The sequence below is a fragment of the Pandoraea sp. genome, from assembly GCF_041919235.1.
Taxonomy (GTDB): Bacteria; Pseudomonadota; Gammaproteobacteria; order Burkholderiales; family Burkholderiaceae; genus Pandoraea.
Genome location: NZ_JAYRUC010000006.1, coordinates 1 through 55,774 on the forward strand (window position 1 = coordinate 1; position 55,774 = coordinate 55,774).

General features: G+C 64.0%; 53 protein-coding genes and 1 riboswitch. Of the genes, 27 read left to right on the forward strand and 26 right to left on the reverse strand.

Annotated features, from left to right (window positions below):
• The 9 genes from ACE3UG_RS06025 to ACE3UG_RS06065 form a co-directional block, all read right to left on the reverse strand.
• A partial coding sequence (locus ACE3UG_RS06025) for a hypothetical protein (protein WP_374621019.1) occupies positions 1-2,268 on the reverse strand: 2,268 nt, incomplete at its 3' end.
• A 529-nt stretch (positions 2,269-2,797) separates the two neighbouring features.
• The gene (gene nrdR / locus ACE3UG_RS06030) at positions 2,798-3,280 is read right to left on the reverse strand and encodes a transcriptional regulator NrdR (protein WP_374621021.1); all 483 of its coding nucleotides are present in this window, start codon (positions 3,278-3,280) and stop codon (positions 2,798-2,800) included.
• 18 nt (positions 3,281-3,298) lie between these two features.
• Positions 3,299-4,546 (reverse strand): serine hydroxymethyltransferase, encoded by a 1,248-nt coding sequence (glyA, locus tag ACE3UG_RS06035; RefSeq protein ID WP_374621024.1) that lies wholly within the window; start codon positions 4,544-4,546, stop codon positions 3,299-3,301.
• A gap of 98 nt (positions 4,547-4,644) precedes the next feature.
• Positions 4,645-4,752, reverse strand: a riboswitch (ZMP/ZTP riboswitch).
• A 146-nt stretch (positions 4,753-4,898) separates the two neighbouring features.
• On the reverse strand, positions 4,899-6,221 hold the full coding sequence (locus ACE3UG_RS06040; protein WP_374621026.1) for a hypothetical protein: 1,323 nt from the start codon (positions 6,219-6,221) through the stop codon (positions 4,899-4,901).
• A gap of 261 nt (positions 6,222-6,482) precedes the next feature.
• Positions 6,483-7,064 (reverse strand): DJ-1/PfpI family protein, encoded by a 582-nt coding sequence (locus ACE3UG_RS06045; RefSeq protein ID WP_374621029.1) that lies wholly within the window; start codon positions 7,062-7,064, stop codon positions 6,483-6,485.
• A 254-nt stretch (positions 7,065-7,318) separates the two neighbouring features.
• The gene (boxA, locus tag ACE3UG_RS06050; protein WP_374621032.1) at positions 7,319-8,575 is read right to left on the reverse strand and encodes a benzoyl-CoA 2,3-epoxidase subunit BoxA; all 1,257 of its coding nucleotides are present in this window, start codon (positions 8,573-8,575) and stop codon (positions 7,319-7,321) included.
• 36 nt (positions 8,576-8,611) lie between these two features.
• Positions 8,612-10,039, reverse strand: a complete 1,428-nt coding sequence (gene boxB / locus ACE3UG_RS06055; RefSeq protein ID WP_374621035.1) for a benzoyl-CoA 2,3-epoxidase subunit BoxB — start codon at positions 10,037-10,039, stop codon at positions 8,612-8,614.
• 99 nt (positions 10,040-10,138) lie between these two features.
• On the reverse strand, positions 10,139-11,794 hold the full coding sequence (gene boxC / locus ACE3UG_RS06060) for a 2,3-epoxybenzoyl-CoA dihydrolase (RefSeq protein ID WP_374621037.1): 1,656 nt from the start codon (positions 11,792-11,794) through the stop codon (positions 10,139-10,141).
• 111 nt (positions 11,795-11,905) lie between these two features.
• On the reverse strand, positions 11,906-12,820 hold the full coding sequence (locus tag ACE3UG_RS06065) for a helix-turn-helix transcriptional regulator (RefSeq protein ID WP_374621040.1): 915 nt from the start codon (positions 12,818-12,820) through the stop codon (positions 11,906-11,908).
• 279 nt (positions 12,821-13,099) lie between these two features.
• On the opposite strand from ACE3UG_RS06065, the gene ACE3UG_RS06070 reads away from it, so the two are divergent.
• The 4 genes from ACE3UG_RS06070 to ACE3UG_RS06085 all read left to right on the forward strand — a co-directional run bounded on the left by ACE3UG_RS06070 (position 13,100) and on the right by ACE3UG_RS06085 (position 17,792).
• Positions 13,100-13,570: a DUF4863 family protein gene (locus ACE3UG_RS06070; RefSeq protein WP_374621043.1), complete on the forward strand. Its 471-nt coding sequence runs from the start codon at positions 13,100-13,102 to the stop codon at positions 13,568-13,570.
• Between the two features lie 45 nt (positions 13,571-13,615).
• Positions 13,616-15,196 carry a 3,4-dehydroadipyl-CoA semialdehyde dehydrogenase gene (locus tag ACE3UG_RS06075; RefSeq protein ID WP_374621046.1) on the forward strand — a complete coding sequence of 527 codons (1,581 nt, stop codon included), beginning with the start codon at positions 13,616-13,618 and terminating at the stop codon, positions 15,194-15,196.
• 176 nt (positions 15,197-15,372) lie between these two features.
• Entirely contained in the window at positions 15,373-16,950 is a 1,578-nt protein-coding gene (locus ACE3UG_RS06080) for a benzoate-CoA ligase family protein (protein ID WP_374621049.1), read from the forward strand.
• A 20-nt stretch (positions 16,951-16,970) separates the two neighbouring features.
• The gene (locus tag ACE3UG_RS06085; RefSeq protein ID WP_374621517.1) at positions 16,971-17,792 is read left to right on the forward strand and encodes an alpha/beta fold hydrolase; all 822 of its coding nucleotides are present in this window, start codon (positions 16,971-16,973) and stop codon (positions 17,790-17,792) included.
• Positions 17,793-17,864: 72 nt separating this feature from the next.
• Here ACE3UG_RS06085 and selD read toward each other — a convergent pair whose 3' ends face one another.
• Positions 17,865-18,944 (reverse strand): selenide, water dikinase SelD, encoded by a 1,080-nt coding sequence (selD, locus tag ACE3UG_RS06090; protein ID WP_374621052.1) that lies wholly within the window; start codon positions 18,942-18,944, stop codon positions 17,865-17,867.
• A 335-nt stretch (positions 18,945-19,279) separates the two neighbouring features.
• Between selD and ACE3UG_RS06095 the strand changes: the two genes are divergently transcribed.
• Positions 19,280-20,428, forward strand: a complete 1,149-nt coding sequence (locus ACE3UG_RS06095; RefSeq protein WP_374621055.1) for a transglutaminase-like domain-containing protein — start codon at positions 19,280-19,282, stop codon at positions 20,426-20,428.
• Between the two features lie 26 nt (positions 20,429-20,454).
• The gene (locus tag ACE3UG_RS06100) at positions 20,455-21,054 is read left to right on the forward strand and encodes a TlpA family protein disulfide reductase (RefSeq protein WP_374621058.1); all 600 of its coding nucleotides are present in this window, start codon (positions 20,455-20,457) and stop codon (positions 21,052-21,054) included.
• 68 nt (positions 21,055-21,122) lie between these two features.
• Here the strand turns inward: ACE3UG_RS06100 and ACE3UG_RS06105 are convergent, their stop codons facing one another.
• Positions 21,123-22,046, reverse strand: a complete 924-nt coding sequence (locus tag ACE3UG_RS06105) for a LysR family transcriptional regulator (protein WP_374621061.1) — start codon at positions 22,044-22,046, stop codon at positions 21,123-21,125.
• 210 nt (positions 22,047-22,256) lie between these two features.
• Between ACE3UG_RS06105 and ACE3UG_RS06110 the strand changes: the two genes are divergently transcribed.
• Positions 22,257-22,808 (forward strand): chromate transporter, encoded by a 552-nt coding sequence (locus ACE3UG_RS06110; protein WP_374621520.1) that lies wholly within the window; start codon positions 22,257-22,259, stop codon positions 22,806-22,808.
• Positions 22,805-23,335 carry a chromate transporter gene (locus ACE3UG_RS06115; RefSeq protein ID WP_374621063.1) on the forward strand — a complete coding sequence of 177 codons (531 nt, stop codon included), beginning with the start codon at positions 22,805-22,807 and terminating at the stop codon, positions 23,333-23,335. The genes ACE3UG_RS06110 and ACE3UG_RS06115 overlap by 4 nt, the downstream gene beginning before the upstream one ends.
• 36 nt (positions 23,336-23,371) lie before the next feature.
• On the opposite strand, the gene ACE3UG_RS06120 is transcribed toward ACE3UG_RS06115, so the two are convergent.
• Positions 23,372-24,712, reverse strand: a complete 1,341-nt coding sequence (locus ACE3UG_RS06120) for a hypothetical protein (protein WP_374621066.1) — start codon at positions 24,710-24,712, stop codon at positions 23,372-23,374.
• A 149-nt stretch (positions 24,713-24,861) separates the two neighbouring features.
• On the opposite strand from ACE3UG_RS06120, the gene ACE3UG_RS06125 reads away from it, so the two are divergent.
• Positions 24,862-25,692 (forward strand): DUF3047 domain-containing protein, encoded by an 831-nt coding sequence (locus ACE3UG_RS06125; RefSeq protein WP_374621069.1) that lies wholly within the window; start codon positions 24,862-24,864, stop codon positions 25,690-25,692.
• 246 nt (positions 25,693-25,938) lie between these two features.
• Entirely contained in the window at positions 25,939-27,723 is a 1,785-nt protein-coding gene (locus ACE3UG_RS06130) for a peptidoglycan D,D-transpeptidase FtsI family protein (RefSeq protein ID WP_374621073.1), read from the forward strand.
• A gap of 157 nt (positions 27,724-27,880) precedes the next feature.
• Here the strand turns inward: ACE3UG_RS06130 and ACE3UG_RS06135 are convergent, their stop codons facing one another.
• From ACE3UG_RS06135 to ACE3UG_RS06155, 5 genes are all read right to left on the reverse strand, one after another.
• Entirely contained in the window at positions 27,881-28,246 is a 366-nt protein-coding gene (locus tag ACE3UG_RS06135; protein ID WP_374621076.1) for a cytochrome o ubiquinol oxidase subunit IV, read from the reverse strand.
• Positions 28,247-28,873 carry a cytochrome o ubiquinol oxidase subunit III gene (locus tag ACE3UG_RS06140; RefSeq protein ID WP_374621079.1) on the reverse strand — a complete coding sequence of 209 codons (627 nt, stop codon included), beginning with the start codon at positions 28,871-28,873 and terminating at the stop codon, positions 28,247-28,249.
• Positions 28,874-28,875: 2 nt separating this feature from the next.
• On the reverse strand, positions 28,876-30,855 hold the full coding sequence (cyoB, locus tag ACE3UG_RS06145) for a cytochrome o ubiquinol oxidase subunit I (RefSeq protein WP_374621522.1): 1,980 nt from the start codon (positions 30,853-30,855) through the stop codon (positions 28,876-28,878).
• A gap of 15 nt (positions 30,856-30,870) precedes the next feature.
• The gene (gene cyoA / locus ACE3UG_RS06150) at positions 30,871-31,932 is read right to left on the reverse strand and encodes a ubiquinol oxidase subunit II (RefSeq protein WP_374621082.1); all 1,062 of its coding nucleotides are present in this window, start codon (positions 31,930-31,932) and stop codon (positions 30,871-30,873) included.
• A gap of 511 nt (positions 31,933-32,443) precedes the next feature.
• Positions 32,444-33,073, reverse strand: coding sequence for a LysE family translocator (locus ACE3UG_RS06155; RefSeq protein WP_374621085.1), 630 nt, complete (start codon positions 33,071-33,073; stop codon positions 32,444-32,446).
• A 267-nt stretch (positions 33,074-33,340) separates the two neighbouring features.
• Here ACE3UG_RS06155 and ACE3UG_RS06160 point away from each other — a divergent pair, with 267 nt between their 5' ends.
• Both ACE3UG_RS06160 and ACE3UG_RS06165 read left to right on the forward strand, forming a co-directional pair.
• Positions 33,341-33,805 (forward strand): Lrp/AsnC family transcriptional regulator, encoded by a 465-nt coding sequence (locus tag ACE3UG_RS06160; protein ID WP_374621088.1) that lies wholly within the window; start codon positions 33,341-33,343, stop codon positions 33,803-33,805.
• A 170-nt stretch (positions 33,806-33,975) separates the two neighbouring features.
• The gene (locus ACE3UG_RS06165; RefSeq protein ID WP_374621525.1) at positions 33,976-35,466 is read left to right on the forward strand and encodes a diguanylate cyclase domain-containing protein; all 1,491 of its coding nucleotides are present in this window, start codon (positions 33,976-33,978) and stop codon (positions 35,464-35,466) included.
• A gap of 72 nt (positions 35,467-35,538) precedes the next feature.
• On the opposite strand, the gene ACE3UG_RS06170 is transcribed toward ACE3UG_RS06165, so the two are convergent.
• Positions 35,539-35,856 (reverse strand): YnfA family protein, encoded by a 318-nt coding sequence (locus tag ACE3UG_RS06170; RefSeq protein ID WP_374621091.1) that lies wholly within the window; start codon positions 35,854-35,856, stop codon positions 35,539-35,541.
• Positions 35,857-35,959: 103 nt separating this feature from the next.
• On the opposite strand from ACE3UG_RS06170, the gene ACE3UG_RS06175 reads away from it, so the two are divergent.
• Both ACE3UG_RS06175 and ACE3UG_RS06180 read left to right on the forward strand, forming a co-directional pair.
• Positions 35,960-36,172, forward strand: a complete 213-nt coding sequence (locus ACE3UG_RS06175) for a SlyX family protein (protein ID WP_374621094.1) — start codon at positions 35,960-35,962, stop codon at positions 36,170-36,172.
• A gap of 269 nt (positions 36,173-36,441) precedes the next feature.
• Positions 36,442-36,978 (forward strand): DUF1439 domain-containing protein, encoded by a 537-nt coding sequence (locus ACE3UG_RS06180; protein ID WP_374621528.1) that lies wholly within the window; start codon positions 36,442-36,444, stop codon positions 36,976-36,978.
• A 102-nt stretch (positions 36,979-37,080) separates the two neighbouring features.
• On the opposite strand, the gene ACE3UG_RS06185 is transcribed toward ACE3UG_RS06180, so the two are convergent.
• The 3 genes from ACE3UG_RS06185 to ACE3UG_RS06195 all read right to left on the reverse strand — a co-directional run bounded on the left by ACE3UG_RS06185 (position 37,081) and on the right by ACE3UG_RS06195 (position 40,830).
• Positions 37,081-37,506, reverse strand: coding sequence for an organic hydroperoxide resistance protein (locus tag ACE3UG_RS06185; RefSeq protein ID WP_374621097.1), 426 nt, complete (start codon positions 37,504-37,506; stop codon positions 37,081-37,083).
• Positions 37,507-37,760: 254 nt separating this feature from the next.
• Positions 37,761-38,345, reverse strand: coding sequence for a TetR/AcrR family transcriptional regulator (locus tag ACE3UG_RS06190; protein ID WP_374621100.1), 585 nt, complete (start codon positions 38,343-38,345; stop codon positions 37,761-37,763).
• 193 nt (positions 38,346-38,538) lie between these two features.
• Positions 38,539-40,830: a TonB-dependent siderophore receptor gene (locus tag ACE3UG_RS06195; protein WP_374621103.1), complete on the reverse strand. Its 2,292-nt coding sequence runs from the start codon at positions 40,828-40,830 to the stop codon at positions 38,539-38,541.
• A 354-nt stretch (positions 40,831-41,184) separates the two neighbouring features.
• Between ACE3UG_RS06195 and ACE3UG_RS06200 the strand changes: the two genes are divergently transcribed.
• Positions 41,185-41,664 carry an Lrp/AsnC family transcriptional regulator gene (locus ACE3UG_RS06200; protein WP_374621531.1) on the forward strand — a complete coding sequence of 160 codons (480 nt, stop codon included), beginning with the start codon at positions 41,185-41,187 and terminating at the stop codon, positions 41,662-41,664.
• Positions 41,657-42,613, forward strand: coding sequence for a DMT family transporter (locus ACE3UG_RS06205; RefSeq protein ID WP_374621106.1), 957 nt, complete (start codon positions 41,657-41,659; stop codon positions 42,611-42,613). The genes ACE3UG_RS06200 and ACE3UG_RS06205 overlap by 8 nt, the downstream gene beginning before the upstream one ends.
• A 12-nt stretch (positions 42,614-42,625) precedes the next feature.
• Here the strand turns inward: ACE3UG_RS06205 and ACE3UG_RS06210 are convergent, their stop codons facing one another.
• Positions 42,626-43,384, reverse strand: a complete 759-nt coding sequence (locus ACE3UG_RS06210) for an SDR family NAD(P)-dependent oxidoreductase (RefSeq protein ID WP_374621109.1) — start codon at positions 43,382-43,384, stop codon at positions 42,626-42,628.
• Positions 43,385-43,644: 260 nt separating this feature from the next.
• Between ACE3UG_RS06210 and ACE3UG_RS06215 the strand changes: the two genes are divergently transcribed.
• Positions 43,645-44,550, forward strand: coding sequence for a LysR family transcriptional regulator (locus tag ACE3UG_RS06215; RefSeq protein ID WP_374621113.1), 906 nt, complete (start codon positions 43,645-43,647; stop codon positions 44,548-44,550).
• A gap of 68 nt (positions 44,551-44,618) precedes the next feature.
• On the opposite strand, the gene ACE3UG_RS06220 is transcribed toward ACE3UG_RS06215, so the two are convergent.
• Complete coding sequence (locus ACE3UG_RS06220) at positions 44,619-45,269, reverse strand: TetR/AcrR family transcriptional regulator (RefSeq protein WP_374621116.1); 651 nt, start codon at positions 45,267-45,269, stop codon at positions 44,619-44,621.
• 168 nt (positions 45,270-45,437) lie between these two features.
• Here ACE3UG_RS06220 and ACE3UG_RS06225 point away from each other — a divergent pair, with 168 nt between their 5' ends.
• The 4 genes from ACE3UG_RS06225 to ACE3UG_RS06240 all read left to right on the forward strand — a co-directional run bounded on the left by ACE3UG_RS06225 (position 45,438) and on the right by ACE3UG_RS06240 (position 48,204).
• On the forward strand, positions 45,438-45,857 hold the full coding sequence (locus tag ACE3UG_RS06225) for a nuclear transport factor 2 family protein (RefSeq protein ID WP_374621119.1): 420 nt from the start codon (positions 45,438-45,440) through the stop codon (positions 45,855-45,857).
• 58 nt (positions 45,858-45,915) lie between these two features.
• Positions 45,916-46,344 carry a VOC family protein gene (locus ACE3UG_RS06230; protein WP_374621121.1) on the forward strand — a complete coding sequence of 143 codons (429 nt, stop codon included), beginning with the start codon at positions 45,916-45,918 and terminating at the stop codon, positions 46,342-46,344.
• A gap of 91 nt (positions 46,345-46,435) precedes the next feature.
• Complete coding sequence (locus tag ACE3UG_RS06235; protein ID WP_374621124.1) at positions 46,436-47,434, forward strand: ABC transporter ATP-binding protein; 999 nt, start codon at positions 46,436-46,438, stop codon at positions 47,432-47,434.
• A gap of 8 nt (positions 47,435-47,442) precedes the next feature.
• Positions 47,443-48,204 carry an ABC transporter permease gene (locus ACE3UG_RS06240; RefSeq protein WP_374621127.1) on the forward strand — a complete coding sequence of 254 codons (762 nt, stop codon included), beginning with the start codon at positions 47,443-47,445 and terminating at the stop codon, positions 48,202-48,204.
• 108 nt (positions 48,205-48,312) lie between these two features.
• Here the strand turns inward: ACE3UG_RS06240 and ACE3UG_RS06245 are convergent, their stop codons facing one another.
• Positions 48,313-48,927 carry a glutathione S-transferase N-terminal domain-containing protein gene (locus tag ACE3UG_RS06245; RefSeq protein WP_374621130.1) on the reverse strand — a complete coding sequence of 205 codons (615 nt, stop codon included), beginning with the start codon at positions 48,925-48,927 and terminating at the stop codon, positions 48,313-48,315.
• 270 nt (positions 48,928-49,197) lie between these two features.
• On the opposite strand from ACE3UG_RS06245, the gene ACE3UG_RS06250 reads away from it, so the two are divergent.
• A complete protein-coding gene (locus ACE3UG_RS06250; RefSeq protein WP_374621132.1) occupies positions 49,198-49,887 on the forward strand; it encodes a type 1 glutamine amidotransferase domain-containing protein in 690 nt (229 codons plus the stop codon).
• 141 nt (positions 49,888-50,028) lie between these two features.
• Here ACE3UG_RS06250 and ACE3UG_RS06255 read toward each other — a convergent pair whose 3' ends face one another.
• Entirely contained in the window at positions 50,029-50,550 is a 522-nt protein-coding gene (locus ACE3UG_RS06255) for a DUF1993 family protein (RefSeq protein WP_374621135.1), read from the reverse strand.
• 528 nt (positions 50,551-51,078) lie between these two features.
• Between ACE3UG_RS06255 and ACE3UG_RS06260 the strand changes: the two genes are divergently transcribed.
• From ACE3UG_RS06260 to ACE3UG_RS06270, 3 genes are all read left to right on the forward strand, one after another.
• Positions 51,079-51,813 carry a YoaK family protein gene (locus tag ACE3UG_RS06260; RefSeq protein WP_374621137.1) on the forward strand — a complete coding sequence of 245 codons (735 nt, stop codon included), beginning with the start codon at positions 51,079-51,081 and terminating at the stop codon, positions 51,811-51,813.
• A 150-nt stretch (positions 51,814-51,963) separates the two neighbouring features.
• A complete protein-coding gene (locus ACE3UG_RS06265; protein ID WP_374621140.1) occupies positions 51,964-52,476 on the forward strand; it encodes a hypothetical protein in 513 nt (170 codons plus the stop codon).
• 365 nt (positions 52,477-52,841) lie between these two features.
• Positions 52,842-53,159, forward strand: coding sequence for a hypothetical protein (locus tag ACE3UG_RS06270; RefSeq protein WP_374621143.1), 318 nt, complete (start codon positions 52,842-52,844; stop codon positions 53,157-53,159).
• A gap of 64 nt (positions 53,160-53,223) precedes the next feature.
• Here ACE3UG_RS06270 and ACE3UG_RS06275 read toward each other — a convergent pair whose 3' ends face one another.
• The gene (locus ACE3UG_RS06275; protein WP_374621146.1) at positions 53,224-54,144 is read right to left on the reverse strand and encodes a DMT family transporter; all 921 of its coding nucleotides are present in this window, start codon (positions 54,142-54,144) and stop codon (positions 53,224-53,226) included.
• Positions 54,145-54,311: 167 nt separating this feature from the next.
• Between ACE3UG_RS06275 and ACE3UG_RS06280 the strand changes: the two genes are divergently transcribed.
• The gene (locus tag ACE3UG_RS06280) at positions 54,312-55,034 is read left to right on the forward strand and encodes a helix-turn-helix transcriptional regulator (protein ID WP_374621534.1); all 723 of its coding nucleotides are present in this window, start codon (positions 54,312-54,314) and stop codon (positions 55,032-55,034) included.
• Positions 55,035-55,073: 39 nt separating this feature from the next.
• Entirely contained in the window at positions 55,074-55,370 is a 297-nt protein-coding gene (locus ACE3UG_RS06285; protein WP_374621149.1) for a YciI-like protein, read from the forward strand.
• The last annotated feature ends 404 nt before the right edge of the window (positions 55,371-55,774 follow it).

Here is a 55,774-nt window from a genome sequence, read left to right on the forward strand (position 1 = left end):
CTTGAGCAGGTCATCGACTTCAATACCCTCATCGACCGCGACTGCGATCTTTGTGGTGCGGAAATCGCTGTCTTCCGAAACTTGAATCGCACCGAAGGCCAGATCGTCGCCCTGTTTGGCAACGCGCGAGTTGATCTTCGCACCCTCGCTCGACTCGTATTTGCCCACGGCCAGCTTGTTCGTGCCCAGATCGAGCGTACCGGCGTTCGAGAGGGTCGTCACACCGGCAACATCGGCGTTCAGCGCGACCGTACCGGCGCTCGCGACACTCACGGTGCCCGAACCCAGCGCATTTGCATGCGCCGCAGTCAACGTACCTGCTTGAATCCCCAGACTCGAAACGTCGCCTTGGTCGCCACTCAGCGTCAGGTTGCCGGTACCGACTTTGATCAGTTGAACACCTTGGGTTGCGCCCGCTTCGGCAGACATCCGCAACTCGAGCGGCTCCGGCGTCTGGATCGTGAGCCAGTCTTCGACCGTCACGCCCATGTCGTCCCTCGTTTGCACGAAGCGACCACCAAATTCGTCGTCGCGATTCGCCGAACCCAACGTCACGGTCGTCGTCCCCGTGATGACTTCACCAGTCCCAGACAGCGATCCGATCGTGATGGCCTTCTCGGCCGGGGCCGTTTGGGCGGCGGAATCGTCGTTCGCATCCCCAACGTATCTAACATCCAGCGTGCCACCGCTCATCGTGACAATCGCGTTGTCCGCAGTCGTCTTGCCGATCAAGCCGATCCGGCCCTCGTTGGACAAACGAATGTTTTCCAGCGCCGTATCGAAAATCGCGACCTCTCCCGAAGCGCGATTCGTGATCGTCGCGTTCCCGCCCAATGCGTCGGAGATGGAGACAACGCCCGCGTTGTCGAGCGTGAGACTCTCGAGAGACGCGTCGTCGAAGGCGACCGTTCCGGCAACCTTGTTGTCGATGACCGCGTCGCCACCGGACGTTGCCCAGAAATCGGCGTGACCGCTGTTCGACAGGCGCAGCTTCTCAAGCTTCGAGAGCGAAAACAACACCTCACCGTCACTGTCGTTGTTGATCTCGGCATTTCCCCCCGATGACAACACGAGATGGACATTCCCCGAGTTGGCGATCGACGATTGCCTTGCCTGGGCGCCGATGAAGGTGGCGGCGCCGCCATTCGAAATCGAGATCCGGCTGGTCCCCGCGTTGGCACCTTCTTCGAACCAGAGACTGCCGCCATCACGAATATCGAGCTTCGCGCTTCCCGCACTGGTCCCTGCGTCGAACTGGACGGTCCCCCCAAACTCGGACATTCCGGCATCGTGTCCCGCGGTAATTTCCACGCCATTCGCACCGAAGCGGATTCCTTGGCCGCCTTCCTCAAATCGCAACCTCCCTTCGGTGCCAACAGCAATGCTCAGCTTGCCAGCCCCCTCGATCCCCTGCGTGACCACCAAATGACCACTCTTGACGTCCAAGCGGTGATCCGCCTCTTCCGAAACGCGCAGCGTACCGACATATCGCTGTCCGCCTGTCGTGCCGGCAAGCGGATTCGATGCCTCCCCGGAGCGCTGCGTGATCTCGACAATGGTCTGGTCGCCGATAAGGGTCTGGCCATTTTCTTTCAGGATATCGGCGTAAGCGCCGTTCAAGTTGTCGGCGCCCCACGAACCGACAGGCTTGACCGTTCCGTTATCCGTCTCGGCCGTCAACTCGTAACGGTTGATCAATTCGTTTAACGACGCACCCTCAGCGTTGCTCAATGTCTTCAGTTGTTCTCTGACGCTGACCAACTTCTCCCAAATCGGCTGAACCTCACCCGCGATCTGCGCTTCGCGCGTAGCGCGCGACAGGAAGGCCGTCAGCTTTTCGATTTCACCGGCTCGCTCAACGCCCTCTGTCCGCAAGATTTCATCGGCGCCAAGTTTGATTTTCTGCAAATCATCCACGCTCAACCAATCGACGTGCGTCAGCGGCTTCCCGTCCTTCCCCTCGCTGGCGACTTCGAGCATCTCAGCGATTCGCTCGCTGATACCGCGGAGTTCCTCGTTCTGTTTATCGAGCGCTTTAATACCAAGAATATTCCGGACAATCTTTGCGCTCGCCTTCCAACTGGTTTCCAGCAGATACTCATCGTTCTTCGCGCGGCTTTCAGCATCGAGCTTCTTAAATTGCGACTGCAGATGATTGATGATCTGATTTTTGTCTTTGTTTCGCTGCGTGACGACCGAAGACTTTTCTTCTTCCGCCTCGACGACGCTCGGGAATGCCGCAGCCGCCACCATCGCCGCTGCCGCCATACAGATCTTTGTTTGACGAAGCACGCCAACCTTCGAAGACTTCCCTTGCATTTGATACCTCCTAATTGCGTTCGCAAAAGCAGACGACTGTGACCGTCGTCTCCTTGAGAGCGGCATAGAGGTCGTCAATGAAGGAGGCGATTCTAGGACGGGAATCGTCAAAACAACGTATATCGGCAATCGAATTGGTAGCTTTTCCCAAGCGAAAGATCATTCACCGAAATTGGGATATTTCACACAATACGGCTTAATATTCGATTGAAATTAACTTAAACAATGCAGTTTAATTGCCTCATTTAACGCATACAAATCACTCACAACAAACGCAAATAACGGCGCTACATCAAGGTTTGCGCCATCTCCCATCTGCGCATTCCTGTCCCGCTACATCGGCCTTCGGGCGGCAATAAAAAAACCCGCCGTGCCCTTTCGGGCACGACGGGTTTTCCGTCCATCTTTCCAGCAAACGGGACTACAGCCGCCTGCGCACGCTCAAACGCGTCCTTACACGTCTCGCATCGTCGTCAGCTCACGCCACCGGCTTACGCTTGGGCTTGATATCGGTACTGTCGATCTCCTCGAGCACGTCGCGAAACTCGGCGATGTCCTCGAAGCTGCGATACACCGACGCAAAGCGGATATAGGCGATCTTATCGAGCCGCTTCAACTCGCGCATCACCAGTTCGCCGATACGTTGGCTCATCACCTCGCGCTCTGCACCGGCCAACAGCTTGTATTCGATGCGCGCAATCGCGGCATCCATCGCTTCGGCACCCACCGGGCGCTTGCGAATCGCCAGTTGCATGCTCGCACGCACTTTCGCGCGATCGTACTCGGCGCGGCTGCCGTCTTTCTTGACGACGGCCGGCATCGCCAGCTCGACACGTTCGTACGTGGTGAAGCGCTTGTCGCACGACGGGCATTTCCGGCGCCGCCGGATGGCAGCGCCGTCTTCTGCTTCACGCGAGTCGATGACCTGCGTGTCGTCGTGCCGGCAGAACGGGCAGCGCATGCGCGCGACGTCCGCGGCTTAGCCGTAGACCGGGAAACGCTGGGTCAACTCGGCCACTTGCGCTCGCACGCGGGCCAGGTTCTCGGCGTCTTCCGGGTTATCCAGCACGTCGGCGATCAGGTTGCCGACCTTTTCCGCTTCGGCTTCCTTGAAACCGCGCGTGGTCATGGCCGGCGAGCCCAGACGCACACCGCTCGTCACGAACGGCTTTTCCGGATCGTTCGGAATCGCGTTCTTGTTGACGGTGATGTGCGCTTCGCCCAGCGCAGCTTCTGCCGCCTTGCCCGTGATGTTCTTCGCGCGCAGGTCGACCAGCATCACATGCGATTCCGTCCGGCCCGACACGATACGCAGCCCCCGCTTGACCAACGTCTCGGCCAGCACGCGGGCATTCTTCGCGACTTGTTCCTGATACGCCTTGAATTCCGGCGATGCAGCTTCCTTGAACGCGACGGCCTTGCCGGCGATCACGTGCATGAGCGGACCGCCCTGAATGCCCGGGAAGATGGCCGAGTTGATCGGCTTCTCGAACTCGGCCTTCATCAGGATCACGCCGCCGCGCGGGCCGCGCAGGCTCTTGTGCGTGGTCGTGGTCACGAAGTCGGCGTGCGGCACCGGATTCGGGTACACACCGGCGGCGATCAGACCGGCATAGTGCGCCATGTCGACCATGAAGTACGCGCCGACCGACTTGGCGATCCGCGACATGCGCTCGAAGTCGATCTTCAGGGAGAAGGCCGATGCACCCGCTACGATCAGCTTCGGCTTGTGTTGCTGCGCGAGCTTTTCGGCAGCGTCGTAATCGATGTCTTCGTCCTTGTTCAGGCCGTAGCTCACCACGTTGAACCACTTGCCCGACATGTTGACCGGCGACCCGTGCGTCAGGTGACCGCCGTGCGCCAGGCTCATGCCCATGATCGTGTCGCCCGGCTTGAGCATGGCGAAGTACACGCCCTGGTTGGCCTGCGAGCCCGAGTTCGGCTGCACGTTCGCGGCTTCGGCGCCGAACAACGCCTTCACGCGATCGATGGCCAGTTGTTCAACGATGTCGACATACTCGCAACCACCGTAGTAGCGCTTGCCCGGATACCCTTCCGCATACTTGTTGGTCAGTTGCGAGCCCTGCGCTTCCATCACGGCCGGGCTGGTGTAGTTCTCCGAGGCGATCAGCTCGATGTGGTCTTCCTGACGCTGATTTTCTTTCTGAATCGCGGCCCACACGTCGGGATCGACGGAGGCAACGGTGGATTTGGATTTGTCGAACATGGCGTTTCCGTTGAATTGAACAGGTTTTCCGGGAGGGGATGGCGCAGCGCGTCTTCCTTTGTGCTTCGGAAGACGATAGACAGGGCAGCACCAACCATCACGGCTGCCCAGGCGAACGGCAAATAAGACCCCGGCGCTTCCCGGTGGGTTGCTCCACCTCGGGCACACAAGGCTGTGCACCCTAATCGCCAGTCACGCGGGGTTTGTGGCGTCGATAGTTTATGCGAGCTTGCGACGTTAGGCAACCCGCGGAAACGCCCGTCAAATGACTCAAATGCACCAATTTGGTGCCATCCATCAGCGGCGATTCGGGAGCCGTCCGACCCGCCCTGATCCAAGCCTGCTCACGCGCTCACGCGCTGTCGCCCCCGGCGGCTGCCGCGCGTAGAAAAGGCTCCTGCTGTGCCTCAATGGCGCGGGCGCGCATGGGATACAGTTGCGCCCACGCCTGCGCGGCCCAAGGCCCGCCCAGTAACGCCACGAGACTGTCACGGCGCGCCAGGATCTGGCTCACGAATCCGTCCCTGTCCCAGGCAGGCGCCGCGCCCTCGGCAACCGGCGACGCCGAGCGGACTGCCTCGTGTGCACTTTCGATCCACGGCAGAATGGCATGCCCGGTGATCCGGCCCAGACGAAACGCCATCTCGGCCGCCAGGGCCCGCACCCCGGTCGGATCCTTCAACTCGTCGAGCACCGTCTTGCCGGGCGCGGTGTCCGCCAGCCCGGTCAGCCCTCGCACGAAGGATGCGAAGGGATCGTCGCAGCAAAACTGCGTCACCTCCGTCAGCGGGCACTGCGAGTCGAAATCGAGGCAGCGCCGAAAATCGACCGTCATCATGTAAGGTAAGTCGTTCTTGTCCCGCCAGACCCCGACGTTGTCCATGAAGGCGTTGCACACGTCGCGGTTACCGAGCCAAAGCGCCGCCACATAGTGGCGCTCCAATGCGCATCGATAGACATCGGGCAGCGAGCGGCAGAGCACGCCACGCATCTCGTGACGCGCCCGGGCGGCATCGGCGTGGGCCTGCGCCGCCGCGCCAGCGAGCGCGCCCAACGGTCCTGCGCCGGCCTGCTCAAGCACACTCGCCATCTGACGCCCGGCGGCGAGGGCCCCATCGCGGGCACGCTCACATGCGTCGATCACCCCGCCTTGCACCCCCTGCGCACCTTCGATGGCACGCCGCGCGGCATCGCCCTCAAGCCACTCGCCAAGCGCCCGGTAGGCGGGCAAGTACGTCGTCGCCAGATAAATCCGTTCGGGCGCCTGGGTGCCATCGAACGCCAGCGAACAGCCCCGCACCAGCATCGCTGTCGGTGTGGCCAGACCCAACGCGCCGAATAGTCGGGAGGCCAGCCACGTTCGAGTGGCATGTCCAACGTTGGGAGACGCTCTCACGAGGTATTGCGTAGCATGCGCGTGCGCTTCGAACGTCAGACGAACCACCGCGCCGCTGGCGCCCATCGCGATGTCGTCGTGCACGCGGCGCGCGGCAGAGAAATCGAACGGACCGATCGGCGGCAAGGGTGCACCGCTACCGTCATGCCCGGTCACCGCCCCGAAGGTTCCCAGCGGGCCGGCTTCCGGGAGCAATTCGGCGCGTTTCGCCCGAACCGCCGAAACATTGGCAGGGGAACCCACGGAATGGCCCCCGAGGGGATAAGCGTTGAGTTCCATCACGACTCTCCTTCGTCGTACGGCGGGGCCCTGGCGCGCGAACCGCCCGTCGTCCGCCCCGGTTGAGATCGGCAGATCTTGCTGCGCTACCGGGCGGAGAGCTTTCGAAAATGAGGCAAGTTCGGACAATTCCGTCGCGCGTGACGGCACTCGCTCAGCGCGCGAACGCGCGCCGAGGCCGATGCATGGCCGCGCGCCATCGGCGATGGCCCGATAGCGCGCCGTAAGATCGAACGCGGAGAGATTCGGATAAGGCGCAATTCAAAGCGTGATCTTCGTTCCCAGCACCGCCAGGAACTGCGCGATCCACGCGGGATGCGCGGGCCATGCCGGGGCGCTCACGAGCATGCCATCGGTGTGGGCTTCGTCGATCCCGATATCCATGTACTTCCCGCCCGCCAGACGCACCTCCGGCGCACACGCCGGATACGCCGCACACTCGCGCCCTTCGATGACACCGGCCGCCGCCAGCAATTGCGCACCGTGGCAGATCGCCGCAATCGGCTTGTCGTTCTCGGCAAAATGCTTCACCGCCGCAATGACCGCGTCGTTCAGACGCAAATACTCCGGCGCGCGTCCGCCGGGGATCACCAGCGCGTCGAAGTCGGCCGGCGACAACCCGTCGAACGTGGCATTGAGCGTGAAGTCGTGCCCACGCTTCTCGCTATACGTCTGATCGCCCTCGAAGTCGTGAATTGCCGTGCGCACCTTGTCGCCCGCCTTCTTGCCGGGACAAACGACCTCCACGCGGTGGCCCACGGCCATGAGTGCCTGCACGGGCACCATCAACTCGTAGTCTTCGACATAGTCGCCTGCCAGTACCAGAATCCGCTTCTTGCCCATGTGACTCTCCGTTCAGAGAAAAAATGGAAAGGGAAACAGCCCTTCCATGTTACTCAATTCCTACGATGCCACCGGGAGAGCATCGAACGCCACGAACACCTCGATCTCCGCGAACGCCTCGATTTCCGCGTTGAACGAAAAAAACCGCGTGCCGAAGCACGCGGTGTCAAGTCGGCGCAGAACGCCGTCGGTCAACCCTGGCTCGCAATGCCGCGTCGGCGCGGCATTGCGTGAGCCGATATCGTCAGTCGTGGTCAGTAGGTCTCGAGATGCAGGCGTCCCTCCGCCTTCAGACGTTGCCAGAGGGCCTGCCAGTCCAGCCCGGCCTCACCCGCGATGGTCTGCAGCACCTGAAGCACGCCATCTTCCATGCCTTTCAGCCCGCACACGTAGATATAGGTGTGGTCGTGACGCAGCAGCGCCGCCACGTCGGCCGCGCGCTCGCGCATGGCGTCCTGCACATAGCGCTTGGCCTGCCCGGGCGTGCGTGAGAAGGCGAGATTCGTGTCGATGAAATCCTTCGGCAGATTGAGCAAGGGGCCGAAGTACGGCAGTTCGCCCTGCGTACGCGCGCCAAAGAACAGCATGAGCTTGCCGGTCGCACCCTTCAGACGGCGACGGCGGCGATACTCGGTCATGGCCCGCATCGGCGCCGCCCCCGTGCCGGTGCAGATCATCAGCAGGTGCGAATCGGCGTGGTTCGGCATCAGGAACGTACTGCCGAACGGGCCCATCACGTTCACCACGTCGCCCTTCTTCAAATCGCACAGATAGTTCGAACACACGCCACCCACCGCCTGGCCCTGATGATCGGTCGTCACGCGTTTGACGGTGAGCGCCAGATTGTTATAGCCGGGCCGCTCGCCGTCGCGCGGCGACGCAATCGAGTATTGCCGCGCGTGATGCGCCCGGCCATCGCTGGTGGTGCCCGGCGCGATGATGCCGATCGACTGCCCTTCGAGCACCGGGAACGGCTGTTTGCCGAAATCGAGCACGATATGGTGGATGTCGCTCTCGGTACTGTCATCGGTCAAGCGATAGTTGCCCACCACGGTGGCCTGCACCGGCGCCTTGTGGTTGTACAGGTTGACGTAAGGCTTCGCGGCGGACCACGGCGGCACGACCGAACCTCGCACGAGATCCGAACCGCCGATGAGCGGCTCGGGCGTGTCGGCCGACGCCGCGCCGGCCGCACCCTCGGCAGCCTCACCGATCGCGCCCTGACCGGCGATGGCGTCGTCCTGCACGGGCAACTCGTCCCACGTCAGTTGAGCGTCGACGGAGTAGGCCTCGGCCTTGAGCACGTCGCGCCAATTGTCGATGGCCCCCGTCGGGCACGGCGAGATGCACGCCATGCACCCATTGCACGTGTCCGCGCGCACAACATAGTTGTTCTCGTCGTGCGTGATCGCGTCAATGGGGCACGTCTCTTCGCAGGTATTGCAGCGAATGCAGATCTCCGGATCGATCAGATGCTGCTTCAGAACTTCGACCGGAACGGGGCCGTTCATGATGCTGTCTCCTTGTGGGGAATGCGCCGATACTTTTTAATTGAAGCGCACGTACTCGAAGTCGATCGGCTGACGATTGATGCCGAGCGGGGGCGGCGCGATCCAGTTGGCGAACTTGCCCGGCTCGGTCACACGCCCCATGAGCGACGCCACATAGGCCCGGTCCTCGGCCGACGGCAGCCACTCGCGCTCATGCGCGGCCCATTCGGCCTCGCTCACCACGCGGCCGTCCGGCGAGACGCGCACGCCGGCGAACGTTCCGATCTGGCGGTTGAACGCCTTGTGCGGCACGCTCAGGCGGAAGTCGATGCCCGCCTTCTCCAACACCTTGTTCCAGCGATTCACCCCCGCGACCGAGTCCTTGATGTAGTCGTCGCGCAGCACTTCATTCATGGCGTTGAGCATCGGCACTTCGCGCTCCACCAGCTTGCCGTTATCCACATCCAGCAACCGGTACATCTGGCCGTTCAGTTGGTGGTCGTCGTCGCGCTTGCTCTCTTCATAGCGGCCCTTCAGACCGGAGCTGTAGAAGATCGCCGCGTTCGACGACTGATCCGCGCCGAACAGATCGATCGTTACGGAATAATGGAAGTTGACGTAGCGCTGGATCGTCGGCAGATCGATCACGCCCGCCGCGCGCAGCTTTGCGACGTCGTCGGTCTTCAACTCGTTCATCACCTGTGCCGTGCGCGCGATCACGCGCGAGACGCCCGACTCGCCCACGAACATGTGGTGCGCCTCTTCGGTCAGCATGAACTTGGTGGTGCGCGCGAGCGGATCGAAGCCCGACTCGGCCAGTGCCGAGAGCTGGAACTTGCCGTCGCGATCCGTGAAATACGTGAACATGTAGAACGCCAGCCAGTCCGGCGTCTTTTCGTTGAACGCGCCGAGAATGCGCGGATTGTCTTCGTCGCCCGAACGACGGCCGAGCAGCGCTTCGGCTTCTTCGCGACCGTCGCGCCCAAAGTAGCGGTGCAGCAGGTAGACCATCGCCCACAAGTGCCGGCCTTCTTCCACATTCACCTGGAACAGGTTTCGCAGGTCATACATCGACGGCGCGGTCAGCCCGAGGTGCCGCTGCTGCTCGACCGACGCCGGTTCCGTGTCGCCCTGCGTGACAATGATGCGGCGCAGGTTCGCCCGGTGCTCACCCGGCACGTCCTGCCACGCGGCTTCGCCCTTGTGCTCGCCGAAGTGGATCTTGCGCTCGGCTTCGCCCGGCGTGAGGAAGATGCCCCAGCGATAGTCCGGCATCTTCACGTGATCGAAGTGCGCCCAGCCACCGGGGTCGACGCTCACGGCCGTGCGCAGATAAACGTCGAAGCCGTGCGAGCCCTCCGGGCCCATGTCGCCCCACCAGGACAGGAAGTTCGGCTGCCACTGCTCAAGCGCGCGCTGCAGCGTGCGGTCGTCGGACAGATTGACGTTGTTGGGGATCTTCTCGCTGTAGTTGATCGAAGCCATCGTGGGAATCCTCGTGTCTCGTGCGTATGCTGTGTAAGCCGTCTCGTGGGGTGTTACCGCCGCGCGGCGCAAGCGACCGGCGGCGGCACAGTCCATTCCTCAGACGCGGTTCAGATCGAACTGCGCCTTGTTGCCCTTGCCATAAACCTTCAGCGCGCCCTTCTCGCCCACGGCGTTCGGCCGGATGAAGATCCAGTTCTGCCATGCCGACAGTCGGCCGAAGATGCGGGTGTTCATCGTCTCGCGGCCGTTGAAGCGCAGGTTCGCCTCCATGCCCGTGAGCGCATCGGGCGACATGGCCGCACGTTCCTCGATCGCGATGCGAATTTCGTCCGGCCAATCGAGGTCGTCGACGGCGGCCGTCACCAGCCCGAGACGCTCCGCCTCGTCCGGACGCACCGGGCGGCCGACGGTGGCGCGCACGGCGTCGAGTTCCGCCGCGTCTTCATAGAACCGCCGTGCGAGACGCGATTGATCGGTCACCATCGGCAACAGGCCGAAGTTGACCTCGGTGAGTGTGATCGCCGGTTCATCTTCCTCGCTGGCGGGCAGCGCCGCCATATAGGTGCGGTCGGCCGCGAAGGCGAATTCGGCCAGCGTGCCGGCGAAGCACGAATCCGGCTCGATCAATGCGAAGAGCGAACGCGACGACACGTCGATACGTGCAAACGTGCGGCGCAACATGCCGATGGTCTCGCGGACAAGCCAGTGATGCGCATGCGCCAGCAGCGAGGCGTCCGCCGCCAGCACGTGCTTCGCTTCGCCTTCGGTACGCAACAGCCAAGTGCCGATATCGAGTTCGTTCGTGCGCAGGTTAAGGATGGCGTCATCGAGTTCGCGCGCCATTTTCAACGGCCACCAGTTCACGCCCGCCGCGACAATGCCATCGATGTCGGCCGGCGGTGCGGACGTTGGCGCCTTCACGGTCAGGCTTGCGGTGCGGTTGACACGGTCGATCTCCACGTCGACGAATTCGTAGCGGATGGCGTCCGGCTCATCGGTGCGCTCGATGCGCGTGAGCGTCACGCCCTTGCCGCCCGGGCGGTCGCTGTCGTGCGCCAGTGCCAGCGCACGGGCCGACACCGTCTGCGCGAATTGCGCGGGCTTGACCACCTCGTCGACCAGGCGCCATTGCTTGGCGCGCTCGCCGCGAATGCCTTCGACGATAGTGCAGAAGATGTCGGCGCGGTCGTTGCGAACGTGGCGCTTGTCCGTGAGCCGCGTGAGGCCGCCGGTGCCCGGCAACACGCCCAGCAGCGGCACTTCCGGCAGCGCGACCGACGATGAGCGATCGTCGACCAAATAGATTTCGTCACACGCCAGCGCAAGCTCGTAGCCGCCGCCCGCACATGCTCCATTCACAGCCGCGAGAAATTTCAGGCCAGAGTGACGGCTGGAATCCTCCAGACCGTTGCGCGTCTCGTTGGTGAACTTGCAGAAATTGACCTTCCACGCATGCGTGGACAGGCCGAGCATGAAGATGTTCGCGCCCGAGCAGAACACGCGATCCCTGGCGCTCGTGACGACCACCGTCTTCACTTCCGGGTGCTCGAAGCGGATGCGCTGGACGGCATCGTGCAGCTCGATGTCCACCCCGAGATCGTACGAATTGAGCTTGAGCTTGTAGCCCTCGCGAATGCCGCCGTCTTCCGCGATATCGATGGCGAGTGTGGCCACCGGACCCTCGAAGCTCAACTTCCAGTGCTTGTACTGCGTGGGATCCGTACGATAGTCGACGTGGGGTTTGCCGAACATGATTGCCTCCAACACGAATAATGATCTTGTTGAATTGCAATATAGTGCAGCACAACACCACCGTCAACAGATTTTCCAAACAAAAATGAATTATTTTGCAGCAAATGGCATTCAGTCTGACGACAACTGCACTGCCAGGCGCCCACGCAATTGCAGGTAGGCGTCGGCCAACGCCCGCCCGCCGGTGTCGAAGCTCATGTCGGCCTTGGCGTAGAAGTCTTGCCGTCCCGCCAGAATGCGCTTGAGGTCGTCCATCGCTTCGGCGTTCCCCGACATCGGGCGCAAGTCGCCCTGAGCCACCACGCGCTTCATGTGCTCTTCGGGCGAGGCCTGCAGCCACACCGTATAACAGTGCGTGAGCAGGAAGTTGAACGTCGCGGCATCGCTCACGATACCGCCCGGCGATGCGATCACAGCACGCGGATGCTCCGCCACCACAGCCTCCAGCGCGCGCAGCTCATAGCGGCGATACGCCGTTGCGCCATACAGCGAATAGATCTCCGACGGCGGGCAACCGGCCAGTTGCTCGATCACGCGATTGAGTTCGACGAACGGCACGTGCATGTCGTCGGCAAGCATGCGGCCGAGCGTCGACTTGCCCGCGCCGCGCAGACCGATGAGCGCGATGCGGCCGCGCCGGTCCGGGTCGCGCTCGCTACCGGCAAACAACTCGCTGAGCGCCTGACGCGCCCGCGTGAGCGCCTCGCCGTCGCGCCCGTGCAGGATTTCGCGAATGAGCAACCACTCCGCCGACGAGGTCGTCTCGTCGCCCACGATTTCCGCCAACGTGCAATTTAGTGCCTGTGCAAGCTGGCGCAAGAACAGCACCGACGCGTTGCCTACCCCCGACTCCAGATTGGCCACGTGGCGCTCGGAAACCCCGGCATCCAGCGCGAGCGCCTTGCGCGTCAAGCCACGCCGGGCGCGCAGCGTGCGCACCCGCTCGCCCAGCGCGACCAGAAACGGGTCCTTCTCACCGGCGCCCCGCGCTATCGGCACTCCATCGGCTTGCGCACTCTTATTCATCAGGTGAGATCCTCAAAGCAGGTAACATGTAATATATTGCTTGACAGGCAAATTTGCATGCTCTAATTTTCACCATGCGCCGATAAAAAAGCAAACGCGGGCCAGACCCCCAGACCCTCTGAGCACCGTTATTGATCGGCGTCATCTCAACCGACAGGGCGCAAACCGTGATGCGCGCGCGGCAGGCTGATTGCACGAGCCATGCCGGCCAGGGGATTGTTCTGGCCCAGGCTGCCGACGCGACCGGTGTAGCGACTGCGACGTCCCCAGGAGACATGGATGGATGTGCCCCAATTTCAGGCGCTGATGGCCGAGCTCACGCGTGAGCTAGATGGCCGCGCCCTCGACGCCGACCTCGCCGATTGGCTCAACGCGCGCTATGGTGAAGGTTCCCAACGTTACGAAGCCCTTGCAATGGCCTGCCGCACCGGTGTCGCCGAGGGCTGGCTGTGCGATCGCGAAGGCGGTGGCATCCGTTATGGACGCGTCATCAAGCCGTCGCCCCAAACGCACGGCTTTTCCGTCGACGTTGTGGACATGGCCGATCTGGCCGGGCCGCACCACCTGCATCCGAACGGCGAAATCGACCTCATCATGCCGCTCACCCCCGGCGCCACGTTCGACGGGCATCCGGCGGGCTGGTGCGTGTACGGCCCCGGTACGGCGCACCGGCCGACGGTGTCCAGCGGACGCGCCCTGGTGCTGTACCTATTGCCCGACGGGGCCATCGAATTCACGCGCAGCGCCTGATCCGCGCGCGCCCGGCCCCTCTTTGATTCCCACCGGTTGACGCTCATGCCCTCCCCCGCCTTGTTGGAAAACTACGTCGCCGGCCAATGGGTCGCCGGCAACGGCGCGCGCACCGCGCTCACCGACCCCGTGACTGGCGATACGCTGGCGTTCGTGTCGAGCGCCGGCCTGGATCTCGACGCGGCATTCACGTTCGCACGTGAGCGTGCCGGCCCGGCGCTGCGCGCCCTGTCGTACGGCGAGCGCGCGCAGCGACTCGCGCAGATCGTCGCCACATTGCAGGCGAATCGCGACGCCTATTACGCCATCGCCACCGCCAATTCGGGGACGGTCGCCACCGACTCCGCCGTCGACATCGACGGGGCGATCTTCACACTGTCGATGTACGCCAAGCTCGGCGCGGCGCTTGGCGACGCCCACACACTGCTCGACGGCGCCGCAGTGCCGCTGGCCAAGGATGGGTCGTTCGCGGTGCGTCACGTGTTCCGTGCGACGCCGGGTGTCGCCCTGTTCATCAATGCCTTCAACTTCCCCGCCTGGGGACTCTGGGAGAAGGCGGCCGGCGCATTGCTCGCGGGCGTGCCTGTCATCGTCAAACCGGCCACCTCGACCGCGTGGCTGACACAGCGCATGGTGGCCGATGTGGTCGAGGCAGGCATTCTGCCGCCGGGCAGCCTGTCGGTGATCTGCGGCAGCGCCGCCGGTCTGCTCGAGCGGATCGGGCCGTTCGACGTAGTCTCGTTCACCGGTTCGGCCGATACCGCTGCGACGTTGCGCGCGCATGCGGCGTTTACCGAACGCTCGGCGCGCATCAACGTTGAGGCCGATAGCCTGAACAGCGCGCTCCTGCTGCCCGACGCGGCGCCGGGCAGTGCGGCCTTCGATCAGTTCGTGCGCGAAGTGGCGCGCGAGATGACCGTCAAGTCGGGTCAGAAATGCACGGCGATTCGCCGCGCGATGGTGCCCGTCGAGCACTTCGATGCCGCCGCCGCCGCCATTGCCGAGCGACTGGCCAAAATGGTCGTCGGCAATCCGCGCAACGAGTCCGTCAAGATGGGCTCGCTCGTGAGTCTCGCGCAAAAGCGCGCCGTGCTCGACGGCATCGCCCATTTGCAGCGGGAAGCCGAAACGCTCTATGACGGCAATCGCGAGGCCACCTTCGTCGATGCCGGCGCCGACAGCGCTTGCGTCGCCCCCGTGCTGCTCGGCCTGCGCGACGGCGCGAGCGGCAAGCGTGTCCACGACACGGAAGTGTTCGGCCCCGTAGCGACGCTCGTCGGCTATCGCGATCTCGATGAAGCGGTCGCGCTCGCCAAGCGCGGGCAGGGGTCTCTTGTCGTGTCGCTGTACAGCAACGACGCCGTGGCCATGCACGCACCCGCCCTCGCGTTGGCCGACGCGCACGGTCGCGTGCACGCGGTCGACCCGTCGGTCGCAAAGACACAGACCGGGCACGGCAACGTCATGCCGCAATCGCTGCACGGCGGCCCGGGCCGCGCCGGTGGCGGCGAGGAACTGGGTGGCCTGCGCGCATTGCGCTTCTACCACGTGCGCTCGGCCGTTCAGGGTCCCGTCGCGCTGATCGAAGCACTCACGCAAAACGCCGTCGAATTCCCGGCGGGTTGACGCATTTCGCCAGCCGTCGAAGTTAGCTCTCGAAGTTAGCTCTCGAAGGCAGCCGTCGCAGTCAGCCGTCGCAGTCAAGGTGATTCATCCAGGCGCCGCCAGAGCGCCGACAAGTACTCACGCCGCGCGTCTCCCCCTCCCGGGTGTGCGCCGCGCGGTGATCCACCGGAGACAACATGGAAGCCGTACTCACCCCACCGCCGGCGAACTTCAACTTCGCCGCGCATCTGGAGGCGCTCAATCGCGAGCGCGCGACCAAGACTGCTTATCTCGACGACACCCGCTCCCTCACCTATGGCGAACTCGCCGATCGGTGCCGGCGCTTCGCGACCGGATTGGCGCGCGCGGGTGTCCACCGCGAAGAGCGCATCCTGCTCATCATGCTCGACACCGTCGACCTGCCTGTCGCCTTCCTCGGCGCGCTGTACGCCGGCGTGGTGCCCGTGGTCGTCAATACGCTGCTCACCGCCGACGACTACGCGTACATGATCTCGCACAGCAAGGCGCAGCTCGTGATTGCGTCCGGCGCGCTCCTGCCGGCCGTGCAGGCCGCGCTCGACAAGGTCGCCGAGACGGCGTCGGCGCCACCGTGCGTCGTCTCGCAACCGGTTGATGCCGAGGCGCACGCCAACGCCGTTGCCGACTGGCCGACCTTCGACGCGCTCGTGGCGGGTCCGCCGAGCGCGCTGCCCGCCGATACCGCCGGCGACGACATCGCATTCTGGCTGTACTCGTCGGGCTCGACCGGCAAGCCCAAGGGCACCGTGCACACGCACGCCAACCTGTACTGGACGGCCGAGACGTACGGTCGCCATGTGCTGGGAATTCGCGAGGACGACATTGCCTTTTCCGCCGCGAAGCTATTCTTCGCGTACGGGCTGGGCAACGGGCTCACGTTCCCGCTGTCGGTCGGCGCAACCGTCGTCCTGATGGCCGAACGCCCGACGGCGCAAGCGGTCGCGCAACGGCTGCGTCAGCATCGCCCGACGATCTTCTATGGGGTGCCGACGCTCTACGCCAACCTGCTCGCGTCGCCGCACCTGCCCGAGCGCGAAGACGTGGCGTTGCGCCTATGCACCTCGGCCGGCGAGGCGCTACCTCGGGAAATCGGCGAGCGGTTCACGGCGCATTTCGGTGCCGAGATTCTCGACGGCATCGGCTCGACCGAGATGCTGCATATCTTCCTGTCGAATCGCGCGGGACAGGTCGCCTACGGAACGACCGGCGAACCGGTACCGGGCTACGCCGTGGCGTTGCGCGACGAAAACGGCCAGCCCGTGCCGGACGGCGAGATCGGCGATCTGTACATCCAGGGGCCGAGCGCCGCGCTCATGTATTGGTGCAATCGCGAGAAGTCACGCGCCACGTTCCTCGGCGACTGGCTCAAGAGCGGCGACAAGTACCAGCGTCTGCCCAATGGGTATTACGTCTATGCCGGACGCAGCGACGATATGCTCAAGGTCAGCGGCCAGTACGTCTCGCCCATCGAGGTCGAGATGGTCCTGATGCAGCACGATGCGGTGCTCGAGGCGGGCGTCGTGGGACGCGACGACAACGGCCTGACCAAGACGCAGGCGTTCGTCGTGCTCAAGCCCGGTGTCTCGCCGACCGACGCGATGGCCACCGAGTTGAAGGCCTTCGTGAAGGCGCGCCTGGCACCGCACAAATACCCTCGCGAGTTGGTCTTCGTCGACGATCTGCCGAAGACGGCGACCGGCAAGGTGCAGCGCTTCAAGCTGCGCGAGTTGCTTTAGGAGACCCCAGGACCATGTCAATGTCGGACGTACAGTTCGCCCGGATCGAGACGGCCTCGCACGGCCCACTCTCGCTCGAATACCGATGGATCAACCCCGAGCTTGCCCACGCCCCGCTGCTGGTCTTTCTTCACGAGGGGCTCGGCTCCGTCGCCATGTGGAAAGACTGGCCGCAACAGTTGTGCAACGCGGGCGGTTATCGCGGCCTGGTGTATTCGCGCAACGGCTATGGCCGCTCCACGCCGCGTGCGCACGGCGAGCAGTGGCCGGTCGACTTCATGCACCGTCAGGCCCGCGAAGTGTTGCCCGCGTTTCTCGACGCCCTCGGCGTTGGCCCGGATCAGGCCGAGCGCGTGTGGCTCGTCGGCCATAGCGACGGCGGTTCGATCGCGCTGCTGTTCAGCGCCGCGTTCCCCGACCGGCTCGCCGGTGCCGTGGTGATCGCCCCGCACCTGTTCGTCGAGGATCTGTCGGTGCAGAGCATCGCCAAGACGAAGACCGTGTACGAAACGACGGATCTCCCCACGAAGCTCGGCCGATACCACGACGACGTCGATTCGGCGTTCTGGGGCTGGAACGACATCTGGTTGAACCCGGCGTTTCGCGAATGGAATCTGGTGGGCGCGGTGGCAAGCATCTCGAAGCCGCTGCTCGCGATCCAGGGCGAGAACGACGAGTACGGCACGATGGCGCAGATGGACAGCATTGCGACCCATGTGCCGCACGCGCAAGTGGTGAAGCTGACGGCGTGCGGACATTCACCACATCGCGACGCACCCCAGCCGTTGGGCGAGGCCATCGTCGCGTTCATCGGCCGTCACGCGCCCCATCAGGCCGCATGAGGTAGCGGAAAGCAGCGGAAGGCGGCGGGCGCGCCCTCGTTCTTTCGAGGGCGCCCGTTGCGGCCGTCCGCGTCAGATCACGCGCACACCCGGCGTGCCCGGACGCATGGCGCCCACGATGCCGGCTTCGTCGAAGCCGTCTGCCCGAAACACCGCGAGCACGTCGTCGACCGCGCCGGGTGCGCACGACACGAGCAACCCGCCTGCCGTCTGCGGATCGCACAACAGGTCGCGGTCACGCTCGGTCAGGCGCTCCCCCAGTTCGACCGATGCCCCGTAAGACGCCCAGTTGCGTCCGGACGCGCCGGTGATACACCCCTTGTCGGCCAACTCGCGCACGCCCTCCAACAGCGGCACGTCGGACATGCGCAGATACGCCGCCAGATTCGCGCCGCGACACATTTCGAGCGTATGGCCGAGCAGGCCGAAGCCGGTCACATCGGTGAGCGCATGCACGCCGGGCAATGCCGCGAGCGCCGGCCCCACGCGGTTCAGTCGCGTGGTGGCATCGATCATGCGGCGATAGCCCGCCTCGTCCAGTTGATGCTTCTTGAGTGCGGCCGACATCACGCCAACCCCAAGCGGCTTGCCAAGTACCAACACGTCGCCCGCCTGTGCATCGGCGTTGCGTTTCAGGCGCTTCGGGTGCACCACACCCAGCGCGACGAGACCATAGATCGGCTCGACCGAGTCGATGCTGTGCCCGCCCGCAATCGGAATGCCCGCCTCGGCGCAGACCGATTCGCCACCGCGCAGAATCTCGCGGATCGTCTCGCGCGGCAGCACGTTGATCGGCATGCCGACGATGGCCAGCGCAAAGATCGGCTTGCCGCCCATCGCGTAGACGTCGGACAGGGCATTGGTCGCGGCGATGCGGCCGAAGTCGAACGGGTCGTCGACGATCGGCATGAAAAAGTCCGTCGTCGCGATGATGGCTTGCTCGTCGTTGAGCTGGTAGACCGCTGCGTCGTCGGACGTCTCCGTGCCCACAAGCAGCGCCGCCGGCATGGGCAGCGGCGTGTCGGTGCGGGCGAGCAGTTCGGAGAGCACGCCCGGCGCGATCTTGCAGCCGCAGCCGCCGCCGTGCGAGAGCGAAGTCAGGCGCGGAGCCGGCGGTACGGCGCCCACTGGAGTTGCATCGATTGCGGTCATGGTCTTGGGAGTTCGTTGGGGATGGCCGGGAACCCATCGCAAGGTGTGCGGCTGCGCCGCTGCTTGGTGCTGCTTGGTGCTGCTTGGTGCTGCTTGGTGCTGCTTGGTGCCACTTGGTGCCACTTGGTGCTGCCGAGCCTCGCTTCTCCCGGAATGACGACAGTTTGCCAAAAGTCGACGTATTATGGAGCAGCTTTGGCACGTCGATCTGTCTCGAAATGGCTATCGATGACAAACGGCGACCGAATCACCTCGCCCATGCATCGAACGACGCCACCACCGCAGCACCCTAACCACCCTGCGCTGTGAGCGCTGACGCTTAAGGGGACTTCATCATGCAACGCCGCCGCTTCCTCTCGCTGGGCGCCTGCGCCCTGCCCACCTCCCTCGTGACGACTTCACTCGTTCCCGCCCATGCGCAGGCCGCGCCGGCACGGACGTCGTCGTCCGGCCCGGCCGACGGCTGGCGCACCTTCGCGCTGACAACGCAGGTCGAACTGCCCGCCGGGAAGGGTCCCGCGCATGTCTGGCTTCCGGTGGCGACGTCGCCGTCCGGGGCCTATCAGCACGCGCTGGGCGCGCACTGGGAGGCGCCGGGTGCGACCGCCGCACTGCGCATGGTGCGAGGCGCGTCGGGCATCGGCGTGCCGATGCTCAGTGTGGCGTGGCCCGAGGGCGCCGCGCAGGCCCCCCGCACCGTCACACTGGTGAATACGTTTTCCACGCGTGATCGGGCGGTCGATTTGTCGCAGCCGCCCTCGGCCAGCGCCGCACGCGAATCGCCGGAAGTGCTGCGCCGATATCTCCTGCCGACGGCGCTCCAGCCGACCGACGGCCTCGTGCGCGAGACGGCCGAGAAGATTACGCGCGGCGAAAAGGGCGACGTGGAGAAGGCACGCGCCCTCTATCAGTGGATCGTGGAGAACTGCCGACGCGAAGGCTCCGTGCGCGGCTGCGGCACGGGCGACGTGCGTTACATGCTCACCACCGGCGACCTCGCGGGCAAGTGCGCCGACATCAACGCACTCTTTACCGCCCTCGCACGCTCGGTCGGCATTCCCGCACGCGATGCTTACGGCGTGCGCGTCGCGACGTCGCGTCACGGCTTCAACAGCCTGGGCAAGGCGGGCGACGTCACGCGCGCACAGCATTGCCGAGCCGAGTTCTATGCCGCCGGCTATGGTTGGGTGCCGGTCGACCCGGCAGACGTGCGCAAGGTCGTGCTCGAAGAGGTGCCCGGCGGCCTGCCGCTCGATGACTTGCGCGTGCGCGCTGCCCGCGCGATGCTCTTCGGCCAGTGGGAAATGAACTGGGTCGCATTCAATCACGGTGCGGACATTGCGCTGCCCGGCGCTCGGGGGGGACGCGACAATACTGTCCCGTTTCTCATGTATCCGAATGGCGAAGTGGCGCGCGCACGGCTCGACAGTCTCGATCCGGATACCTTCCGCTATCGCATGAACGCCCGCGAAATCACTGCCTGAGGCGAGTCACGAAGGAGCACACCGCCATGCATCGACGTCATTTCCTTCACACGCTCGGCGCCCTCGGTACTGCCGGTGCACTCGGCAGCGTCGGTGGGCGGGCGTTGGCCGCCGGACCGATCAAGGGCGCGGCTGAAGTCGATGACAGTGCGCTCGCAGGCATGTCCGGCGGCAGGCTGTCGGCGTGGCGCGGCGCCACGCCCGCCTTCACGCTCGACGGGCTCGACGGGCGCGCGCACGCGCTGTCCGAGTGGCGCGGGCGCGTAGTCATCCTCAACTTCTGGGCCACCTGGTGCGGCCCCTGCCGCGAAGAAATTCCCGCGATGGGGGCGGTGGCGCGTCAGTATCGTCAGCGCGGCCTCGCACTGGTCGCCGTCAACTACAAGGAATCGCTCGCGACGGTAAAGCCGTTCGTCGACAAAGTGCCCATCGACGGCACCGTACTGCTCGACACCGACGGCGCCGCCTACAAGCGCTTCGACTCGCTCGGCCTGCCCGCCACCTATCTCATCGATCGGGCGGGCAATGCGCGCTTCTGGCGCATGGGCGAGCTGCAGTGGAGCGACGCGGGATTGCACGGACACATCGAGACCCTGCTGACGCAAAAAGGCGGCACGACCGCGTGACGGCATGCCGTGCCGAGCGCATGCCAGCGCTCGTCGTCTCGTCGCATGTCGTCTCGTGTCGCGGCGCGTCATCCGTCAGCCGCCGACGGCGCAGCCTCGCGCACGTGTTCGAGCAGTCGCACCGTCGGTCCGGCGAGCACGCCTTCGCGATACGCACAGTACAACGGCGCGCGCGGTGGCGGCGCAAGCGGCCGGTACACAATCCCCTCGACCTGCATGCGCATGAGCGATGCGGGCACCACCGACACGCCCAGGCCTGCCGCGACGAGCGACAGCGTGGTGAGCAGTCGCGGCGCTTCCTGCTCGATGTTCGGACTGAAACCTGCGCCGTGACACGCAGCGATGATGGCGTCGTATAGCCCCTGCCCCGTGCGGCGTCGATAGAGAATCAGCTTCTGCGCTGCGATGGCCGCCATCGGCACGGCCGTCTCACCCGCGCGCCCCTCCAGGGCGAGCGGATGCGCCGACGGCACGGCCAGCACCATCGACTCTTCGAGCACAGGCACGAAGACGATCTGCCCGGTGTCCCCCTGCGGCTGGCGAATGAACGCGACATCCAGATGGGCGTCGCGCAGACCGTCGAGCAGCTCGCTCGTACTGCCCTCGTCGAGCATCAACGAGACTTCCGGCGCATCGCGGCGAAACGCACGAATGACCGTCGGCACGAACGGATGCAGCGCCGCCGAGCTGGTGAAGCCTACCGACAGCCTTCCCTTGACGCCCGCAGCAACACGGCGCACATCGTCGACCGCCTGATCGAGCTTGCGTACGACGTCGTAGGCGTCGGCGAGAAATGCCCGACCCGCGTCTGTCAGCGCCATGCCGCGCGGCAGACGCTCGAAGAGCGTCACGCCCAACTGCGTTTCGAGCACCCGGATTTGCTGCGAGAGCGGTGGTTGGCCGATGCCCAGACGGTCCGCCGCGCGTGTCATGTGTCCCGTTTCGGCCACGGCGATGAAGTAGCGCAGCAACCGTATGTCGATATTTGCCATATTGATTCGATATGATTCAAGTCACTTCCATATATTGGACAATATAGCGCAATCCTCCTACTCTCAAGGGGTTCCGCGCGGCGCCTGTGCATCGCCTCTCTCGATGACACGTCCTGCCGGGCGGCCCCCATCGTCGTCCCGTTTCAGAACACATTTGCCATGAGCATTCCGGCCCCACCCGCACCTGCCGCATCGAGCGCGCCCGCAACGATGCCCTCCTCCCCGGTTGCGGACACCCCCAGCATTCGTGCGCTGTTCCTGGGCTTCCTCGGCCTCGGCATGACCGCGTTCGGCGGCGCGCTGCCGTTGGCGCGACGCATGATCGTCGAGAAGCACCGATGGATCACACCGGCCGAATTCACCGATCTACTGGGCCTGTGCCAGTTTCTGCCCGGCGGCAACATCATCAATCTGTCGGTCGCGCTCGGCATGCGCTTTCACGGTTGGCGCGGCGCGCTCGCGTCGATCCTCGGTCTGATCGCGGTGCCATCGGCCGTGGTCATCGCGCTGGGCACGATTTATCAGCATTTTCAGAGCGATCCACACGTGAAGCATCTGTTCGCCGGACTCGCGGCCGCCGCGGCCGGGCTGCTGATTCAGATGGCCTGGAAGGTGTCATGGCCGCTGCGCAAGTCGGTGGCGCTCGCCGGCGTGGCGACGGCGTGCTTCATCGCCATTGCGGTCCTGCGTCTGCCGCTCGTGCTCACGATGCTCGTGATGACGCCGATCTCCATCTACGCCACGTGGAGGATTTCGCAATGACCGGCACCCTCATCTCGCTCGCGCTCATCTTCGCGCAGTTGTCGGTGCTCGCATTCGGCGGCGGCAACACGATTCTGCCGGAGATGGAGCGCCAGGTCGTCGACGTGCATCACTGGATGACGTCGGAGGCGTTCAGCGCGCTGTTTGCGCTGGGACAGGCCGCGCCCGGCCCGAACCTCATGATCGTGACGCTCATTGGCTGGCACGTGGCCGGCTGGCAGGGCATGCTCGTCACGTCGCTCGCGAAGTTCGGGCCGTCGTCGCTCATCACGGCCGGGGTGCTGCACCTGTGGGAGCGCTTCCGGGACCGGCCGTGGCGCCGCATCGTGCAGGCGGGCTTGATCCCGATGACAGCGGGCCTCGTCGCCGCAAGTGCCGCGTTGATTGCCGAAGCGTCGGCAACGTCGTGGCTGCTCGCGGGCATCACCGCGTGCGTGGCGGTGCTCGCGATCCGCACCCGCGTGCACCCGCTGTGGTGGCTCGCAGCGGGCAGTGTCGCGGGGTTGCTTGGCGGGGCGTATCTATAGCGGCCGCACGCTCGCTCGCCCTGACCGTCATGACCGTCATGACCGTCCCGCCTCGCAGACTTGCGCGTAAGACGCGCACCAGTGGTCGCGCCCCAAGGCACGAATACCGTCGACGAGATGCATCCAGTCGGGGGCGCCGATCACCAGCGACGGCGGCGTATCGCCACGCGCCAACGCGGCAAGGCGCGGCGGACATGGCGCGCGCCGCTCAGGCATCCCGGCCACCAGCAGCACGCGGGAAACCCACCGCGCGACGTCCATCGGAATGGTCGGCGTAACGGCCTGTCCGGGTTGTGCCACCGGTTCGTCGTTCCAGCGCCAGGCAAAGCGCGCGCTGACCTCCGAGCGTATCGCCAGACCCATGGCGAAGTGCACGCGCTCGCAGGTCAGGCCGCGCTGTGCCGCAGTGCTGAGCGCCACCTTCGCGAGCGCTCGCCAATCGGCGCCACTGCCGCAATCGTTGCGCACGCTGGCGGCGATCAACGCGACCACGCGCGATTGCACGCGGCGCAGCGCATCGGGATGCGTCAGCATCCGGCGCACGTCTTGAGTTTCGTCCGAAAGATCGTCCGTCGTTTCGGCCGGGTCGAACAATTGAACGTCGACCGGGTGGACGGAAAACGTCGGTGAGCCCGCGATATCGTTTCGCCAATCGGGTTCGAGACGCTCGCGCAGCAGGGCGAAAGCGCCGTCGTACCTCACCAGCGAGGCACGCGCTTCGTCCAGGTTCAGGGTCCGGCGTGCAGCCTGCGGCAGCTTGAAGCCCAGGCCGTGCGCGAGGAGCTGACAAAGCAACGCGACTCTGTCGCTTTGTGCCGCGCAGGTTTGCGGCGTATCCGCGATGTGCAGAATAAGCGCTTCTGCGATCTGCAGCTCGGCCAACTTGCGACGCGACGACGCGCTCGCTTGCCGTGACGCCGATGAGGACGGGAGCGGATTCGCGCTCGCCTGCGTCGCGTCGAATGCCGTGAGGCATTGCCGCATGGCGGTGACATCGCCCAGGGTGCGGCGTTGCAGTTGCTCGCGGGTGTCAATCGCCCATTGACGCGGTGCGTCGTCGCCCGCGCCCATGGCATTCTCGAGCGCCCGCAGCTCTGGCCAGAGGTACCGGCACGTCGCGCCGATCGTCAGCGCGCTCAGCGCACAGGCAAACGCCACGTCTGCGGCGCCCGGAACGCCCGCCCCCTGGCGTTCATACCGTTGGCGCGCGCCTTGCCAGGCACCGCTCAGCAGGTGATGCAGCCCACTGTCGCGCAGACAGGCGGCCGCGCCTGCGAAATCGCCCCGGAACCCGTCGTAGACGCAGTTCGCCACCTCGGTCGCATAGCCCATGATTGCCCGCGTGGGGGTGGATACCGCATCGGACACGAATGGCATGTCGCTTCCTCATTGACGTTGAAAGCGGCCAGCATCCGCCAATGCCGCACGACGCGCTTCAGCATTCGCCCGCCCGCCTTTCGGGCAACCTCCCCCGGAAACTGCGATGATGTCTTCAATGTGTCGCCACCGAGTCCCCAGGAGGCCCCATGCCGATCATCGTCACGTTCACCGCGTCCGTCGTTGTCGCTCTTGGGAGGTTTCTGACCTCGATACGTCGACGCCGGCTTCGGCCGCCCGCGCGAACGTTCACACTCGCGCTCTGCCTGACGGCGGGAAGCCTGAGCCCGGCGGCCACGTTCGCCGCCGATCCTGCCCCGGATGCAGCCCTCTTTTCGACGTCAAGTCCGGGCACCGCGCTGCCTTCCGGTTGGCAGAACCTGCCGGTGGTGAGTGGCAAGAAGCTCACCGCTTACGTCGTTGTCACGGACAACGGGCGCCGTGTCGTCGAGGCCAACTCGGTCGATTCCGCGTCTGCGCTCATGGCCAAGGGCGACGGCATCGACCTGAGTGCGACGCCCGTCGTGACGTGGCGCTGGAGAGTCGAGCGCGCGATCCCCGGCGCGGACAACCGGGTGGCTGACAAGGAAGACGCCCCCGCGCGATTGATATTCGTTTTCGACGGGAATACGTCGTCGTTGCCGTTTGGCGATCGCGCGGCCATGACACTGGCCAACGCCAGTGGCGAAAACTTGCCCTATGCGACGTTGATGTATATCTGGTCCAACGATGCGGCGCCGGGCGGCGTGATCCAGAACCCGCACACCGACCGGGTGCAGATGCTCGTGGTGGCCGGCGGCGATGCGTCGCTCGGTCGGTGGCAAACGTTCTCGCGTAACGTCGTGGCCGATTACGAGCGCGTCTATCGAGAGAAGCCGGGCAAGCTGCTCGGCTACGGCATCTTCACCGACAGCGACAACACGCATGCGAGTGCTCATGCCTGGTATGGCGACGTTCGGTTCACCCGCCCGGCGAAGTGACCCGATACGTCATGCTTATCGGGCCTCAATTTCGCCGCGACGATTCACCCGCCGGGTTTTATCTGCCGATACTCATGCGACCGGCAGCACCGAGGGCAGCGAAAAAACCGCCGAACGCCCCGTCTGACGGGGCGTTTGCGCTATTACAACGATCGCTTGCATGCTACGCTATCTCGCCTAGAATTTGAGCCAGCGATTGCCGTCCGGCTCATTGCCGTTCACGCTTCTCCACGCCCCGCGAGCGCCATGCAAAAGAATCGCCAGCCCAAGGACGTCACGTTCGCCTCCAGTCCGGTTTTGCAGTCGCGCATGTCGATGTGGCGCTCCAAGCTCGTTGTCATCACGATCACGGTCGCCTTCATCGGATTGGTGGTGCGCGCGTTCTGGATTGCCGGTCCGGGCAACAGTTTCTACATCGCACAGGGCGAAAAGCGCTACGAACACACCATCGTCATGCCTGCGGTGCGCGGCAAGATCGAGGATCGGGACGGCCGCGTCCTCGCGACCAGTCTGCCCATGCGCACGATCTGGGCGGTGCCGACCGAAGTGCCTGACGACCTGTCCGAGAGCGAAGTCCGGCAGGCCGGCAAACTGCTCGACATGCCCGCGAAGGAGCTGCGCACCAAGCTCATCGGCGAGAAAAAGTTCGTCTATGTGAAGCGCCAGGTCTCGCCCGAGATCGGCAAGCAGATCGAGGCACTGGGCATCCCCGGCGTCTACGAAAGCAGCGAATACAAGCGCTTCTACCCCGAGGGCGAGGTTGCCGCGCATGTCGTGGGCTTCACCAACGTCGAGGACAAGGGGCAGGAAGGCATGGAGCTTGGCGAGGACTCGCTGCTCGAGGGCAAGGCCGGCGTGCGGCGCGTCATCAAGGACCGCATCGGCCGGACCATTCAGGATCTCGACGACTCCAGTCCGCCGCGCGACGGCAAGAACATTCGCCTCACGCTCGACACTCGCGTGCAGTACATCGCGTACGAGGCCCTGAAGCATGCGATGGATCGCACGGGGGCGAAAGCCGCGATGGCGGTCGTCATCGACGCCAAGTCCGGCCAGGTGCTGGCGCTGGCCAACCTGCCGACCTACAACCCGAACGACCGCGCGCACCTGACGGGCGAACAGATGCGCAACCGCGTGTTCACGGACGTCTTCGAGCCGGGCTCGATTCTCAAGCCGTTCACCATGGCGCTGGCGTTGGACTTGCATCGTCTCACGCCGAATACGCTGATCGACACCGGTCCGGGACGATACGTGTTCGAAGGGGCCACCATTACCGACGACAACGCGAACGGCATGCTGACGGCGGCGGGCGTCATTCAGAAGTCGAGCAACATCGGCATGACCAAAGTGTCGACGATGTTGCGGGCGGAGGAAATGTGGGACATGTTCACCGAGATCGGACTGGGCCAGCAGCCGAAGCTGGGATTCCCGGGCGCCGTGTCGGGACGCTTGCGTCCCTATAAATCGTGGCGGCGAATCGAGCAGGCGACGATGGCCTATGGCTACGGGATTTCGGCGTCGCTGTTCCAGTTGGCGCGCGCTTACACGATCTTCGCCAACGACGGCGTGCTCGTGCCCATTACCATCATCAAGCCGGATACGCCGGTACAGCCGGAGGGAGTGCGCGTGATCGACGCGCACACGGCAGCGGAGATGCGCAAGATGCTGGCAGCGGTGGTCGATACCGGGGGAACCGCGACCACCGCACAGGTGGCCGGCTACAGCATTGGCGGGAAGACCGGCACGGCATACAAGGCCGGTGCACACGGTTATGACCACTCTAAGTATCGGGCGTCGTTCGTGGGGATTGCGCCATTGTCGGCACCGCGTCTGGTGATCGCGGTATCGGTGGACGAGCCGAAGGCGTCGCAGCACTTTGGCGGTCAGGCAGCCGGCCCGGCGTTTGCGGAGATCGCGTCGCAGGCGTTGCCCTTGCTGGGGATTCGACCGGATCTGCCGGTGCAGCCGGGGGTGATTCTGGCGGCCCCGACCTCAGACACGCCGCCGGACGACAAGACGCCGCACGGCTAGGCCGGAATAGCGTCGCCGCGTCGTCCCGATGCGTCGTCCCGATGCGTCGTCCCGATGCGTCGTCCCAAAGAAAAAGGCGGCCCGGTGAAACCGGCGCCGCCTTTTTCTCGCTTGCCCGTGCTGCTGTAACGCTATTGCGCAGGGCAAGCCCGGGGACTTACATCCCCGGCATCATCAGCGAGTTGGCGTTGTGCATGATCCACAGCGAGCCGACCAGCACGATGGCCACGATCAGAATCGTGAACGCAAAGGCCATCACATTCCAGCGCTGCTCCGACGAGCGGTCCATGTGCAGGAAGTAGACCAGGTGGACGATGATCTGCACGAGTGCGGCGCCGAGAATCAGCGGCAGCACCGTCGACGGCGGCATCGTGCCATCCATCACGAGCTTGAACGGCACGACCGTCAGGATCACCGCGAGCACGAAGCCGATCAGGTACGACTTCACGCTGCCGTGGCTACCCCCGGCCGCGTTGTGGCCAGCGTCGTGGCCGTGCGATTGCACCGATTTGGTATTGCTCATTTACATCGCTCCCATCAGGTAGACGACCGTGAACACGCCGATCCAGACCACGTCCAAGAAGTGCCAGAACAGCGACAGGCACTGCAAACGGGTGGTATTGGTGGTGCTCAGGCCCTTCTTGCCGATCTGGAACATCAGAACGGCCATCCACAGCAGGCCAGACGCCACGTGCAGACCGTGCGTGCCCACCAGGGCGAAGAACGACGACAGCGACGCACTGCGATTCGGTCCCGCACCTTCGAGGATCAGGTGGTGGAACTCGTACAGTTCCATCGCGATAAACCCTGCACCCAGCAGCCAGGTGATCGCCAGCCAGCTGAGCACCATGCGCTTCCTGCCGTTTTGCAGACCGACCATGGCGAAGCCATAGGTGATCGACGAGAACAGCAGGATGAACGTTTCGACCAACACAAACTTCAGGTCGAACAGTTCCTTGCCGGTCGGGCCACCCGCCGTGGCGTCACGCAGCACCGAGAAGGTGGCGAACAGGCCGGCGAACAGCACCAGATCGGTCATCAGGTACACCCAGAAACCGAAGATCGTGTTGCCCCCGGTGTCGTGGTGCGCGTGGTCATGCGCATGCGCATCGGCATGCGCGCCAGAGTGTTTGAGAACTTCGCTCGTCATGATTAAGCCTTTGCTGCTGCGGCCAGTGCCTGATGGTGAGCCGATTCGATGGCCACCACTTCCGGCGACTGCACGTAGTAGTCGATCGAATCGTCGTTGCTGCGGCAGATGAACGTCACGATCATGCCGACGAAGCCGACGACGGCCAGCCACCAGATATGCCAGATGGCGGCAAAACCGAACACCAGCGAGAACGCACTGATGATGAAACCGGCGCCAGTGTTCTTGGGCATGTGAATCGGGGCGTAGCTCGTCTTCAGATCGCCCTTGATGCCGTGTTGCTTGCGATACGCCAGCTCGTCGACGTCATGCACGCGCGGTTCTTCGGCAAAGTTGTAGAACTGCGGCGGCGACGACGTCATCCACTCCAGCGTACGGCCATTCCAGGGATCGCCCGTGGTGTCGGCCAGCGCCTTGCGGTTCTTGATCGAGACCACCAGTTGCAGCACCTGAAAACCGATACCGGCGGCGATGAACAGCGCACCGATCAGCGCGGCGATCAGCCACGGCTGCCAATCCGGGTTGCTGTAGTGGTTCAGGCGACGGGTCATGCCCATCAGGCCCAGCACGTACAGCGGCATGAACGCGAGGTAGAAGCCGATCAGCCAGCACCAGAAGCTTGCCTTGCCCAGACGCTCGTCGAGCTTGAAGCCGAACGCCTTCGGGAACCAGTAGTTCATACCGGCGATGTAGCCGAACAGCACGCCGCCGATGATCACGTTGTGGAAGTGAGCAATCAGGAACAGCGAGTTGTGCAGCACGAAGTCTGCGCCCGGCACGGCCAGCAACACGCCCGTCATGCCACCGATCACGAACGTGACGATGAAGCCCAGCGTCCACAGTACCGGCACGGTCATCTGGACGCGGCCACGGTACATCGTGAACAGCCAGTTGAAGATCTTCACACCGGTCGGGATCGAGATGATCATCGTCGCGATACCGAAGAAGGCGTTCACGCTGGCGCCCGAGCCCATCGTGAAGAAGTGGTGCGCCCACACGAGGAACGACAGCACCATGATCGCGGCCGTGGCGTACACCATCGACTTGTAGCCGAACAGCTTCTTGCCCGAGAACGTCGAGATGATCTCCGAGAAGATACCGAACGCCGGCAAGATCAGGATGTACACCTCCGGGTGACCCCAGATCCAGATCAGGTTGATGTACATCATCGGGTTGCCGCCCAACTCATTCGTAAAGAAATGGAAGTCGAGATAGCGGTCCAGCGAGAGCAGCGCCAGGGTCACCGTGAGCACCGGGAACGCAGCGCACACCAGCACCATCGTGCACAGCGAGGTCCACGTGAAGATCGGCATCTTCATCAGGTTCATGCCCGGCGCACGCATCTTCAGAATCGTGACGACGAAGTTCACCCCGGTGAGCAACGTCCCCAGACCCGAAATCTGCAAGGCCCAGATGTAGTAATCGACCCCCACGCCCGGACTGTACTGAATGCCCGAGAGCGGCGGATAAGCCAGCCAGCCCGTACGAGCGAATTCACCCACGCCCAGCGACAGGTTCACCAGCGCGGCGCCGGCCACGAACAGCCAGAACGACAGCGTGTTCAGGAACGGGAACGCCACGTCGCGCGCGCCGATCTGCAGCGGCACCACGAGGTTCACCAGCCCCGTCATGAACGGCATCGCCACGAAGAAGATCATGATCACGCCGTGGGCGGTGAAGATCTGGTCGTAGTGCTCCGGCGGGAGAATGCCGGGCGAGTTGTGAGCGAGTGCCAACTGGGTGCGCATCATCATGGCGTCGGCAAAGCCGCGCAACAGCATGACGAGCGCGACGAGCACGTACATGACGCCGATCCGCTTGTGATCGACCGACGTGATCCACTCATTCCACAGGTACTTCCATTTGCCGAAGTAGGTGAGCAGCGCAAGGATGCCCAGTCCCCCCAGCACCATCATGCCGACCGCGCCGACGATGATCGGCTCATGGTACGGGATGGCTTCGAGCGTCAGTTTGCCAAACAGCGTTGACATGGTTGTTTACTCCTTATGCGCGTGGGCAGCCTTACCGGCGTGCATCGCGTGCGCGTCGGCGTCGTCCATGGCCATGGTCATCGACTGGCCGTTCTGCACGTTGGCCGCAGCGGCCGGCGCCGCCGTGGCGTCGGTGGCCGCGCCCTTCATTTCCGTCTTCATGTCCATGCCCTTCATTTCCATGGCGCCATGGTTCTCATGGCCTTCATGCTGCTGGGCCATGCCGGTTGCCATCGGGGCGTGCAGGATCGACTGGAACATGTTCGCGTCGACCGAGCTGTAATACGTGACCGGCGTGTTCTCGCTCATCGGCACCAGCGAAGCGTAGGTGTCCTTGTCGAGCACCTTCTTCGAATCGCGCACCTTGGCGACCCATTGCTGGAAGTCGTTGTCGGTCATCGCCAGCGTCTTGAAACGCATGCCCGAGAAGCCACCGCCGCTGTAGTTCGCCGAAATGCCGTCGTACGAACCGACGTGATTGGCGATCAAATGCAGCTTCGTCTCCATACCGGCCATCGAGTAGATCTGGCTACCCAATTGCGGAATGAAGAACGAATTCATGATCGATTCCGACGTGATCTTGAAATTCACCGGGGTATCGACCGGGACAGCCAACTCATTGATCGACGCAATGCCCTGTTCCGGGTAGATGAACAACCACTTGTAGTTCATCGACACCACTTCGACCGTGATCGGCTTCACGTCGCTTTGCAACGGCTTGTACGGATCGAGTTCGTGGGTGGAGACCCAGGTGATGCGCGCGAGAATCGCAATGATGATGATCGGCACGAGCCAGACCACGACCTCGATGGCCGTCGAGTGCGACCAGTTCGGCTCATAGCGCGCCGACTTGTTGCTCGCGCGATATTTCCACGCGAACCACAGCGTCATCAGGATGACCGGGATCACCACGATCAGCATCAGCCACGTGGCCGTGAGGATCAGGGACTTGTTCTCTACGCCGATCTGCCCCTTAGGGTCGAGCAGCGTCATGCCGCAGCCAGCCAAAAGCAGCGGCGAGCACAAGGCGAGGAGCCTAAACAATCGCGGGTTTCTGTGTTTCTTCATGTCACACGACAGGGTTGAGTTGGCCAGCGATCGGCACAACGGGGGCTTACCGGCCTGATGCAGGGTCGCAGGAGGTTGGCAAGGGTTAAGGTGAGACGGGAGCAGTCGTCGCGCCGATGTTGCACCGGCCGAACTACGACGACTGTGTCATCGAAAAGACGGTAACCGGGGCGGATTGCCGCCCGCAGACCTCAAGTCACTGTCCGACTTCTTGTCTTTTACTTCCATCACGGTCCGGCATTATGCCGAAGTTTAATTAGACCGGACATCGCGCAAAGGCCGGCGCGACAATGTGTCGCGCCGCCGCCGCGCGTACGCGCGTGACGTTTTCAAAGCAGATCGGTACCTTTTTGGCGGTAAACGCTGTGCAATGCAGCAATCCGGGAAGGTTCCTAGTTCACAAGAGGTGCGACGTTGTGTCGCACCTACAATTGCCGTGTCGCAACGAAATGCACCAAATGAGTGCGTCGAAGCGATACGCGGCAGGCCGGACGCATCGCACCGGGGCCGTTCAGTCGAGCGACAGGCGCACGGCAAATGCCATGAGCGCCGCCCCGAACGACCAGCGCTGGACTTTTTGCGCCAGCGGACGCGTGCGCAGCCAATGCGCGATACGCGCGGCGCCGACGACGAGCGTTACGTCGAAAATCGCGCCCACGATCAGCAGCAGCGTGCCCAGTTCGAGCATCTGTACCCAGACCGGCCCCGCCTCGGGGCGAACGAACTGCGGCAGCAGCACCGAACAGAACAGCAGCGCCTTCGGATTGAGCACGCTTGAGAGCACACCACGCCGCACCGCATGCGACAGGGGCGGCGCGGCATCGGTGGCTGGCGCGCTGGGCGCCACGCCAAACCCCGGGGAGCGCCAGATCTGAATGGCAACCCACGCCAGGTAGAGCGCGCCCGCGATGCGCACCGTCTCAAAGAGCCACGGCGCCGCACGGAGCAGTGCCGCCACGCCGCAAGCCGAGAGCGTGACATGCCCGGCGCGCGCCAGCGCCAATCCGCCCGCCGTGGCCAAGCCGTGTCGCACGCCGCGCGTCATGCTCGTCTGCATCACGAGCGCCATGTCCGGGCCCGGCAATGCGTAGACGACGATCAAAGCGCCAATGAAGACGGTGAGCAACTGCAGCGAAACCATGATTTACCCCTGACGGCCGAACTGGAAGGAAAGAGCATCATGATCACGCCATATCAAGAGCGATACATGGCGTTTTCCGCCTATTTTTGTGGACATTAGTGGCGTAATCCACCAACTTATATCGAGCCGCATCGAAATCCGTCAACATCACACCGCGTCTCGGTGCCAGACAGCCTAGTCCGGACAGATGAGGGCAACACTTTCCGGGCGCCGCAGATCGTGGTGGAATGCCATCTTTACAGCAGTTTTCGTAGCGGGATACTCACAATGAACGAACTCGACGCCACCGATCGGGCGATTCTCTCCATCGTCCAACGCGACGGCCGCATCTCCAACGCGCGGCTTGCCGAACGTGTGTCGCTCTCCGAAACGCCGTGTGCACGACGCCTGAAGCGACTCGAAGCCGAGGGCTACATCACCGGCTACCGGGCGGAGCTCTCGCATCGCGCGCTGGGGCTCGGCGTCACGGCATTCGTCCATGTGCGCTTTGCGGTCCATGACCGCGCGCTGTCCGAGCAGTTCGAGCGCGAAATCCGGGCCATCGAGCGCATCGTGTCGTGCCACAACATTTCCGGCAGTGCGGATTACCTGCTCGAGGTGGTCGCGACCGATCTCGACGATTACGGCACGTTCACGCGCGACGTGCTGCGCGCCCTGCCCGGCGTCTCGTCGATCGAGTCGATGCTCTCGCTGCGTGAAGTCAAACGCGATACGGGCGCGCCGTTGCTGTAATCCGACTCGCTGTGGCGTCTACCGCGTTTGCCCTTAAAATGACGGGCTGACCCGACCTTAGGTGCCTCATGCCGGACGCCACGCCTGTCGTACCCGCCCAACTGCCGTCATCGCCGTCATCGGCCGCCAGCAGCGCCAGTGCCGCGAACAGCACCAACGACGACGCCCTGATGTTCGACCTCGCGCCCGTGTCCCTCTGGCTCGAGGACTTCAGCGGCGTGAAGCAGTTGTTCGACGAATGGCGTGCGCAAGGGGTCACCGACCTGCGCGCCCACTTCAAGTCGGACCCGGCACACGTCTCGGCATGCTCCCGCCGCATCCGCGTCGTCAAGGTCAATCGCCGGACCCTGTCGATGTTCAACGCGCCGTCGCTCGACACGCTCGTGGCCAACCTGCCTCGCGTGTTCCGCGACGACATGCTCAAGACCCACATCGAAGAGCTGTGCCAACTGTGGGACGGCCGCACGCACTTCACGAGCAAGACCGTTAACTACTCGCTCGACGGCCGGCGTCTCGATGTGCTTCTGAACGGTGCGGTGCTGCCCGGGCATGAAGCGACGCTCGAACGCGTGCTGATCTCGCTCGAAGACGTGACCGAACTCGAACACGCACGCCAGCGCGTGACGATGGGCGAGGAATACGCGCGAGGACTGTTCGAATACTCGCCGGTCTCGCTGTGGGTCGAGGACTTCAGCGCCATCAAGCTGCTGCTCGACGATGCCCGCGCGCGCGGCATTACGGACTTTCGCACCTTCACCGACGTTCACCCCGAGTTTGTCGAACGCTGCATGAACGAGATCCATGTGCTCGACGTGAACCGTCACACGCTGGCGATGTTCATCGCAGCCGACAAGGCGACCCTGCTCTCGCGACTGCCCGAAGTCTTCCGCGACGACATGCGCCACAACTTCCGCGAGCAATTGATCGACCTCTGGGAGAACAAGCTCTTCCAGCAACGCGAGGTCATCAACTACGCCCTCGACGGCAACGAGATCAACGTCCATCTGCAATTTGCCGTGCTGCCCGGCCACGAGGCGCGCTGGGATCTCGTGCTCGTCGCGCTCACGGACATCACCGCCCGCAAGAAGGCCGAGTCCTACCTCGAATTCCTTGGCAAGCACGACGTGCTCACCAAGCTGCGCAACCGCTCGTTCTATGTCGACGAACTCAACCGGCTCGAGCGTAAGGGGCCCTATCCGGTCACGGTGATCGTGGCCGATCTGAATGGCCTGAAGCCGGTGAACGACCAACTCGGCCACGCGGCAGGCGACGCGCTGCTGCGGCGCGCTGGCGAGGTGCTGGGTAAAGCGGTCACGGCACCGCAGATTGCAGCACGCATCGGTGGTGACGAATTTGCGCTGCTGCTACCGTCCACCGACGCCACAGGGGGGGCGGCGATGATCGAGAGCATCCGTCAGCTCGTGGAGTTGAACAACTCGTTCTACCCAGGCACGCCGCTCTCGTTCTCGATGGGGATGGCCACGTGCGAAGCCGGCGAGCGACTTGAAGCGACGATCCAGCGCGCCGATTTGCTCATGTACGAGGAGAAGCGCAGTCACTACGCCAACGGCGTGAACGAGCGACGTGCGCTCGACAACATGGCGTCCGACCCGGGCGCGGCGAGCGGCGGGCGCGGCGGGCGCGGCGGAGCGCGCGCGTAGCCGGGCACGTAGCCGGGCACATAGCCGGGCACATAGTCGGGCGCGTGCAGCCGGTCGCATAGCCGGTCGCGCCTAGCGTGGCTGAAATGCGATGAGGCTCATGCCCGCGAGCGCGACGGCCACGCCGGCCATGTCCCACGACGTTGGACGCACGCCGTCGACGAGCCACAGCCACGCGATCGCCACACAGATATAGACGCCGCCGTACGCCGCATAAACGCGGCCCGCCGCCGACGGATGCAGGCTGAGCAGCCACGCAAACAACGCAAGCGAAACCGCGCCGGGCACGAGCAGCCATGCGCTACGTGCTTGCCTGAGCCACAACCAGGGCAAGTAGCAACCGACGATTTCCGCCACCGCAGTGACGACATAGAGCAGAAAAATTTTCATCGGGCAATTATGCCTCGGCGCGAAACGGCGGCGTCACGCGGCGTGCGGCCTGGCGCCACAAAGCGCCGGGTGGCCTACAATACTGCGTTCACCGGAGAAGCGCATGGAATCGTTGGAAGCACGCGTCGTCGAACTCGAAGTCAAGGCGGCGTTTCATGAAGATCTGCTCGAGACCCTCAACGACGTCGTCACGCGTCAGGCGCAGCAAATCGACATGATGGAAAAGCAAATCAAGGCGCTGTACGAGCAGATGCAGTCGCAGGGCCAGGGCGGCAACGATGGCAACCCTCGCCACGAAATCCCGCCGCACTATTGAGCCGTCGCGCCCGTGTGGGCGCGGCACAACGGTGGCCGGGCGATCGCTCGCGGCGTGCGTCTGCATCGACATTGCATTCAGAACGATTCCACGCCACCCCGGTCACATGATCATCGACGATTGACGCATGGCCTCGCCGTGCCCGTCCTCTGGACCTTCGAAACATGACCGCTCGCCACCCGCCCCGCTGCCGTCCTGGCAATCGCACCGCCCCGCTCGATTGCGCCGCGATCTCGCGCCGCGATGCACTGCGGCTCGCCGCCGCAGGCATGCTCGGCCTGACGCTCGCCCCGCTCATGCGCCCGGCGCATGCCGCGTACAACATCTGGACCGGCGAGTACACCATGACCCGCCAGGACATAGAATCCGCCGTCGACAAGCGCTTTCCGACGACGCTCAACTACGGCCAGCTCCTGTCCGTCGAGTTGACGCACCCGCAAATCGGCTTCGATCCGCAGGCCAATCGCGTCACCACGCAGATCGATGCGCGGTTGCAGAACGTGTTGCTGCAAGGCCAGCCGCTGGCCGGTGTACTGGCGATATCGAGTGCGCTGAAATACGACCCGCTCAAACGTGCCGTGCTGCTCGACAATCCAAGCGTCGAGCGGGTGGATGTGAATGGCATGCCCCCCGCCTACGGTCAGCAATTGACGGCGATCGGCAGCTCGGTTGCCCAGCAGTTGCTCAACCAGTACCCGATCTACACATTCAAACCCGAGCAATTGCGATACGGCGGACGTGACGTCGAGCCGGGTGCGATCACCGTGCTGCCCGACGGCATCAAGGTCGAAGTGAAGACGATGTGAGCGGTGCCACGCAGCACAGCACCCAATGCAAAGGGCAGCCCTTGGGCTGCCCTTGTCTTATCCGGCGGGTTTCGCCGGCGAGCTGCGACGCACTCGACGCACTCAGACGACCGTGAGCGTCACGTCGATGTTACCGCGCGTGGCGTTCGAGTACGGGCACACGATGTGCGCCTTCTGCACGAGCGCTTCGACCGTGGCACGATTCACCCCCGGCACGCTGATCTTCAATTCGGCCTGAATGCCGAAGCCCGTCGGGATCTGGCCGATGCCGACGCTGCCGTCGATCTTCGTATCGGCGGGCAGGGTAACCTTTTCCTTGCCGGCGACGAACTTCAACGCGCCCAGGAAGCAAGCCGAGTAACCGGCGGCGAACAATTGCTCCGGGTTCGTACCACCGACGCCTGCGCCGCCCATTTCCTTGGGAACGACCAACTTGACGTCGAGCACGCCGTCCGAAGAGACGGCGCGGCCGTCACGGCCTCCGGTCGCGGTGGCATGGGCGGTGTACAGCACTTTTTCGATCGACATGACAAACTCCTGGTAAGTAGAGAATTTCACTTCCAAACTTCGACCGGCCCGGCGCGCCACGATGGCGTTGCTCTTTGACCGGACGATCAACCTGACGTACTCAATCTGACGTACTCAATCTGACATCCCTGCGTCGCCGGCATGACGCGACGCCAGCCGTGCGTGGTGTTCCCGTGCCGGGCTCGGGCGACCTGGCGCAGACCGGCAGACCGGCAGCCGCTGCCATTGGCCTGGCTCGCCTGCGCCAGAACGGCTCAGCCGACGCGACAAACGGACGCGACCACCTCTTCCAAGCGCGAGGGCGCCCGGAACAGCCGCGACGCCAACACACTGCCCTGAAACCCCGCGAACAGCGCGCGAGCGCTCACCTCGGGCGAAGACGAGAGCGTCAGCGAACGGTCTGCCACGCCTTGCGCCAACACCCTTGCCAACCACGCTTCGTGATACGCGAAGAAACGCTGCACCGCTTCGCGAACCGTCTCGGGCAACGTCTCGATGTCGGCGGCCAGCATGCCGCACAGGCAAATCCGATGACCGTCGGCCACGATCCGCCCGAACCCTCGTGCATACAGCGCCAGCTTCTGCGCCGGCGGCAGCGCCTCGGCAATGCCGGCCAGCCCTTCGCCGATCAACGCGTCGTACGCCTTGATCGCTTCGAGCACCAGGTCTTCCTTGGCCGGAAAGTAATAGTGGATGCTCGACGTCTTCACGCCGACCCGCTCGGCTAAATCCCGGTAACTGAAGCCGTTATAGCCGCGCGTCATCAAAAACATCTGCGCCTGTTCGAGCAGTTGTTCCCTGACGGTCGGTGCAGCCGGCGATGTCGTTGTGCGGTTCATGAAATGCAGTCTATCTACTGATAGATAGATAATCAAGGCCTTTCATTGAACCGATCGATTGATATTTCCAATGAGGCGCATAGCCACGACGTGGCAAAGCGGTCATCGCGCGCGGCGGGTCAAAGCGAAACAGCGGATCTTGCGAGCCGCTGTCAACATCATGTGGCACGAATCGCCCAAGGCTGGACGGCGCTCAGAAGTCGATCTTCGCGTTCAGACTGACCATACGCGGATCGGCCGGCTTGATGTAGTTGTCGTACTGATACGCCCAGTACTTGCGATTCGTCAGGTTGCTCACGGCGGCGCGCAGCGTCACATCCTTGCCAGCGACGCGCGTACGGTACGTCGCCCCCAGGTTGATCAATGTATAGCCAGAGACGGTCAGCGAGTTCTGCGGATTGAGCGACGTGCGGCCGTTGTAGCGAATGTCGCCCCCGACGGAGAGTCCCGGCACGTACGGCACCTTGTACTCGATGTTGCCAGAGAGGACGAAGCGCGGGGCACCGCCCACCCGGTTGCCGTCGAACCCGTTCGTGCGGGCGTACCAGCTATCGAGCGCCATCGCGCTCGCGCCGAGCGTCCACTGCGGCCCCAGCTTGACCGAGCCCGCCAGTTCGATCCCCTGATAGATCGATTGACCGTCCGACACGCGTGCGTTGGCGCTGTTCGTGTACACCGCACCGCGCTCGATGCGAAAGAGCGCCGCGGTCGTACTCCAGGTCGCCTGCTCCGTCTTCACACCGACTTCATACTGACGGCTCTTGAACGGATTGAGTACCGCCCCCGCGTTGGCGTAGGTCGAGCCCACGACCTCGCCCGCCTCCAGCGCTTCCACATAGCTCGCGTAGGCCGTTGTATTCGCTGCGAGCCTGTACATGAGCGCGAGCGTCGGCGTAAACACGCCGTTCGTCGAGTAAGTCGACACGCCTTGTGCGTTCGTCTGATCGTAGTTCGTGAAGCGTACGCCGCCGAGTATCGACAGGCGGTCCGTGATCTGCACCGTGTCCGAGGCGAACACTGAGCGTTGTTCGATCGCACTGGCGCGCTGCGCCTTCAGCGCGGTGCCATCGCCGAAGAATTGGTACGACGTGCCCTGATATAGATTGCCCGAGTACGTCGAAAAGGAAACGTTCGGGTTGGCGGTGACGGGGCTGTACAGATACGTGTAATCGTTTGTCTGATACTGCGACGCGTAGCCGAACGTCAGCCGATGGGTGAGCGGCCCGGTGCGGACCTTGCCTTCGGCCGTCACCTGCCACGCATGGAACGTGTTGATCTCGTCGCCCAGATCGTTCAGGCCACGGAAGTCGCCCGCGCCGTTGAGCAAGTAAAGTGTGGCTTCGTTGCGCTCGCGCGTCGACTTGTTGTAGGCGAAGTTGGCCGAGACCTTCCAGTCCGGATTCACCTGATATTGCAGACCGGTCGTATAGAACTGCGTGATCGTATTCAGATGCGTTGCCTGCGTCTGAAGATTCGCACTCGACACGTTGATCGGGCCTGGCAACTGATTGCCCTGGAAATAGGCCGTCGAGAGCGAGGGCGTCGTGCCCGTCGCGCGACGATCCTGATACATCGCCCCGAAGTTCCACGTGAGGTCGGGCGTAATGCGCGCATCGAGGGCGACCGACACCGTATCGCGATTCAGATTGCCGTCGGAGTAGGTACGGCCCTCCTCGTGCGTATAGTTCAGACGAGCGCCGAACATGCCGTTCGGCCCGCCACGCCCGCCCAGATCAACGTGTTCGCGCCAGATGCCATCCGAATGAAAGCCCACGTCCACGCTGGCGATGCGCTCGTCCGTCGGCTTCTTCGTCACGTAGTTGACCACACCCCCCGGCGCGACGAAGCCATACATGAAACCGGACAGCCCCTTGAGCAGTTCCACGCGATCGAACTGCTCGTACGGCATCGTCACGCCATAGGTCATTACGGGCATGCCGTCGAGCTTGAAGCCGGATTGCCAGTCGATCGGCATACCGCGCACGTAGATGTAGCCAGCCCAGGCGTCGAAGGCATTGCTGCCGTCGGTCACGGCGGCGTCGGTCGAGAACACGTCGCCGAGCTTGGCTGGTTGGCGCTGTTCGAGCTGCGCCTGGCTCACCACCGTCGTCGAAAACGGCGTATCGAGCTGGCTGCGTGAGCCGAGCGCACCGGATTGCACCGGCTGGCGCAGGTTCTGCGGCGTTTCGCGCAGGGCCGAGCTGGTGACCGTCGTGGCCTTGAGCGTTGCCCGCGCGACGTCATTGGCCGTCGTCACGTCGGAGGACGCGCTGGACGCAGAGGACGAAGCCTCCGAAGCCGACTCCGAAGCCAACGATTGGGCGACGGCCGGCGTGACGGCAAAGGCCAAGAAGGTAGCCACCGCTAGCGGCGCGAGGGGACGGCGGGGAGCGACGACATTTCGCGCAGCGGTGCGGCCGGCCGCCCGCGAGGCATGATGGGCATGATGGAGGTGATGAATGTGATGGACGCGAGCGAAGGACATGCTTGAAATCCCGAGTGACTGTTATGAATTATTTATTGTTAATGAGAATTATTAACATTCTCATTAACGATTCGGGATATTAACAAACCCCCGCGTAGCGTCAACGATTGTTGACGGTACGTGAGAACGACGCGACAGAATTACAACATTTCGCGCCCTTACAGGAAGGCGACTGAAGAAGCGGATGGCGGCGAATGCCTCCGTTGAATGCCCGAAGCGACGCTGGTTTCGGCACACCACCACGACGAGCGCATCGGAACCGGCGTCAAATACGCTAGTATTGCGGCACTGTCGCCGACCGAGCGGCTAACCGACTGGAACGCCCGCCCTCATCCGGGGCACGCGCAATGTGGTATGGATCTCGACGCCATTGATTTGAAGATTTTGCGGGAACTGCAAACCGACGCCCGCCTCACCAACGTAGAACTCGCTTCGCGTGTGAACCTTTCACCGTCGCCGTGTCTGGCACGTGTCAAGGCGCTCGAGGCCGCAGGCTACATCCGCCAACGCGTCACGCTGCTGGACCCGTCCCGCCTCGGGTTGCATATCAACGTCTTCATCCACGTGACGCTCGAGAATCAGAACCGTGATGGCCTCGATGCCTTCGAAGCCGCCGTCACCGCGTTGCCGAACGTCATGGAGTGTTACCTGATGTCGGGCGACGCCGACTACCTGCTGCGCGTCATGGTCAGCGACATGAGCGCGTACGAAACACTGATCACCGATCGTCTGTCGCGCATCCCGGGCATCCGCAACATCCGATCGAGCTTTGCGCTCAAACAGGTCATGTACACCACGGCAGTCCCGGTGCCCGACGCCTGCGGCGATGCCTGAGGCAGCGGCCAGCGGCAAACCGGCCCGTTCCGAGCTCACCCTGCCGCCGCGCGGCGGGGCCAGCCAGCAGATCGCCCTGCACGTCGCGGCCATGCTTTTCGGCGCCTCGGCGCTGTTCGGTGAGCACATCGCCGCGAGCAGCACGCTGATCGTCTTCGGCCGTGGCCTCTTCTCCTGGCTTGCCCTGAGTGTCATTGCCCTCGCAGGTCTGGCGGGCATGCGCAGTGCCTCGCGGCTCGCGGGCGGCGCGCCATGGCGAGGCCTCTCGCCCGCGTCGGCGTTGCGACTCATCCTCGCAGGCGCGCTGCTCGCCGTACACTGGCTCGCGTTCTTTCTGGCCATCAAAGCGGGCGGGGTGGCCGTCGGCACCCTCGGCTTCGCGTGCTTCCCCGCCTTCGTCATCCTGCTCGAGTGGCCCTTGCGCCGGGAACGTCCCACATGGGGCGACGCCGGAGTCATCGCGCTCGTGTGCATCGGACTGGCGCTGGTGACCCCTGCGTTCGACTGGCGGGCAGAGGCGAGCGTCGGCCTCGCCTGGGGGGTGCTCTCCGGGGCCATCTACGCCGTGATCGCGCTGTCCAACCGGGTGCTGGGCGCACAGGCGTCGCCGTTGCAGGCCAGTTGGTGGCAATGCCTCGGCATTGTGCTCGGGCTCGCGCCGTTCGCCTGGCGCGAAGCCCTCACGCTGCCCGCCACGCAATGGGGATGGCTTGCGTGCCTCGGTGTCGTGTGCACCGCCCTCGCCTATACGCTCTTCATCCACGCGCTGCGCACCGTCAAGGCCAGCCGGGCGGCCGTGGTGATCGCCCTCGAACCCGTCTACGCGATTGCATTCGCGTGGGTGCTGTTCGGCACGTCGCCCACGCTCAGGATGGCCGTGGGCGGTGTGTGCATCGTCGGGGCCGTCGCCTGGTCCGGCGCAATGCGCTCACGGCGCAGCCCCGCGTGACGCCGGCCTGCCTCAGACGAACATGCCGCCCGACGCCTCGATGCGCTGGGCATTGATCCAGCCCATCTCGTCGGACAGCAGCGCCGCCACCATGCCGCCGATATCGTCGGCCTCGCCCACGCGGCCCAGCGCCGTATTGTCTGCGATCATCCGACCGACGGCCTGATTGTCACGGACCGTGCCCCCATTGAAGTCCGTCGCGATGGCGCCCGGCGCGATCGTGTTGGCCCGAATGCCGCGCACCCCCAATTCCGTCGCCAGATAGCGCGAGAACACCTCGATTCCCCCCTTCATCATGGCGTAGGCCGACGCACCCGGCAGCGAAAAGCGTGCGAGACCGCTCGAGACATTCAGAATGCGTCCGCCGTCTGCGATCAGCGGCAGCAAGGCCTGCGTCAGGAAATACGGTCCCTTCAGATGCAGGCGCACCAGTTCGTCGAACTGCGCCTCGGTCGTCTCGGCAAATGCCGAATGCAAACCGGTTCCGGCGTTGTTGACGAGAAAGTCGAACGTGTCGCGCTGCCAGACGTCGGCCAACACGCGCTTGATCTCCGCTGCGAACGGGCCGAACTGCGACGATTCCGAAACATCGAGCGGCAAGGCCACGGCCTTCGCCCCCAGCGTGACGATCTCGGCCACAACCGCATCGGCTTGCGTGCGCTGACTGCGATAAGTGAGGATCACGTCGATACCGCGACGCGCTGCGGCGAGCGCCGACGCGCGACCCAGGCCGCGGCTGCCACCGGTGATGAGAACGATCTTGCGAGTCATGGTGTTTCTCCTGAATGCATTGGGCAATGCCCACTGGCAGCGCCCCGTTGAACAATGTCGGCGCCCCCACTGGCCGCCCTGCCCCGCACCTGTCTGCGCTTGCCCACACACCGGTCGTCGTCGGTGGCGGGCGGCGCGCTTCACATGCGGCGGTATGTTCAACATGCTATTGCAACGATTTCCACCAATAAACCCGCAGAATTTGATTACACTAATCAAATTCGGTTAACAATTGGAAGCCCAACCGGCCTTCTCTCGCCATGCATCAGCTCGACGCCATGCGCGTTTTCGTCCGGGTGACGGAGACCGGCAGTTTCACGCAGGCCGCAGACAGTCTTGGTCTGCCTCGCGCCAGTGTCTCCAACGCGATCAAGCAATTGGAGACCCAACTGGGCACACGTCTGCTGCATCGGACCACGCGGCGCGTGCAACTCACGCAGGATGGGCAGGCCTGCGTCGAGCGATGCAAGGACCTGCTCGCCGACATGGAAGAGTGGGAAACGATGTTCGTCGCGCGTGACGAAGCGCTCACGGGCCGCCTCCGGGTCGATCTGCCTGCCACGCTTGCGCGCACGACGGTCATTCCGCAATTGCCGGCGTTTCTGGCGCAACACCCGGCGCTGCGCGTGGAACTGTCGAGTACCGACCGGCGCGTCGATCTCGTGCGAGAAGGGTTTGACTGCGTGCTGCGGGTGGGCGCCATCGCCGATTCCACGTTGATTGCCCGACCGCTCGGCCACATGCGGCAGATCAACGTCGCGAGTCCGGCCTACCTCAAACGCTACGGTGTGCCACGCACCCTTGAAGATCTGCACGCACATCGATTGATCCACTACACCACAACACTTGGCACGCGCGCGGGCGGCTGGGAATACTTCGATGGCGAACGCTATACACAGTGGCCGATGGAAGGTGTGCTGACCGTGAACAATGCCGACGCGTATCAGGCGGCGTGCATCGCAGGACTCGGACTGATTCAGGCCCCCGAGAGCGGCCTGCAAGCGCAATTGGCCGACGGCACGCTGCAAGCGGTGCTGCCGGCGTATCAGGCCGAACCATTGGCGGTGACGCTGCTCTATGCGAACCGGCGTCACCTGCCCCGGCGCGCACAAGCGTTCATGAACTGGCTCGCCGAGGTGCTGGCGCCTCGGTTGACGAAAATTTAACAACGCCGCACACGCCCTGCCCGCACGCGGCACCACGCTCGGCATCCGAACGCAGGCGGCCCCCTGCGCTATAGGCCCTGCTCGACCATCGCCACGAGGCGCTGCCCCAAGCCGTCCACCTGATCGTCGGGCAAATTGCGCAGCGGGCCGTCGATGACAAGCACCGCCAACCCGTGCACGGCCGCCCACGCGAGATACTCCGCACCGGGACGCTGCGCCGCGTCGACGATGCCCGTCGTGACCATGGCGTCGAGCGCGGCCCCCAGCAACTCGAACGGATTCAGACCGCTCGCGCCCGCCTTCGCCGGATCGGCCGCAGTGCGCACATTCTCCGACGGAGAAAACGCCGTACGAAACAGCCCTGGCTGCGCACGGGCGAAATGCAGATAGCCGAGACCGACTGCACGCAAGCCGGCACGGGCGCGCGCGACGGCATCGAGGGTGGACGTCGCGAGCGCTGCCGACGCATGTTCGATGGCCAACGCCAACTCGGCCAATGCGGCCGAGCGCACCGCGTCAAGCAAATCCTGACGGTTCGCGAAGTGACGATACGCCGCATTGGGAACGACTCCCGCACGGCGCGTCGCCTCGCGCAGGACCACCGCATCCGGGCCGCCGTCACGCGCCAGTGCGATCCCCGCTTCCAGCAGCGCCCGGCGCAGGTCGCCATGCCGATAGGTCGTGCGCGACGGCCCGGTCGTTGTCTCTTGCTCTGTCATTGCAACTCCTTGTGGACAGTGTCCATTATGTCTGTTATTGTTTGTGTACACCGTCCACAAATGCAGTTCGTCATACCTCATGGGTGGCGCGGCGGGAATGGATGCGAATGGGTTCGCGGTTGCCGTTCGCCCCCACTCGCTGTCATACGTTTTGCGTCAGGAGGCAGCATGGTTGAGACGTATCCTGCACACAGCGACGCGTTCGCGATTCGTGCAATCCATACGGCATGGCTCGACGCCGTGCGCAACAAGACGGTGGGTACGCTGATCGAGCATTACGACCCGGATGTCGTAGTATTCGACGTAATGCCACCGACAGAGCATCGCGGTACCGAGGCGTACCGCCGTTTGCTCGAGGGTTGGTTCGGCCACACGCTCGGGCCGATCCATTTCGAAGTCACCCAGTGGCATCTCGTGCACGCCGGCGACCTGGCGTTCAGCCACAGCGTGAATGTTGTTCGCAACACCGGCCCGGACGGCCAGACGCACGGCGCCACCGTGCGGGCAACCGTAGGCTATCGCAAGACGAAAGGCCGCTGGCGCGTGGTCCACGAACACGCATCGGTGCCCATGTCGTTTGTCCCATAACACCCCGTTGCCGGGGCGTCGCAATGCCCCCCTTTTTTGACATCATGAGGAGCGTTCAATGCAAGTCCATTCCTATTTGTTTTTCGAAGGCCGTTGTGAAGAAGCGATGGCGTTCTACGAGAAGACGCTGGGCGCCAAGCGCGGCATGCTGATGCGTTACGGCGAAAGCCCGGAAAGCTGCCCGGAAGGCATGATCCCCCCGGGAAGCGAGAACAAGATCATGCATGCCGAGTTCACGATCGGGGACACGATGGTGATGGCCTCGGACGGCATGGTAAGCGGCAAGCCCAAGTTCGACGGCTTCTCGCTGTCGGTCGACTTTTCAGACGTGGCGGCGGCCGAAAAAGCCTTCCATGCACTCGCGGACGGCGGCGAAGTCGGCATGAAGCTCGACGAAACCTTCTACGCGAAGATTTTCGGCATGGTCAAGGACCGCTTCGGCATGAACTGGATGGTGATCGTGCCGAAGGAAATGCCGAAGGTCTAAGGGAAGGCCCAAGGCCTCGGAACGTGCCGGGCGCTCGCCCGGCCGCTCGCTTGGCCATTGCAGGCGGACTTCGGGGCTGACGGCGGCCCCGATGCCCGCCTGTCTTGCATGCGCATTTCGTACCCAACAAGTTCTGCACGCCTGTGCTATCGTCGCCGCCATGCCATCCGTAATCTCAATCCAGAATCTGTCGAAGACGTACGCGACGGGTTTCCAGGCGCTCAAGAACATCAATCTGGAAATCCAGCGCGGCGAGATCTTCGCCCTGCTCGGCCCTAACGGCGCCGGCAAAACGACCCTCATCAGCACCATTTGCGGCATCGTGCGTCCGACCTCGGGCACGGTCACCGTCGACGGTCACGATATCGTCACGGACTACCGTGCCGCGCGTGCCGCCATTGGCCTGGTCCCGCAGGAGCTGACCACCGACTCGTTCGAGTCGGTGTGGGCCACCGTCTCCTTCTCGCGAGGCCTGTTCGGCAAGCCTGCGAATCCGGCGCACATCGAAAAGGTGCTGCGCTCGCTTTCCCTATGGGAAAAGAAGGACAGTCGCATCATGCAGCTCTCGGGCGGCATGAAGCGACGTGTGCTGATTGCCAAGGCGCTCTCGCACGAGCCCCGCGTGCTGTTCCTCGACGAGCCCACCGCCGGTGTGGACGTCGAACTTCGCCGCGACATGTGGCGTCTCGTGCAATCGCTGCGCGAGACCGGCGTGACCGTGATTCTCACGACGCACTACATCGAAGAAGCCGAGGAAATGGCCGACCGCGTGGGCATCATCACTGGCGGTCAGATCACGCTCGTGCAGGAGAAGACCGAGCTGATGCGGCACATGGGCAGCAAGCAACTCACGCTGCAACTGACCGAGCCGCTGTCGGCCGTTCCCGAGGCGCTCGCGGGCTACGGCCTCGCGCTCGGCAGCAACGGTAGCGAACTCGTCTTCACCTACGACGCCACCATCGAGCACACGTCCATCGCCACCCTGCTGCGCGACCTGGAACGCGCCGGCATCTCGGTGAAGGACCTGCACACGACGCAAAGCTCGCTCGAAGACATCTTCGTCTCGCTCGTGCACAAAAAAGAAGGATGAGCCGCGCCATGAATTTCTACGCCGTCAGGGCGATCTACAACTTCGAGATGGCCCGCACGCGGCGCACGCTGATGCAGAGCATCATCTCGCCCGTCATCTCAACGTCGCTGTACTTTGTGGTGTTCGGCGCGGCCATCGGTTCGCGCATTCCCGAGATCGATGGCGTGCCTTACGGTGCGTTCATCGTGCCGGGCCTCATCATGCTCTCGCTGCTCACGCAGAGCGTGACGAACGCCTCGTTCGGCATCTATTTCCCACGCTTCACCGGAACGATCTACGAGTTGCTTTCGGCGCCCGTGTCCTATTTGGAGATCGTGGTCGCCTATGTCGGTGCGGCGGCGACCAAGTCGATCGTGCTCGGCGTGATCATGCTTGGCACGGCCGCGCTGTTCGTGCCGCTGCGCATCGAGCATCCGATATGGATGGTGCTGTTTCTGGTGCTCACCGCGGTGACATTCAGCCTGCTCGGCTTCATCATCGGCATCTGGGCCGACGGCTTCGAGAAACTGCAAGTCGTGCCGCTGCTCATCATCACGCCGCTCACGTTTCTCGGCGGCAGCTTCTACTCGACGCACATTCTGCCGCCGTTCTGGCGCACGGTCACGCTGTTCAATCCGGTCGTGTATCTCATCAGCGGCTTTCGCTGGAGCTTCTACGGATTGGCAGACGTGAGCGTTGGGGTGAGTCTGGGCATGACGCTCGTGTTCCTTGCCGTATTCCTCGCCATCGTCGCCTGGATGTTCAAGACCGGTTACCGCCTCAAGAACTGATGTCCCTTGGCCGGACGGCGACCCGTCCGGCATCGCGCTTCTGCCTGCCGTGCCTGCCGTGCCTGCCGTGCCTGCCGTGCCTGCCGTGCCTGCCGTGCCTGCCGTGCCTCAGGTCGGCGGCGTCTCGCGAAAGGCGGGCAGCGCTTCCGCCTGCGCAGAGAAGCTGGCAATTTGCGGAAACTGGGTGCTGAAGTCGAACTCCGGCAACAGCAGTTGATGGAACCGCCAGGCCACGGCAATCGTCACGCCGTGCTCGCCGATCCGGTCCGGCGTCGCCGGAATGGGCGCGTGCGCCAACTCAAGCTCCAAGGCGTGAAACGCCGCTTGCACCTGCTTGCGCACGCGTTCCGTCCATGGGGCGTGGCGCTTCTCGCTCGGACGCAGTTCGCGCTCATACACCAGTTGCACCGACTTGTCGCAGGCGGCCAGCGCCAGCCCGGTGAGACGCAATGCCCGCAAATGCTCGACGGGATCGACCGGCACGAGACGCTGCCCCGGATCGACCAGCGTCTCGAGGTATTGCAGGATGAGCGTGGAGTCCATGAGCACCGTGCCGTCGTCGGTCACGAGCGTGGGCGCCTTGACGACCGGATTGATCGCGGCGAACGCGTCATACGTGCTGAACACGGACAGCGAGCGATGTTCGTACGATAACCCCAGCAGCTTCAAACAGATCGCCGTGCGACGCACGTACGGAGAATCCAGCATGCCAATCAATTGCATTTTTCGCTCCTGAGGACGGCCACCGCCGCCGGTTCACATCATCGTTCGCTTGATGAAAAGCAGCGGGCGACGCCCGCACCCGCATGAGCATAGCGGACGCGCGCAGCGTCGCAAATCGAATTCGATTGCGACTTTGTGTGAATTTCGCTCACAAGCCACGCGTTGCATGCGCCGTCGGTGGGAACCGTGCACGCGGCAGTCTGTCGGCTGCGAGCGCACCGCATGACAGGTAGAATGACCCGAATGGCCGACTCGACAGGGAGATTTCTCATGGACATCCTGATGGTGCTGACCTCGCATGACCGCCTCGGCGACACGGGCAAGGCCACCGGCTTCTGGCTCGAAGAATTCGCCTCACCGTATTATGTGTTCATCGACGAGGGACTTAATGTCACGCTGGCGTCCCCCGCCGGCGGTCAACCGCCGCTCGACCCGAAGAGCGACGCGCCCGATGCGCAAACCGACGCCACGCGCCGCTTCCGCGAGGACCCGGACGCTCAGAAGGCGCTCGCGAATACCCTGCGACTGGCCGACGTCAATCCGGCCGACTACGATGCAGTCTTTTACCCCGGCGGCCATGGCCCGCTGTGGGATCTGGCGCAGGACCCGAACTCGATCCGTCTGATCGAGACCTTCGAACGTGCGGGCAAGCCCATCGGCTTCGTCTGTCATGCGCCGGGGGTTCTGCGTCAGGTGCGCAACGCGAACGGCGAGCCGCTCGTGCGTGGACGCCACGTGACGGGCTTCACCAACGACGAGGAGGCGGCCGTCGGACTGACCGATGTGGTGCCGTTCCTGGTCGAAGACGAACTCAAGCGTCTGGGCGGTCTGTTTGACAAGGGCGGGAACTGGCAGTCGCACGTCGTCGGCGACGGCCGGCTTGTCACGGGCCAGAACCCGGCCTCGTCGGAAGAGGCGGCGCGCACGGTGCTTGCCATGATGGAGCCGCGTCTGCCGTAACGACTCGCGTGGCGTCGGGCGGCGTGTTTGGCCAACCGACGCCCTCGCGTGCGAGGTGTTACGGTTCGCGGGACTGCCAGCGCAGTCTCGAAGCGCTCGCGCACGAGCGGCGGCCGAGTGCCGACATCCGGTTCGCGCCGGTCAGATCTTCTCCATCTCGTACGGGCCGAGATAGTCCCGCTTGCCGATGTCCACGCCTTGCGCGCGCAGAATGTCGTGCGTGGTCGTCACGTGGAAATAGAAGTTCGGCAGCGCGAACTTGAGCAGGTAGTCGACCGCGCCCATCGTGGTCTGATACTCCTTGAATTTCAAGGTGATGTTCCGCGACTCGGCCCCCTCGAAACGATCTTCGAGCATTCCGGCGATGAACGCCTCGGTATTGGCGATGCGATCGAGCAGTTGGTCGAACGTCGTCTCGTTGTCGTCGAACGCGGGCGACTCCACGCCCGTGAGCCGTGCGACGGCGAACTTCGCCGTATCGCTCACTCGCTGCACCTGCGCCACGAAGTCGAGCATATCGGGGGCGAGCCGCGCGCTCAGAATCGTCGCCGGATCGAGCGACTTCGCATCGCAATGCGCGCGAGCCTTCTTCATGTAGTCTGCCATGACGGTCAGACCGCGCAGATAGACGGGGATGGTGGCGCGATAGAGAGAAATCGACATCGGGGAGCTCCGCAGAAAGTGGCGTGGAAGGTGACGCGCTCAAAAGGTGCGACACCCCATGCTATCAGCGCAGACAGTTTCTCGCCGTGCACGGTGCGATCCGCGAAGACGCGCTGAAGGTGCCCGTCGGCACGAACGCACGAAGCACTTGCCGCCGGCCGCACGCACCGGACAATCGAACGCCCCAAGCGCTGCACCGCAGCGCACCCCATGCGCCACGCTCGCCCTGCGCACTTCATGCGCTTCATGCGCTTCATGCACCACGCGCCCGCATGCGTCAGTGCTCCAATGCCCCAGTGCCGATACGCGCATCACACGCATCACACCCATCACACGCATCACACGCATCACACGCATCGCACGCATCACACGTTTTGCACGCATCGAACGGATCGAGCCCTTCGCGCACACGCGTCTCGACTCGACGCATCGTAGGCAGGTGATATGCTTCGACATCACCCGGAGCCGCGCCACGCGCGCCATAACGGTGGCGCCAAACCCGCAACGCAAGTCGTCAGAGGAGCCTGCATGGGTCCCCCCCGCCAATTTCCCACCGCGACCGAGGCCTTCACTTTTGCACGCGCCTGTGTGAGCCACTTCTCCAAACCGACGGCCATCGGCATGACGCTTGCCTTCGTGGCGGGCTATATCGACGTCGTGGGATTCATCGCATTATTCGGACTGTTTACTGCCCATGTGACGGGCAACTTCGTGATGATTGGCGTGCAATTGGTCGCCAGTACCCACGTCGGCGTGCTGGCCAAACTGCTGGCGCTGCCCGTTTTCGTCATTTTCGTCGCTTTGGTGAAATGGGTGGTGCAGGTTTTCTCACGTACCGGGCGCCGGCCGCTGCGCCTGCTGCTTGCCGCGCAGACGGTGTTGCTGCTCGGGTTCATGTTGGTGGGAATAGCGGCGCAACCCATCGTCTCGGCAGATGCCCCGCTGGCGATTCTCTCGGGCATGTTCGGCGTGGCCGCCCTCGCCATTCAGAATGCGCTGGGGCGCCTCGTGCTCTCCGACCTCGCCCCCACCACGATCATGACCGGCAATACCACGCAGATCGTGATCGACATGGTCGAGCTGGCGAGCGGCAATTGCGGTGACGCCACGGCCGCACGAACGCGCCTTCGCAAAATGATTCCCGCCTTGGCCGCGTTTGCTGTCGGGGCCATTCTGGGCGGCTTCGCCTATCACGGCGCGGGCTTCTGGTGCGTGCTGCTACCGGTGGCGATGCTCGTCGCGCTGGCGTCGGCAAACGAGTGAGACGCGCAACGCGCATCGCATGTCTGGCAACGCACAACGGCGAACGCGTCCAGGCTTTGGCAGGACGCGGTAAAATTGCGTCCTTCGCAAGCGCGTTTCGATGGGCCTCGCGCCCGTGCCTCTCATTCCCCCACGCCCCGATCTCCGACAGTGACCGCACCCTCCACCGACCGACATCCGACTGACCATACCTCCAATAGCGGCGATACCGTGCACGAAGACCGCCTGTGGCGCGACGACGGTTGGACCGCCAAGGTCGCGAAGAACGAGGATGACGACGGCTGGGCCGTCGCCATGTACAAGGACGGCGAATCGGAACCCGCACTCGTCGGCCCATGGACGATGGGGCGCGATAAGAAGAATCCGAAACCGCTCGACGTCGGCGCGTTCCACACCCTAGTGAAAACGGCCGCCGAAGTGCTGCGTCGTCACGAGCAGCACTTGCACGCCCAGTTGCACAAGCGGGTGAGCGTCGACGGCCCCGACGGCGACATCGACGTCACGCTCGACATCGTGCCCGACGACTACGATCCGTACGCCATGCTCAGCGCCGTCGACCGCTTTGGCGAAACGCTCGCGTCGGTCAAGGTACCGCCCACGTTCAAGCTCTCGCGCAACAGCGCCCGCGCATGGGTCGAGAACGAATTCCGACGCCCCCAGTAAGCGCCCGCTCACACCGCTCACACCGTTCACTGCGCGCTGCCCGATTCCTCGGGCGCGTTTTCCTGCGCTTCGCCAACACTTCGCCAACACTTCGCCGACACTTGGCCGGCACTTCGCCGACACTTCGTCAACACTTGGCCGGCACCTCCCGGGCACCGCCACGGTCTGCCGACTGCCATCCCGTTACACCGGATACCGGGATAACGTGCCGTCTGGCTGCGCTTCCTGAGGGCGCGTACGATGGGTCTCGGTCGATGCTATCGACCCCATCGACCCCATCGACCCGCCGCCCCCATCGCTCGACGCGCGAGCGGGCGCTCACATTGCCCGGTGTCGGTGCGTTCCCCCCAACGTCAGGAGACCCCATGAAACGCTTTCACATCGCGCTCGCCGTGCGCGATCTCGACGAATCCATTCAGGACTATTCGGTGCGTCTCGGCCAGCCGCCCGCGGCGGTCGTACCCGGTGCGTATGCCATGTGGCGCACCGATCTGCTGAACTTCTCGATCAACCAATCGCCGACGTGCGCTGGCGCGCTGCGGCACATCGGTTTCGAAGACGATGAAGCCCCCGGGTACGCGAGCAGCACCGACTGCAACGGCCTGCTGTGGGAAGCGTTCTCCGCGCAAGAGCAGGACCGTCGCATAGTGAGTACTTACGGGGTCGCCGTTCGTGGTGCATAACGTGTCACCCCCGGCCCTGCCGCTGCCGCTGCTGCTACCGCATCAGCAGCGTGCGGCCACGGGCTCACGCGGGGACTTCGTCCGATTCGTCAGCGACCGGGCCGAAGCCCGGTAACGGACGCTGCCACCACTGCGCGACAATCACGCCGACAAGGGCCACACCACCGCCGATCAGGTGGAAGGTGTGCAAGCGCTCACCCAGCAACACCACCGCAATCGCCGCCGTCATAACGGGCAGCACGTTGATGAACATGCTGCACCGGTTCGGCCCCAGGTGGCGAATGCCTTGAATCCAGAGGATAGGCAACAGGATCGACGCGCCCAGGCCCGCATACAGTACCAGCGGGACCGTGACGGCGTTGAGCCGTGCTTGACCGGCGGGCACGAGTGCGAGCATCGGAATCATCGTCACGAGTGCCGCCCAGGCCTGCACGTAAGTCGACTGCGCGGGTGGCACGGCCACGTGCCAGCGCCGCAACAACACGCTGTACAGCCCGTAGGATGCCGACGCGATCAGCATGAGTACATCGCCCGGATGAACACCGCCGTCGAGTAGTTGCGACGGATGCCCCTGCCCGATCAGATAGACCAGCCCCGCCAGTGACAGCAGACCACCGACGAGCATGCCGAGCGTTGGCGGCTCGCGCAGCAGCACGACGCTCCACAGCAACGTGAGCAGGGGCGCGAGTGCCGTCACGATGGCCATGTTCGTCGCCGTCGTGCTGTGCGCCGCCAGATACGACAGGCTCTGATAGAACGACATGCTCAGAAAGCCGAGGAAGCCGAGTTTGGCGAGCTGCGGGCGAACGCGCGCCCAGTTGCGCGCCAGCGGGCCCATGACGAACGGCGTCATGACGGCTAGCGCCAGCACCAGCCGGTAAAACGTGATGGCCGACGGCGCGATGCTCGTGGCCGAGAGCTTCGAGACGATGACATTGCCGGCCCACAACAGCATGGCGCCGAGCGGATACAGGAAGTACCCCATGATGATTTTCCGCAAGTGTGAAGAGGAAGCGTCATCGTCCGGGATATCGCGCCGGGGTGTCTCACGCTAAAATTCCAAAACCTGTCTCGAAAAGGACACCGGTGAACACCGCGCGCCAATCCCAGGATACGCATCTGAGCGACCATCTGCGCTTTGAAAACACGCCCATGCCGATGGCGGCGATGGCGGTCGACTATGCGCACAACGCGTTCATTGCGTCGCATTCCCACCGGCGGGCGCAACTGCTCTACGCCATCGAAGGCGTGATGATCATTGCGTCGGCATCTGGGCGATGGGTGGTGCCAAGCACACGTGGTGTGTGGCTCGCCGCCGGGCTGGAGCACACCGTGCGGATGAGCGGCAACGTCAAGATGCGTACGGTGTTCGTCGAGCCCGGCACCGAGCCATTACCCGACACGAGCTGTGTGGTGGAGATCACGCCGCTCATGCGCGAGCTGATTCTCGCGGCGATCGGCGTGCCGCTCGATTACGCGCCGGACTCACGCGACGCGCGCCTCATGCGTCTGCTGCTGGACGAACTGATCGCCTCGCCGGTGCTTCCGCTATATCTGCCGTGGCCACGCGACACGCGTCTGGCGCACGTATGCGATGGTTTGATGCACGCGCCATGCGACGACACGACCATCGGCGATTGGGCGCACCGCGCTGGCCTATCGGCCAAAACGTTCCAACGGCGCTTTTCGCGGGAGACGGGCATGACGTTCGGTCGCTGGCGGCAGCAGGCGCGTCTTCTGCAAGCCTTGGAAGCGCTCGCGCGCGGCGAGAAGATCGTGAACGTGGCGCTCGACCACGGCTACGCGAGCCAGAGCGCGTTTGCCGCCATGTTCAAGCGGCATTTCGGCGTGCCACCATCGACGTTTTACCGATAATGCCGCCAAAACGGCGGCGAACACGAAGGAGACGACTCCATGCATTACCTGCTTACGTACGACCTCGTCGATGACTATCTCGAACGGCGCGGACAATACCGCGATGCCCATCTCGCGCTGGCATGGCAGGCCGCTGAGCGCGGTGAACTGTTGCTTGCGGGTGCGCTGGAGTCGCCCGTCGACACGGCGGCATTGCTCTTCGACGGCGACTCGCCTGCGGCAGCGGAAGCGTTCGCGAAGGCCGATCCGTACGTGGTGAATGGCTTGGTGAAGGCATGGCGCGTGCGGCCATGGAAAACCGTGGTGGGGCCGATGGCCAGTTCGCCGGTGCGCTGAGTACAACGAAGTTCAGGTGTGGGGACGGTTGCCGTTGCAGGTGCCGTTGCAGGTGCCATTGCAGGTGCCATTGCAGGTGCCGCTGCAAGTGCCGCTGCAAGTGCCGTCGCAGATGCCGTTGCAGATGCCGTTGCAGGTGCCGCTGCAGATGCCCGCAGCAAGTACCGTTGCAGATACCGATGTCGTTGCAGATGTGACCGTGTGCGAGGGCTGCGGGTGCGGGTGCGGGTGCGGGTGCGGCTTTGGCTGCGGACGCAGAGGCGAGCTTGACTGCGGATGCGGATGCGGCTTTGGCTGCGAACGCCGGTCATGTCGTGGCAACCATCCCGTCGCGGAAAAACAAAACGCGCTTGGCGATGAAGCCAAGCGCGTTTGTCGACAACCGATTGAACGTCGTGCTTTCG

Excerpts from the sequence above, each read along its gene's own strand:
- nrdR (WP_374621021.1), bottom strand. The coding sequence starts at position 3,280 with ATGCGCTGCCCGTTCTGCCGGCACGACGACACGCAGGTCATCGACTCG.
- glyA (WP_374621024.1), bottom strand. The coding sequence starts at position 4,546 with ATGTTCGACAAATCCAAATCCACCGTTGCCTCCGTCGATCCCGACGTG.
- ACE3UG_RS06040 (WP_374621026.1), bottom strand. The coding sequence starts at position 6,221 with ATGGAACTCAACGCTTATCCCCTCGGGGGCCATTCCGTGGGTTCCCCT.
- ACE3UG_RS06045 (WP_374621029.1), bottom strand. The coding sequence starts at position 7,064 with ATGGGCAAGAAGCGGATTCTGGTACTGGCAGGCGACTATGTCGAAGAC.
- boxA (WP_374621032.1), bottom strand. The coding sequence starts at position 8,575 with ATGAACGGCCCCGTTCCGGTCGAAGTTCTGAAGCAGCATCTGATCGAT.
- boxB (WP_374621035.1), bottom strand. The coding sequence starts at position 10,039 with ATGGCTTCGATCAACTACAGCGAGAAGATCCCCAACAACGTCAATCTG.
- boxC (WP_374621037.1), bottom strand. The coding sequence starts at position 11,794 with ATGTTCGGCAAACCCCACGTCGACTATCGTACGGATCCCACGCAGTAC.
- ACE3UG_RS06065 (WP_374621040.1), bottom strand. The coding sequence starts at position 12,820 with ATGAATAAGAGTGCGCAAGCCGATGGAGTGCCGATAGCGCGGGGCGCC.
- ACE3UG_RS06070 (WP_374621043.1), top strand. The coding sequence starts at position 13,100 with ATGGATGTGCCCCAATTTCAGGCGCTGATGGCCGAGCTCACGCGTGAG.
- ACE3UG_RS06075 (WP_374621046.1), top strand. The coding sequence starts at position 13,616 with ATGCCCTCCCCCGCCTTGTTGGAAAACTACGTCGCCGGCCAATGGGTC.
- ACE3UG_RS06080 (WP_374621049.1), top strand. The coding sequence starts at position 15,373 with ATGGAAGCCGTACTCACCCCACCGCCGGCGAACTTCAACTTCGCCGCG.
- ACE3UG_RS06085 (WP_374621517.1), top strand. The coding sequence starts at position 16,971 with ATGTCGGACGTACAGTTCGCCCGGATCGAGACGGCCTCGCACGGCCCA.
- selD (WP_374621052.1), bottom strand. The coding sequence starts at position 18,944 with ATGACCGCAATCGATGCAACTCCAGTGGGCGCCGTACCGCCGGCTCCG.
- ACE3UG_RS06095 (WP_374621055.1), top strand. The coding sequence starts at position 19,280 with ATGCAACGCCGCCGCTTCCTCTCGCTGGGCGCCTGCGCCCTGCCCACC.
- ACE3UG_RS06100 (WP_374621058.1), top strand. The coding sequence starts at position 20,455 with ATGCATCGACGTCATTTCCTTCACACGCTCGGCGCCCTCGGTACTGCC.
- ACE3UG_RS06105 (WP_374621061.1), bottom strand. The coding sequence starts at position 22,046 with ATGGCAAATATCGACATACGGTTGCTGCGCTACTTCATCGCCGTGGCC.
- ACE3UG_RS06110 (WP_374621520.1), top strand. The coding sequence starts at position 22,257 with ATGCCCTCCTCCCCGGTTGCGGACACCCCCAGCATTCGTGCGCTGTTC.
- ACE3UG_RS06115 (WP_374621063.1), top strand. The coding sequence starts at position 22,805 with ATGACCGGCACCCTCATCTCGCTCGCGCTCATCTTCGCGCAGTTGTCG.
- ACE3UG_RS06120 (WP_374621066.1), bottom strand. The coding sequence starts at position 24,712 with ATGCCATTCGTGTCCGATGCGGTATCCACCCCCACGCGGGCAATCATG.
- ACE3UG_RS06125 (WP_374621069.1), top strand. The coding sequence starts at position 24,862 with ATGCCGATCATCGTCACGTTCACCGCGTCCGTCGTTGTCGCTCTTGGG.
- ACE3UG_RS06130 (WP_374621073.1), top strand. The coding sequence starts at position 25,939 with ATGCAAAAGAATCGCCAGCCCAAGGACGTCACGTTCGCCTCCAGTCCG.
- ACE3UG_RS06135 (WP_374621076.1), bottom strand. The coding sequence starts at position 28,246 with ATGAGCAATACCAAATCGGTGCAATCGCACGGCCACGACGCTGGCCAC.
- ACE3UG_RS06140 (WP_374621079.1), bottom strand. The coding sequence starts at position 28,873 with ATGACGAGCGAAGTTCTCAAACACTCTGGCGCGCATGCCGATGCGCAT.
- cyoA (WP_374621082.1), bottom strand. The coding sequence starts at position 31,932 with ATGAAGAAACACAGAAACCCGCGATTGTTTAGGCTCCTCGCCTTGTGC.
- ACE3UG_RS06155 (WP_374621085.1), bottom strand. The coding sequence starts at position 33,073 with ATGGTTTCGCTGCAGTTGCTCACCGTCTTCATTGGCGCTTTGATCGTC.
- ACE3UG_RS06160 (WP_374621088.1), top strand. The coding sequence starts at position 33,341 with ATGAACGAACTCGACGCCACCGATCGGGCGATTCTCTCCATCGTCCAA.
- ACE3UG_RS06165 (WP_374621525.1), top strand. The coding sequence starts at position 33,976 with ATGTTCGACCTCGCGCCCGTGTCCCTCTGGCTCGAGGACTTCAGCGGC.
- ACE3UG_RS06170 (WP_374621091.1), bottom strand. The coding sequence starts at position 35,856 with ATGAAAATTTTTCTGCTCTATGTCGTCACTGCGGTGGCGGAAATCGTC.
- ACE3UG_RS06175 (WP_374621094.1), top strand. The coding sequence starts at position 35,960 with ATGGAATCGTTGGAAGCACGCGTCGTCGAACTCGAAGTCAAGGCGGCG.
- ACE3UG_RS06180 (WP_374621528.1), top strand. The coding sequence starts at position 36,442 with ATGCTCGGCCTGACGCTCGCCCCGCTCATGCGCCCGGCGCATGCCGCG.
- ACE3UG_RS06185 (WP_374621097.1), bottom strand. The coding sequence starts at position 37,506 with ATGTCGATCGAAAAAGTGCTGTACACCGCCCATGCCACCGCGACCGGA.
- ACE3UG_RS06190 (WP_374621100.1), bottom strand. The coding sequence starts at position 38,345 with ATGAACCGCACAACGACATCGCCGGCTGCACCGACCGTCAGGGAACAA.
- ACE3UG_RS06195 (WP_374621103.1), bottom strand. The coding sequence starts at position 40,830 with ATGTCCTTCGCTCGCGTCCATCACATTCATCACCTCCATCATGCCCAT.
- ACE3UG_RS06200 (WP_374621531.1), top strand. The coding sequence starts at position 41,185 with ATGGATCTCGACGCCATTGATTTGAAGATTTTGCGGGAACTGCAAACC.
- ACE3UG_RS06205 (WP_374621106.1), top strand. The coding sequence starts at position 41,657 with ATGCCTGAGGCAGCGGCCAGCGGCAAACCGGCCCGTTCCGAGCTCACC.
- ACE3UG_RS06210 (WP_374621109.1), bottom strand. The coding sequence starts at position 43,384 with ATGACTCGCAAGATCGTTCTCATCACCGGTGGCAGCCGCGGCCTGGGT.
- ACE3UG_RS06215 (WP_374621113.1), top strand. The coding sequence starts at position 43,645 with ATGCATCAGCTCGACGCCATGCGCGTTTTCGTCCGGGTGACGGAGACC.
- ACE3UG_RS06220 (WP_374621116.1), bottom strand. The coding sequence starts at position 45,269 with ATGACAGAGCAAGAGACAACGACCGGGCCGTCGCGCACGACCTATCGG.
- ACE3UG_RS06225 (WP_374621119.1), top strand. The coding sequence starts at position 45,438 with ATGGTTGAGACGTATCCTGCACACAGCGACGCGTTCGCGATTCGTGCA.
- ACE3UG_RS06230 (WP_374621121.1), top strand. The coding sequence starts at position 45,916 with ATGCAAGTCCATTCCTATTTGTTTTTCGAAGGCCGTTGTGAAGAAGCG.
- ACE3UG_RS06235 (WP_374621124.1), top strand. The coding sequence starts at position 46,436 with ATGCCCGCCTGTCTTGCATGCGCATTTCGTACCCAACAAGTTCTGCAC.
- ACE3UG_RS06240 (WP_374621127.1), top strand. The coding sequence starts at position 47,443 with ATGAATTTCTACGCCGTCAGGGCGATCTACAACTTCGAGATGGCCCGC.
- ACE3UG_RS06245 (WP_374621130.1), bottom strand. The coding sequence starts at position 48,927 with ATGCAATTGATTGGCATGCTGGATTCTCCGTACGTGCGTCGCACGGCG.
- ACE3UG_RS06250 (WP_374621132.1), top strand. The coding sequence starts at position 49,198 with ATGGACATCCTGATGGTGCTGACCTCGCATGACCGCCTCGGCGACACG.
- ACE3UG_RS06255 (WP_374621135.1), bottom strand. The coding sequence starts at position 50,550 with ATGTCGATTTCTCTCTATCGCGCCACCATCCCCGTCTATCTGCGCGGT.
- ACE3UG_RS06260 (WP_374621137.1), top strand. The coding sequence starts at position 51,079 with ATGGGTCCCCCCCGCCAATTTCCCACCGCGACCGAGGCCTTCACTTTT.
- ACE3UG_RS06270 (WP_374621143.1), top strand. The coding sequence starts at position 52,842 with ATGAAACGCTTTCACATCGCGCTCGCCGTGCGCGATCTCGACGAATCC.
- ACE3UG_RS06275 (WP_374621146.1), bottom strand. The coding sequence starts at position 54,144 with ATGGGGTACTTCCTGTATCCGCTCGGCGCCATGCTGTTGTGGGCCGGC.
- ACE3UG_RS06280 (WP_374621534.1), top strand. The coding sequence starts at position 54,312 with ATGCCGATGGCGGCGATGGCGGTCGACTATGCGCACAACGCGTTCATT.
- ACE3UG_RS06285 (WP_374621149.1), top strand. The coding sequence starts at position 55,074 with ATGCATTACCTGCTTACGTACGACCTCGTCGATGACTATCTCGAACGG.